Raw genomic sequence first — 57,533 nt, 5'->3', positions numbered from 1 at the left:
GTAGTGCTTGTCCAGGTTCCAGACGATAGTTTCATAGTCATTGACCAGCTTGGATTCCATCGAAACCTCCATCAGCCAGTCGCTGAATGCAGTGAATTTTTCAGCATAATCCCATGTGGTGCGGAACAACGCAATTTTCGTTTGTGTCCAATCAAATGAAGCATCTGACCAGGCTACTTTTTTAGTTTTCAACCCCAGCTTCTCCAATGCCTCCATCACCAGGCGGTCTTCCTCTATTACATTATCAATGTACTGGTTACGCTTTTTGGGGTTCACATAGCGCGCATCGGTTAGGACAACAACATCATACATGGGCTAATTGAGACTTTAAAATGGCTAATCCTTCTTTAAAGCTAACAGGTTCGTACCCTAATTCCCGCCTGGCTTTATCTAAAATAAATCCGGTTTTGGGCGGACGTTTGGCCGGTTGCGTAAAAATAGATCCATCAGCCTTTTCAATCAGCGCCTTGTCCAGGTCAAAAAATTCTGCGGTGGCAATCGCCATATCGTAGGGTGTAAGAAGATCCTTTCCTGAAATATGCCAAACCCCTTCAGCTTGTTTTTGTGCTATAAGTGCACATCCTTTTGCCAGGTCTTCTGCCAGTGTTGGTGTGCGCCATTGGTCATTCACGACTTTAATCAGTTGCTTCTCCTCCAGGCTTTTCTTTACCCACAAGATGATGTTGGACCTGCTCATATCGTGTACAATACCATATACAAGCATGGTACGAACGATAGCATGTTTTATACCACTTGCTTCAAGGAGCTTTTCAGATTCAAGCTTGCTCTCTGCATATTTGCTTAACGGGTTAGGCAAATCTTCTTCCACATACGGGCCGCTTTCTCCATCAAAGATGAAGTCGGTAGACAGGTGAATGATAAAGCTGTTGGTCTTATGGCAAGCGTCAATAAGGTTTGAAACGGCATCTACATTTAGCTTCCAGCATTTTTCCGGATTTAGCTCACACTCATCCACGTGTGTCATGGCAGCTGTGTTGATCACCACATCAGGCGAATGCTTGGAGATGATTTTATCAACTTCACTCCTGACAGTAACATCCATCTGTTCATAAGTATATGTTCCAAACGGATTTCTGCTCGCTCCTCGAGCGGTGGCGATCACATCGACACTTTCGTCGCTTTCATAAAGCTGAACCAACTTCTGGCCTAATAGTCCATTTGCTCCGGTTATTAATACTTTCATTTTTTTGTCAAAGTCAATGATGAAGAGGTTTGGAAAGAAAAATATTTTTTAAACCCACCCCTAGCCCCTCCGGGGAGGGGATTTAAGGTGTTTTCTTTTATTGCTCTGGATAAACGTAACCGTACTTTTCAGTAACTTCTTTCTTCTTCATTTCGATTACTTCCATGGTCAATGGAACAGAATTTACAGGCTTGTCTGCACGGCCGGTCTTGACGGCCGCAATTTTATCTATGACATCCATTCCATCCACCACTTTTCCAAAGACGGTGTATTCATTATCCAGGTGTGGCGCACCGCCAACTCCCTGGTATTCGTCAGGATATTGAGAAACATCCGCACTTAAGTCAACGCCATACTTTTCTTCTACCAACGATTTGTTGGCAAGTGCCAGGTCAGTCATCCCTTTATTGTCACGATTGGCAGCCAATTCCTGAAATTGTTTAAGCAGGTCGCTGTAGGCGGTATCCTGGAGCAGGAGACTCATTTTTTGATTTAACAAGCGCACATCAGTAGCCATCATTTCCCATGGCATGCCATCTACAATGTAAAATTGAGTCGATGAAGATTTTTTCTCAGGGTTAACCTGATCACCCTGACGAGCGGCAGCCAAAGCGCCTTTTACGTGGTAATAGCCTTCAACAATTTCAGCAGGAATTCGATCACCTTCATTTTCCTGAACACCTTCTTTGGCGGCTACATCTCCCCCCTGGATCATAAAATCCTGAATGACTCGATGAAAAATGGTGCTATCGTATTTTCCGGACTTTGCCAGTTCCAGAAAGTTCTTTTTATGGAGTGGAGTGTCATCATAAAGCACCACTGTCATGTCACCGTATTCGGTTTTGATCTTGACCAAATAGTCTTTGTTTTTATCGCCGCAAGCTGCGATTATGCTGGTGATAAAAAGTGAAAGTATTAGCTTTTTCATTATTCAAATATTTGTTCAAACTTATTTCGAAATGATTGATTTTATGTCGTCGAGCACCTTTTTCCCACCACTTTGCAATATTTCATCTGCCAGAGAGGTTCCAAGTTCTTCCGGATTTGATCCATACATTGTCCGCTGGATGAGTTCTTTGCCATCCAGACTAGCGATCCCTCCTTTGAGGATAATCTGTCCGTCAGATTCCATTTCGGCATGGCCAAAAACAGGAATGCTGCATCCACCGTCCATTCTACGAAGGAATGCACGCTCTGCCAACAATACTTTTTCAGTTAGTGGATGATTGGTAGCCATCTTAATTCGGGAAGCGACATCAGAATCCAGATTATCATGTATCTCGATAGCCACGGATCCCTGCCCTACGGGAGGAATGAAGCGCTCTGTATCAAACCAATACTTAACTAGGTCATCGTAGTTCATCCTTCGCACACCGGCGTAGGCCAAAACCAAACCATCCATAATGCCGGTCTTCATCTTTTCCAGACGGGTTTGAAGATTGCCTCGCACGTCAACGGTCGTAATGTGAGGATAATAATGCTTGAGCATAGCGATCCTACGTGTGCTGGAGGTACCGAGAATTAATTTGGGATTGTTTAAATCAATCTCTTTATCAGAGACGATCACATCATCGGGTGATTCTCTTTCACAAAATGAAAGCACCTGAAAACCTTCCGGCAGTTTGGACTGTAGATCTTTCGCACTATGAACCGCAATATCAATCTGCCCCCTTCGGAGCATGGACTCCAATTCCTCAGTGAAAACGCCTTTGCTGCCAATTTTGGATAGAGCTACATTCTGGATTTTATCTCCTTTGGTTTCGATCGGAATCAATTGTGGCTGGAAGCCACCGGCATCCAAAAGATCAGCTACATAATTGGCCTGCCACATGGCTAGCTTGCTTTTCCTCGTCCCAATTTTAATAACCTGCCGCTCCATTCAGTTCTGATTTTTTTGGTCGTATGATAAGTTTTTCTGTGACACGTCCACGATAAACTTATTTGTTAAAATCTTTCGTCCAATTAGTAATGGATTTTTCATTTCACTTCTATCTGTCAGTGAAATGGAAGCCATAAAATTTTTACCAAAAATCCTCATGCGTGTTTTAATAACGTATCGTTTTTGCGCTTTGCCATTGGAGCTCTTCACAATTTTCTGAGTCCAGTCTTTTGTGGCATACTCTTGAAACCCCGTATCTGTATGAAGAGTGAAGTAGAGGACGCCTTCTTCTTCATGTACTTTTTTGCAATGAAGGGAAGATCGGTATGCACCTGTATCAATCTTAGCGTGTATATCCTGCACTCCCAAATCCGGGAGGTCAATCACATCCAGCCGTCCGATTACATACTTTTCCTTTTTAACCATTCAACACCCGTATGATTTCCAGCGACAAATTTAAGTGTGTTATCCGAGGGTTCGAATTTCGCTCCAGATGAATAAAAGATTCATTTAATAAAGCATATACTTTTTCAAGCCTTACGAGCTCCAGTTTATCTGAGAATTTTTTGATAAAAGAAGCCTCAGCGTCATTTTGGGTAGGCGCAGCTTGTCCTGAAGCAGAAACTACCGCATTTCGAATAAGCGAGATTGCAAAGTTTAAAGTAGTCTTTTGTGCGCCCTTTCCGGACTTGGAAAAGTCTTCACTTCTTCGGACAAGCCCGGTCAGGTTTTTGTTCCAACATTCCAGCATCCACTTTTGAAAATCTTCATATTCCTGAGATTCACCTGCCTCTGCAAGATGCGTTGCAAGTCCTATTTTACCTTCAGACAACTTAGCTGCTTGTTCTGCTTTTGCAGCGTCAGCCCCTCGCTGAAGCAGATACGCCTTGACTTCCTCTTCCGTATTTGGCGGGATATTCACCAATTGAGTTCTGGAGGTTATGGTAGCCAGCAGGTTATCATAATTGTATGAAACAAGCAAGTAGAGGGTCTTTTCCGGCGGCTCTTCCAGAATTTTAAGGATTGCATTAGCGGAACTAGGATTCATGAGCTCAGGTACCCAGATGAGCAGGATTTTGTACCCACCTTCAACAGAGCGCATGCTTACATTTCTGAGCATCTGCCTACTGTCCTCCCGACTTATTAAAATGTTTTTATTTTCCTGACCATATTTCCTCGTCCAGGCGTCCAGATCTCCAAAAGGAGACTCGATCACAAACTCACGAAAACGGGGGATTGCCTCCGCAAGCACCTTTTCATACTTGCTTTCAGCTGCGGATATTTTGGGAAAGTGCAAATGGATGTCCGGATGTACAAGCTTTTTGATGCGGACACAGTTTGGACAAGTACCGCAGCTGTCCTGGTCCGTTTTATTCTCACACATGAGAAATGTAGCATAGGAGAGCGCCATCGGGAGTACTGCTGTACCCGGCCTTCCGGCAAAAAGTTGAGCATGGGCTACTTTCCCTCTGTTATGGGCTGAGATGAGTTGATTTTTTAGCCCTTCAAGACCTGGTATTTCTGAAAACTGCATGTATTACTTCTTGTCCCACACCCGATTTTCGGCTGTCATCTCAAAGATATGTGAAAGCATGCCTTTGTCTGCTTCTGTTAGTTCTTTGTTTCGGCGCACCATCACTAGTTCTGCGGTTTCGAAAGCTTTTTTGACCTGGTAAGTTGAAAATCCTGAGGCACCACCCCATGCGAATGAAGGAATGATGGTTCTTGGAAATCCATCTCCAAAAATATTAGCCGAAACACCGATGGTGGTTCCGGTATTAAACATGGTGTTAATGCCACATTTGGAATGATCTCCCATGATCAAACCGCAGAATTGTAGCCCGGTATCTTTAAATCTACCCGTAGCAAAATCCCACATCTTGACATTGGCGTAATTGTTTTTCAGGTTCGAATTGTTAGTGTCGGCTCCCAGGTTGCACCACTCCCCAATGACAGAATTACCCAAGAACCCCTCATGCCCTTTATTGGAATATCCAAAAATGACAGAATTAGATATTTCACCCCCCACTTTGCAATGAGGGCCAATGGTCGAGTCTCCTTTGATCTTCGCTCCCATGTTTACAGTGGAGTGATCACATAATGCAAATGGCCCACGAATTAAAGCGCCTTCCTGTATTTCAGCATCTTTCCCGATATAGATAGGACCGTTTTCAGCATTCAGAATGGCTGCTCTGATTTTGGCTCCTTCTTCAATGAAGATTTGATCGCCATAGGTTTTGGTGTGAGGGTCGTTTATGGGTTGTGATTTTCTTCCTTTTGTAAGGAGCTCAAAATCATTTTTAATCTCGGCCCCATTAATGCGAAAAATATCCCACGGATGGGTAACCTGCTCTGCTTCATTCAGCTGTATCGCTTTCCTGTTTCCAAGCCCAAACTCCTCGTCTTTGTCGTAAAACCCGGCAATAACCTGATCCTGAAAGACCAACGCCTCACCTTCTTTCAAGTTTTTGATCAAACGAATGATACCCTCAGATGGAAGCACATTTCCAAGAATGGTTAATGAATTTTCAGAAGGAGCGTGAAATAGATTTTGTAAATAATCCCGGGTACGAAAATATATTTTCTCAGCCGAGAGATGTTTACCCCACTTTTCATGCAATTTGAGGATGCCTACCCTAACCTCAGCTACAGGTCTGGTATAGCTCATTGGCAGCATTTGTTTCCAACTTTCTTCTGTATCTATGAAGGTGATTTGCATGAATCAAACTTAGCTTGTTTTAAAGAATGAGGAGGAATTCGAAAATCTTTTTTGTAAATTACACGTATCTTTTTTGTAATAATTAGACGTATATGACAACTAAATTGACATTGACAGTGGATAAGGATACCATTGAGCGTGCGAAGAAGTATGCGAAAGAACAAGGTAGGAGTCTGTCAAGCATAGTAGAGAATTATTTAAAGTTATTATCCTCAAAAGAGCGGAATAGAGAGGAATTCGGTGATACAAGTGTGGTAAAGTCGCTTTTAGGATCACTAAAACTTCCTGAAAACATCAGTGAAGACTATAAAAAGGAGATACGAGAAGCTAAAGGAGAAAGGGCAAAAAGAAAATGGGGATATTGATTGACTCGGATGTCCTTTTGGATGTCCTTACCTATAGAGAGCCTTTTGTTTCCAGTTCTCGCAAAGTATTGGAAGCTTGTGAAAATGGAGAGCAAAATGGATTTATTACACCATTAATCCTTTCCAATGTTTATTACATCCTTCGAAAAAGTAATCCAAATTCAGAGGTATTAAGGCAATTGAGGGCTCTTATGACTTTTATTGGAGTGATAGCTATGAATAAAGAAGATGTCTTAAGAGCATTAAATTCTAAATTCAAAGACTTAGAAGATGCGCTACAAAACTCTGCTGCGGAGAATTCCTTAGAAACAGATATTATCGTCACTAGAAACACAAAAGATTATAAACATAGCAGTATAAGCGTTATGACCCCATCTGAATTTGTAAAAACGATTTAGGAAGGCACAAAAAAAGTCTTCAGGAAAACCTGAAGACTTTGATAAAATCTTTTGTGAAGAAATTACTTCTTCTTGTATTTTTTGTTGAATTTCTCCACTCGACCAGCAGTATCCAAGAAGATTTTCTTACCGGTGTAGAATGGGTGTGATGCAGAGCTCACCTCTACTTTGATTACAGGGTACTCATTCCCATCTTCCCATTTAATAGTCTCTTTAGAAGTCATTGTTGACTTTGTGAGGAACTTGAATTCACTCGTGGTATCAAGAAAAACAACTTCTTTGTACTCGGGATGTATGTCTTTTTTCATCGCTATCTATCTCTTTTTCAAAAAGGATGGCAAAGATAGGAATTATTTTATCTTCTTCAAACCCATTCATTCAACTAAAATCGAATATGTTTGATTTATGAGAAAAACACTCTGGATTCTTAGTCTTCTCAGTGCCAACATTTTAGGAGCGCAATCTACAGATTTTACATTAGGCCACCCAGCATATCAGATCCTGGAAATGGAGGATATCCGTTCTTCTTCTGGCCTCAACACAACAGTAAAGCCTTTGTCCAGAAAGGATACTTATGATTTTATGGGTGAAGATGACGGACTTTATCTACGAATAGAGCTACGTGAATATACTTCAGACTCTGCTAGATCAAAGGTGCCGATCTTAAGTAGGTTCTTTAAATACCCGGCGGACTTCATTTACCATGAAGATGAGAATTTGGATTTGCACGTAAATCCCGTTCTTCATTTTTCTTATGGTAAGACAAATGATGCGCTTGGATCCACGTTTGTAAATAGCAGAGGCGCTGAAATAAGGGGGCGAATTGATAAAAAAGTAGCTTTCTACACGATGCTCACTGAAAATCAGGCACGCTACCCTGTGTATGTAAATGATGTTCGTGACAGTACTTTGGTAGTTCCTTATGAGGGTTTTTGGAAGCAGTTCAGTGAAACCGGAGTTGATTTCTTCAGAGCTCAGGGATACGTTGATTTCGGATTTACAAAAAGCATCTCAGCGCAGCTGGGTTTTGGAAAGCACTTTGTTGGTAATGGAGTACGTTCACTGGTTCTTTCAGATTATTCAAATAATTATCCATACCTGCGAATCAATACCGCAACCAAGGTTTTTGATTATACGAACATTTTCGCGGAGCTCATTGCCGGTGTTAGAGGAGGAACTTTCGGATTGGAAGGTTCTGGTGGTTTTGAAAAGAAATACATGGCTTTTCATCACTTGAATTTAAAAATCAAACCTAATCTTCATATTGGGTTGTTTGAATCTGTCATGTATGGAGATTCAACCGGTGGCCTCAAGGTGGAATATTTGAACCCGGTTATTTTCTATCGGGCTGTTGAACAGCAAAACGGCAGTGAAGACAATGCATTGATTGGTACGGATTTTAAATGGAATATCAAAAATCGCATTTCTCTATATGGGCAATTAGTGATTGATGAGATGATCATAAGTGAAGTATTGGCTGGAGATGGCTGGTGGGGGAACAAACAAGGGTTTCAATTGGGAGCTAAATATGTTGATCCATTCGGTCTCCAGGATTTGATGGTACAAGGAGAAATTAATCGTGTTCGACCATATATGTATGCACATGAAGATGGTTTCACCAACTACAGTCACTACAACCTATCGCTGGCGCATCCACTCGGGGCAAATTTTACAGAATACATTGGAAGAGCAAATTATCGGTTGAGTGATCAATGGAGCTTTGAAGCAATGATGTTGAAGGCCAGTTATGGCAATGATATGGGTGACGTCAACTATGGCAGGGACATTTTGAAGGACTACACTGTGCGAATACCGGACGGAAGTGGTGGAAGCCTGGAACATGGGAATGAACATTTACAAGGGAACAAGACAGATTTAACGATGGCATTTTTCAGAGCATCATACATGTGGAAGCACAACTTATTTTTTGATGCTGACATTACGTTGCGCCAGGAGTCAGATTCAAATGGTCTCATCGATAGTTCAACTTCGGTCTTTGGTTTTTCTATGAGATGGAATGTGCCTTCCAGAAGATATTTATTCTAGATAGGGTTGAACTTGAATTAAGCGGTTATATACCCAAAATGAATACAGAAATATTATCCTTACTCAAAACTTCAAAAGTTTAATAACTTTCCGCCCCACTTAAGAACTCAGATGAAAAGGTTTAAACTCATTTTCCACACAGTATACATTTTAATTTTTCTGGTCATCTTATATTTCTCAGTGGATATTTTGATGAATACAGAAGCATATCTGTCCAAGATTAAACTGTCGTCATATATCAAGTTTCCGAAGTACGTGATGAGTTTATTCCTGTTTGTTTCCATTCTGATGGCCATAGAATACATCATGCAACAAATGAGAATTCATAAGCTCAAAAATGATATTGGAGATTTGCAGGATGAGGTGGTGGACCTTAAGGCCAAGCTGTACGATAAATCTCAGCAAGAATTAGACATTTCATTTGAGGACGTTGACAAAGGCGATGAGGATGCGGATGATGATGAAGACTGATAGAGTCTCATGACACGGAATCGATGTTTTGCTATATCTATGTAATTCATATCTTTAGGCGAATTATTTGGAACAGATTTCGGAAAATTAATGCTCGCTAAAACCTATGGAAGCGCCGTATACGGCGTGGATGCATATAAAATCACAGTTGAAGTAAATGTAGGGCAAGGCACTAAGTTCTTTATGGTGGGCCTGCCGGATTCTGCTGTAAAGGAAAGTGAGCAGCGTGTAGAGTCAGCTATAAAAAATTTTGGCTATCGGATGCCTCGACAAAAAGTGGTCGTTAATCTTGCTCCTGCAGATATCCGAAAAGAAGGCTCAGCGTACGATCTTCCTATTGCTCTCGGCATCCTAAAGGCCTCCGAACAAATCATCGCAGAAAATCTTGAAGACTTTGTAATCATGGGCGAGTTAGCGCTAGATGGGGAGCTTCGTCCGATTAAAGGGGCATTGCCTATTGCCATAGAAGCTCGCAAGAATGGTTTTAAAGGATTTATTCTACCTAAAGAAAATGCCACGGAAGCAGCCATTGTGGATGGGCTGGATATTATTGGAGTTGAGAATATCAAGGATGCTATTCATCATTTAGAGGGCGAAGAAATCATCGAACCATTGCGATATGACACCCGGGATGTGTTTTTTGCAGATCTGGACAACTACGCTTCGGACTTTTCTGATGTGCAGGGGCAGGAGAACATCAAACGTGCGATGGAAATTGCGGCTGCCGGGGGACACAACGTGATTATGATTGGCCCACCGGGGGCGGGCAAAACGATGTTAGCTAAAAGACTGCCGTCAATTCTTCCACCACTCACATTACACGAGGCTTTAGAGACAACAAAGATTCACTCAGTAGCAGGAAAACTTGGAACGGATGGAAAACTGATTGCCCAACGACCGTTCCGGCAACCACATCACACGATTTCGGATGCAGCGCTTGTAGGAGGTGGTGGTATTCCACAGCCGGGGGAAATTTCGCTGGCCAATAATGGGGTATTATTTCTGGATGAACTGCCGGAGTTTCAACGGTCTGTGCTGGAAGTGATGCGCCAACCACTGGAAGAACGAAAGGTGACTATCTCGCGCGCAAAAATTTCTTTGGATTATCCATCAAACTTTATGCTGATTGCCAGCATGAACCCATGCCCGTGCGGGTATTATAATCACCCTGAAAAGGAATGTGTTTGCGCACCGGGAGTCGTACAACGCTACCTTAACAAAATCAGCGGACCCCTACTAGATCGCATTGATCTTCATGTAGAGGTAACTCCAGTCTCGTTTGATCAAATGACGGAGAATCGTAAAACTGAATCCAGTGCTGAAATCCGGGATCGGGTGATCAGTGCAAGAGAAATACAGGAAGTTCGATTCAAAGATCAACCGGGCGTATTTAACAATGCGATGATGAGTTCCAATATGGTAAAGGAAGTCTGCCAGATCAATGAAGCTGGAAAAGCATTACTAAAAACCGCAATGGAGCGGCTGGGACTATCCGCCCGAGCCTATGACCGTATACTTCGGGTATCCAGAACCATTGCTGATCTGGCCGGAACGGAGGAGATTGCAATTGAACATCTGGCTGAAGCTATTCAGTACAGAAGCCTGGATCGGGAAGGTTGGGCTGGATAAGCGTCTGACGGTTTGGAACCGTCTGACGCGTAGGAACGATATAGTATGAAGCTAGAAGAGAACCAACTTTTTCATTTTTACAATCAAGGAAACAATAAAGAAAGGATTTTTCTCAGTAGAGACAATCAATTATTCTTTCTTGAAAAATTTCGAAAGTTTGTACTTCCGCACTGTAATGTTTTGGCATACTGTCTGATGCCGAATCACTTCCACTTTCTAATTAGTACAACGGAGGCCTCAACAAGAGAAATTAAAGTTGGGGCGTTGAATGTTACGGCTCTGAATAATGGATTCCGTATGCTTCTTAGTTCATATGCTCAAGCGTTTAATAAACAAATCAATAGAACAGGTTCACTATTTCGCCAGCGAACCAAGTCAAAACTTTTGGATGAAAGCAAAAACTATCCTTACATCTGCTTTAACTATGTTCATCAGAACCCAATGGTAGCAGGTTTGGTGTCGAAAATGGAAGATTGGGAATTCAGTTCTTTTCAGGATTACACCGGAATGCGAAATGGGACTCTTTGTGATAAAACATTGGCTACTCAGCTATTGGATCTAGACTTGAAAACATTGTATGATGAATCTTATCAAATTATCTCAGAAGAGAAGCAGAAGGAAATGTATTAAAAATAAATGGCCAGACGGTTTCAAACTTCCCGACTTATTAGTCTATTGAACTATATAAACTCAAAAATACTCTATGAAAACGATCGGTTTAATTTTAACTATTATCGGCTTAATTGGTACTGTTTATTATGGCATGCAAGCAATACAGGATTCTGAAAGTTTCAGTTTTCTGGGTATGGATGTTGCTGTGAGTAGTGCTGACTGGACACCAGTAATTATAAGTGTAATTGCCCTGCTTGTTGGGCTTTTTCTAAGGAAAAGAAAGTAGCTTAATCAATGATGTCACCGATCTCAAACATTTGAATTGATAATCACGTTCTGAAGAGCTGTGAAAAAGAAATTATCATTTTGCTTTTTGCTTTTTTCAGTGAGTTGGTGTTTGGCACAAGAGACATTCTCTAATGAACTGTCCGATGCAGCAATCTCCTTAACAAAAGATCAGATCACTTACGACCCATCCTACTTCTCTATTGATTATCCAAATGGTGATGTGCCTGAAGGAAAAGGGGTATGTACTGATGTTGTGATTCGTGCCTATCGAAAACTAGGAATCGATTTACAGAAAGAAGTGCATGAAGACATGAAGGCAAATTTTTCCCTTTACCCTGATATTTGGGGATTAACAAGCACAGACCGGAATATTGATCACAGAAGAGTGCCAAACCTTATGAAATACTTCTCCCGGTTTGGAACGGAAAAATCAATCACGAGCAATGCTCAGGACTATGTAGTGGGAGATATTGTATGTTGGAATCTTGGAGGAGCCATTACCCATATTGGGATAATGGTGGATCGGAAATCAATGGATGGAAAGCGCTACATGGTGGTTCATAATATTGGTGGGGGGCAAGTAATAGAGGATATTTTGTTTGACTATAAAATCATAGGGCACTACAGCTATTCAAAGGACTAGCCCTTAGTCTCACCAATCCTCGTCAATTTCAGGGACAGCATCAAAGTAGATCACCTTTTCTCCATAAATCGGATCATAATAATGTCCGCCTTCTTCATAATCGGGATTCCAAATTTTAGATCCATCAGCATTCTCTTTGTATAAATAAGGAGACAAATGTAGCCTTTCTAAGTGCCACCTTCCTTCCTCACCGGAAGGTATATCTTCCCCATCACCATAAAGCATTAGACCTCCATCTGCAAAAATCTCATACCCCGGATTGGTGCTTTTATATTCATGGCTTACATTCATAACTTTATGTCCCAGTTCGTGAACAATTGTACCCCTTAGCCGATCTTCCCGCTTCAGGTTTGTAAGGGTAATAACCCCCCTGTATCGCTTTTCAATTGTATTTAGATACGAATAGCTCGGAAATGAAAGACCACCCGTTCTGACAGTTCTCATCGTCCAGTTTCTTCCCTCAGAAACTTCCAAAAATGGATAAAAAACATCTTGTAAAACCACTAAATAAATCGTTCGGTGATCATCCGGAGCAGGCTCAACAATGCTTTCAAAAGCTTCTTTAGCATGCTCGGTCAACCTTGCAGGATGTCTTTTAGCATGTTCGTACATGTTCACATATTCTGTTTGTGGAATCCCCGGGACCTCATTTGCCTGAATGGAAAAATATTCAGGATTGACTTTGCCTGTTTTCACCCACAAAAGATTTAGCTGCACCCCTGTTGGCGCATAAATTTCTTTGGCCGCTCGAAAACTTTCCATAACACTCGGTAGCGTTACTTTATCAAACTTAGGATCAAGATTGGAGGGAAAATAAATGCCAACGTCCATAGTCCATTTGCCTGATTCAAGGTTGCCATTTACTTGCGATATATCAATCGTATCAACTGCTGTCCAAACAGTTTGTGAATTTGCTATGGGAGATTTTTGCTCGGACGTGGTGCTATCAACGCATGATATAACGACAAGAATTAAAGTAAGTGGGAAAAATTTCATGAAAATGGATTTCAGTACTAGTTCTAAATTGTCGCTAAACATACTAAAATGAAATTTGAGCGTGCGTGCTCGAGGATATAATTAAAACAATCAATGTAAAATATTTTTTACATATAGTAAAACATTTTTAACTTAATGTCCGTAATAGTAGACATCTTGTCAAAAAATTATTACTTATTTACTTTAAAAATGGACTATCAGGAAAAAAGAAGTATTATCAATATCCTAAGCACCATAGTTGTGTTTACCATTTATTATTGGTTCGTATTTGAGCGATTTGATGCTCAGGAGATGACCACAGATGAGCAGCTACAGTTTTGGTCAAAAGCTATTCTTATAGCAATTCCAATTTCCATTGTTACCAAAATAGTAGTCATGACTGTATTTGCCATTAGCAATTACATCATTACAAGGGAAAAAACGGCTGGCTTTGAAGATGAGCGTGATAAGCTTATTGAGCTAAAATCAACGAGAAATTCATATTTCATTTTTGGTGCTGGCTTTTTTATTTCTTTGATTGTCCTTGCATTTGGCTATCCCCCCAAGTATATGTTTATCTCGCTAATAGTTGCAGGAATTGCTTCTGAGATTTTTGATCAGCTTTCCAAATGGTATTACCATAGCAAAGGAGTATAGCATGGGCAACAGTGGACAAAATATTAATAACAACATTCGAAAGCTTCGTTTTGACAGCAATGAAATGACACAACAGCAGCTTGCAGAGGCGGTGAAAGTCACACGTCAAACTATAGTAGCAATCGAAAAAGGGAAGTATTCACCTTCACTTGAACTGGCTTTCAAAATTGCCAATGTATTTAAAAAACCATTGGAGGAGGTATTTGAATATGACGTAACAGAAACTGTCGAGAAATGAAACTATTCATTTTAAAAACAAACATCCGGACGAACTGGCAAGCACGCAAGCTTGGAATTGATCTGAAAAAAGATAAGCGAATTGCTCGTTGGGTGGTAGATTTAGAAGATGTAGATAAGGTATTGAAGGTAGAGACATATATGGAGTCTGAAGAAAGAGAAATGATCGCCTATCTCAAAAGTCTTGGAATTTCATGCGAAGAACTGCCTGATTGATGATCACTAAAACGTACATACGGAAAGTTATCCTTCAATACAGAGTCCTAATGGATCGTTTGTGGTATGATCAGCGGAATAAAATGCTATGTCAGGCAGTAGCTGAATTCATAAAAGAAAAGCGAGTTGAACAGCTGCATACTTTTTTAGCGATTGCAAAAAACAATGAACCTGACATTTCTTCTCTTTTCCCATCCCTTTGGGCTAAAAGAATCATGATTGTCGTTTCCAAAACCGATTTCATGTTTAAGCAAATGCATCATTATTGTCTGGAAGAACATACGGATCTCTTCGAAAACAGCAAGGGCATACCTGAACCAGTAGATGCCAGGGAAACTCATTTGGATAATCTGGATGTAATTTTTGTACCGTTATTGCTTGCTGATCAAAATGGAAACCGTATCGGATATGGTGGTGGCTACTATGATAGGTTGTTGAAGGAAACAAAAGCCCTGAGAGTGGGGTTATCCTTATCACCTCCTGTAGATCGTATTATTCAAACTGAAAAATGGGACGTACCTTTAGATTACTTAATTACACCTTTTAAAACCTACAACTATGGCTAAAATTACCCTGGGAGGAACAGAAACAAACACTATTGGAAATCTTCCTGAAGTTGGAAGTCAGGCTTCTGATTTTACACTTGTAAGCAAGGACATGAAAGAAAAAACATTGGCAAGTTATCATGGGCAGAAAGTAATTTTAAATATTTATCCAAGTATTGACACAGGAGTTTGTGCCATGTCTACAAAAAAATTCAATCAGGAAGCATCCAAACTTTCGAATACACGAATTGTTTGCGTTTCAAAAGATCTTCCTTTCGCCTTAAAACGATATTGTGATGCAGAAGGAATTGATAGTCTGGACAACCTCACCAACTTCCGAGATGGTGGTGACTTTGGTAAAAACTATGGGGTAGAGATTGTGGATGGCGCTTTTAAAGGATTAAATGCCAGAGCTATCATAGTGCTGGATGAAGATGGGGTGGTAAAGTACACAGAGCTTGTACCAGAGGTGGGTCAGGAGCCAAACTATGAACAAGCTTTAGCTGCCATTTAAGCAGCTGAAGCAACCATTCGCCATGTTTTTGCATTAAGTGTTTGTTAACACCGAAACTATTTGCGCTTTCATGCGTCTTTCGGAAGGTCACACTTAAAACACTATCACCGTTTTGAAAAAACTTTTACTGCTATTTGCTGTCATTCCTTTCTTTCTGACTGCACAAGAGAAATACACCATTAATGGAAATATTACCGATGCTGCCAATGGAGAAGCCCTCATAGGGGCCACCGTTCTTGTAAAGGAACTGGGAACCGGCAACATCACCAATGTTTATGGATTCTATTCCATCACTCTTCCAAAAGGAGACTACACAGTTGAATACAGATACATTGGATTTGTCACCCAGACTAAGACTGTTTCATTAGATCAGAATATACGGATTGACATAGAGCTTGCCGAGGAACAGACCCAGCTTAAGGAAGTTGTGGTCACAGCCAGGCCGGAAGATGAAAATGTGACATCAACAGAAATGAGCGTGGCGGAGATTGACATTCAGACAGTCAGAATGATGCCGGCTATTTTGGGAGAAGTAGATATCATCAAAAGTTTACAGCTTTTGCCGGGAGTCTCTACTGTAGGGGAAGGTGCATCGGGGTTTAATGTACGAGGAGGAAGTGTTGGACAAAACCTGATCCTTTTAGACGAAGCACCTGTTTATAATTCTTCTCACCTCTTAGGATTCTTTTCTGTTTTCAATCCGGATGCGGTTAAAGACATGAAGCTCTATAAAGGAGCCATACCCGCTCAATTTGGAGGAAGGCTTGCTTCGATTCTTGATATTCGAATGAAAGAAGGAAACAATAAAGAGTTGGAAGTAAATGGAGGAATCGGCACCATTTTCAGTCGTATTTCAGTAGAGGCACCAATTAAGAAGGAAAAGTCCTCATTTATCATAGCAGCCAGAAGATCGTATGCGGATATTCTTGCCAGGCCATTTGTAGAGGAATTAAGGAACGGTGCTGCTTTGAATTTCTATGACCTCACCATGAAAACGAACTACCGGTTTTCAGATAATGACCAAATATTCCTTTCGGGATATTTTGGGCAGGACAACTTTATGTTTGATGCGGATCAGGGATTTAGCTGGGGAAACAGAACATCAACGGTTCGGTGGAATCACCTGTTCAATGATCGTCTGTTCTCAAATTTTACTTTCTTCTTCAGCGATTATGAATATGAGCTGGCGTTTGGAGATAATCCAAGGGATCGTTTTGAGTGGAACTCAGATATAAACACATTGGCACTGAAACCTTCTTTTACCTACTTCATAGATCAAAAAAATGAGCTGACTTTTGGTGGTGAGTTTTATAACTACGTCTTTGAGCCAGCCAGGGCAAGGGGAATAAGTGATGGAGATGTGATTGATATCAGTGTGCCCGACAAACGATCAATTGAATCTGCGCTTTATGTCAACAACGAGCAAAAAATATCAGATAATCTTTCGGTTCAATATGGACTGAGGTTCTCCTATTTCAACTTATTGGGAGAAGGTAACAAGTTTATTTTGGGTGATACAATTCCCGGCAGAAGACGACCGATCGAGAACATTGAAGTGGTGGAAAAAGGAGAGTCGATAGCCTCCTATAATGGATGGGAACCGAGGGTGTCATTCAGATATCAACTAAATAAAACCACATCTATAAAGGGGAGCTACAACCGAATGTTACAATACATTCATTTGATTTCAAATACTACAGCTTCTAATCCGCTGGATTTATGGACGCCAAGCTCCAACAACCTGAAACCTCAAATTGGTCAGCAATGGGCAGTGGGTTTATTTAAGAATTTGAAGAGTAATCGATATGAAACCTCTGTGGAATTTTATTATCGTAAAACAGCCCGACAATTAGAGTATATCAATGGCGCGGATTTATTGATCAATGAGGCACTGGAAGCAGACCTTTTAGCCGGTGATGGCAGAGCTTATGGTATGGAGCTTTATATCAAGAAAAATTCAGGAAGATTGAATGGCTGGGTAAGCTATACGCTGGGTAGAACTGAGCTTCAGACAGTAGGCATAAATAAAGGCGAATGGTATCCTACCAGATACGATCAAACGCATAATTTTAAGGTGACAGGATTCTATGAGCTGAATAACAGATGGTCACTATCATCCACCTTCTCTTATATCAGTGGAACACCAACAACCTTCCCAACAAGTCGATATGAGGTTCAGGGCATTACTATTCCTCACAATGCAAATGACTCAAGGAATAATGTGCGTTTACCGGAATATCATAGACTAGATTTTTCGGCTACCCGTAAAGGCAGAGCTGTTCGTAAAGATGGAACACCTCGAAAAAACCGCGATGAGTTGGTCTTCACTGTCTACAACATTTACAATCGGGCGAATCCATTTTCCATTTATTTCTGGCAAGGAGGAGATCGCGTAGATCCGGGAGCATTGGCAGATACCCGTGCTACTCAGGTTTCCATTTTTGCATCGTTTATTCCATCGATCACCTACAATTTCAAGTTCTAAGTATGAAAAAGCTATTCATCATATTATCAGTTTTTGTTCTTCTTTCTTGTGAGGATGACATTAATGTGGAATTGGCTAATGCAGATCCTGTGCTGGCGTTTGACGCCTGGATCTACAGAAAAGCAGAGAAGCAAACGATCCGAATTACTAGAACCAATACTTATTTTGATGGATCCGAGCCTGAGGGAATATCCGGTGCATCCGTCTTAGTTGTAGATGCAGATGGTGCCGTGTACCCATTTAATGAGGAAATACCGGGGCTATATAGCTGGCTTCCTGCCAACCCTACTGATTCTTTTGGTACCGTGGGGCAAACGTATTTTTTAGATGTGCGGATCAATGGAAAGCAATACGGTTCGGTGAGCAGAATGGGTCGTGTCCCAGAGATTGATAGTATCACATGGAGATTTGAAGAGGGCTCCTTTGGAATTGATGACTTTTATGTGGCAGAATTCTGGTCGAGAGATTTTGAAGGGGAAGGAGATGCTTATTGGATTAAAAGCTGGGTAAATGGCACCTATTTAAATAAGCCAACCGAAATCAATCTATCCTTTGATGGAGCTTTCTCTCCGGGAGGAAATGCTGATGGACTCACCTTCATACAGCCGATTAGAGATGGCATAACCCCCTTTGAAACAGACGAAAATGATGAGTTTATACCTCCATTTACAGGACCGGGTGAAGATAGTGTCTACGTAGAAATCAACTCAATCACACTTGAAGCCTGGTTCTTTTGGAATCAGGTAATCATCCAGACAGACAGACCCGGAAGCTTTGGTGAGTTGTTTGCCCCCAGCCTCGCAAATGTTGAGTCCAATATTCAGGCTGAGGATGATGAACAGGTTGTAGGCTTTTTCTGTGTTTCAGCAGTCAAAGGGCTTGGTAGACGATTCACAGAAGATGCGATTCGGGAAGTCCCTGATTAAGTGTAACTCGTATTAACCAAACCTTTTCACCAGTTTTATGAGCGTATATGAAAGAACAAAGATCAAAATAAAAGGATATGTGGCCGTTCTGCGAAAGTTGCTGGTCATCATTTACACATTATAGAAGAAAAATCAGGCTTTCAACACAGACTTTGGAACATCCACAAACAAGAGGCTAATAAAAAAATAACAGCCTCGATTCACGTCGAGGCTGCTCTAGATGGACTTCTGGATGTTAACAGACCTAAAGCCCTCTGAACAGTAACATATAACCAGAAAAAATTATATCTAAATACTTGTGTTTTTACACGGTGGCTTGCGAACTGGTTCGAGTGAGACTTGGGAATCTCGACTTTCCCATTCAATTAAGAAATGATGCACCATTGGCATCCCCGAAATAGTAGTAGTCACCAAAATAGTCGAAAGCAAAATCGCTTTCCTCTAGGAGGATATGATCTGCTACGCTGATCTGGTTGTTTGCCACATCGTCCAAAGGAAACTCCCTGATAAGTGATCCTTCATAACTATAGATTTTAACCATTTTTTGGAAGATCAAATCGGTTTCCAGCTGCATGCTCAATCCTTGATCGGCTTGCAATTGAGTTTCTGAAGCACCCAGAGTGATGGAGGCGCTTAGTAGTGTCAGTAAGAGTATTGATTTCATAAATTAACCTTATTTGTTTTGAGTTTAGTCCTGATCATCAATACGATGAATAACCGGGCAGGTTTGTTAATTATCCTTAATTAAAAGATCGGATTAGTTAATGTTTTGTTAAAAACCACTCATCAAGGCATCTTTTCACCCATGCAACTTCAATGAGCTAAATATTCACCACTTGTTTAGCTTTATCCGCTCATGAACAAAGCAAGGATATACTGGCTGTGTCAGATTTTTGGTTGGGGACTTTACGGTTTCATCCAGATATTCCTTTACACCATCGCGAACCGATTTGATGTAAATCAAGTCCTTGGTGTTTTCTACCAGGTGGTCTATTTTATTGCGACCACACACCTTCTTCGGTCAATGATTATCAAAAGAGGCTGGCTGAATCTAAGGCTCACTTTTCTTATCCCTCGCCTTTTAATTTCTGCTTTCGTTCTTAGTTGGCTGAATTATGGGTACCTGTTGGTCATCGAATACTTCACCGGTAGTATTTCGAAGCAAGACCTCATGTTTCTTACCGTGCTGATCAATACCCTCGGCTATTGGGTGATTTATTTCATCTGGACGATCTTCTATTTTGCCTTCCATTACGTAGAGCGGTATAATAAATCACTAAAGGCAGAAACTGCCGCCAGGGAGGTGGAGCTCAATAATCTGAAAGCACAGCTAAATCCTCATTTCATATTCAATGCACTCAACAGTATACGTGCGCTGGTGGATGAAAACCCACAAAAATCAAAGGATTCTATTACTCAACTATCCCATATTTTAAGAAACTCCCTGATTAGTGACCGTAAGAAATTGATTCCATTTATGGAGGAGTTAAAGACGGTGATGGATTATTTGGCGCTGGAAACAATCAGGTACGAAGAGCGACTTACCACCAACTTTGATATCGATCGAAATTCAGGCAGATTCATGATACCACCTTTGATGCTACAAACGCTTGTGGAGAACGGAATTAAGCATGGAATTTCCAATTTGAAACACGGTGGAGAGATCAGCATAAAGACCACCATAAAAAGAAAACAACTGCACTTGCAAATCCGTAATACGGGTCAGCTATCAGGCGATGTGACTATCGAAAGCGGTTTTGGCCTGGCCAATACCCAGAAACGTCTTGAATTGATATTTGGTGATTCAGCCAAATTCGAAATAAAGAATGAAAATAAGAGTACCGTTTTAACATCCATTACTATTCCGCCTATTGAGCAATCAATGCGGGAATTGGATTAACTTAGAACCTAACAAAAAGTATGAAAGCAATAATTGTAGATGATGAACGACTGGCACGAAAGGAACTGGCTTCCCTTTTAGCGAATCACCCGGAGATTGAAATTGTAGATGAGGCAGCCAATCCGGATGAGGCTATGGAGAAAATAGAAAAGCATGATCCTGATGTAGTCTTTTTGGATATTCAAATGCCGGGGAAAACAGGCTTTGAGATGCTGGAAGAAATGGAGCGTGTGCCACAGGTCATTTTCACCACTGCTTATGATGAGTTTGCACTCAAAGCTTTCGAGTACAATGCGCTGGATTATTTGCTAAAGCCTATACAGCCGGAAAGGTTGACTGAAAGCCTGAATAAGGTGTCTATCAAAGCCGCTAAGAAAACGGCAAAAGATCAAAAGCTGAGCAGTAAAGATCAGGTCTTTGTAAAAGACGGGGACAAATGTTGGTTTGTGAAGCTGGAAGACGTTCGGTTGTTTGAGTCGGATGGAAACTACATCAAAGTCTATTTTGATAAGTTCAAACCAATGATTCACAAGTCACTCAACGCCCTGGACGAACGACTGGACGATCGTCACTTTTTCCGTGCAAGTAGAAAGCACATCATTAACCTCGGCTGGGTGGAATCCATCGACACCTGGTTTAATGGTGGCTTATTGGTACAGCTAAAAGGCGGAGAAAAAATCGAAGTAAGCAGACGCCAGTCTGCAAGGTTTAGGGAGATGATGAGTTTGTAAAAATATCTAAAGCGTCATGAAACTCTACACAAGATGTTCTAAATGTAGAGAAGAAATCAACTTCTCTGCCTGGGTAAGTGACCGCTTTGCACTGGCAAAAAAGCTAAATGAAAAGATCGAATTGAGATGTACTAATTGTAACACATCAAATAAATATCATGTGAATGATATTAGAGCTGAAAAGAATAAAATAGTGGCATTAGTTGCATCACTTATTTTGCTCGCTGGAACTGCTGGAATGGTAATGCTTGTATGGGATTATATTTTTAGGATTGCAGATGTTTATGCAACTTCAGCTTTTGTTGGAGTGATAGGAATACCAATGGCGGTGTATCAAGCAATTGTTTCAGGCCAAGAGCGAAAAGTATGGCTTTTCAACTCATATAAGTATTGACACCACTCTAAATCCTTCCTGATAAGGCACAGCTGTCAAAAAAACCCCGTATTCCCTTGCGAAGTGAGGCACGAACGAGACATGGGAATCTCAGTGGTCTATTCATTTTTTTAAAGCAGAAGATGCCCAAGTCTCCAACCCTTTTTAAAGGTTTCCGCAAGGGCATACGGAATGATTTAATCCTTCACCTCTTCCAGAAAAGCTTTTTCTACATGCCAGTCTTTGGATAGCGTAAGAATAGCCGTGGTTTCCATTTCGGTCACGTAACCTTTTTTGTGGGTCTCTTCCCACACCTCCAGTAAATATTTGATGCGATCCGGTTCGCTCATTTTCGAGAAGATCTTGTAAAGGAATTCGCGTGAACGCTCAAATGCAGAAAGGTAATCCTGGGCAATAAACTTATTGGCCCATTCCATTTCTTCTGAAGCCTGCAATTTTACGGCAGCATCCTCCAGCATTTCACGTTCCTCATCGTCCAGACCGTGATAATGAAAAATCAGGGACTTAAGTAATAGAAGGGCTTTTTTAGTAGTTGCGTCCATTTGCGTTCGCAAAAGTAGGGCTTAACGTGCATTATCCCTAGCTATTTTCAAAGGTAGATGCATGAAGTGAATTTCAAAATATCAAACACTGATGCTATTAAGTTAAGCAGCCAAATCTCTCTCTTTGGAGAGGGTAGGCTAGGATCAATAAAAAGCAAAAAACCTAGCTAACGTCACTCAGAGCCTTTCTGTTGGGAAGTGCGATGGAGAAAGGCGTGGAGTCTTTCAATTCGAGGAGATTCCACGGCTGCCCCGCTGCAACCAGCCCTATGAGCCTCTGAATGACGGTTTTTTGTTTTTTTTGAATATTTTAGAGAAGCTAAATTTTCTTAGATCATTCACCTTCCGAAAAAAACAGCCGCAACGCAACTTCATCCGCGACCAAAAAACCCTGTGGCAGCAATCGCAGGTTATCATTTGTTAGCTCAATCAAATTCTGATCAGCCATCTGTTTCAAAAAACCTGAATGAATCTCTGCAATGTTTGCTCCACTCAGTTTGGCTAGTGCCTTCAGGTCAATTCCATTGGCAGTTCTCAGCTCAGTGAGGATTCGCTCATTGATGCGCTGTATTTCCGAAAGCTGTTCCTTTTCTGTGTATTCCAATTTCTCGTTTATAGCCTTTAGATATTTTGCATTGTTCCTGACATTAAAGCTTCGCGTAAATGCGCCATCAAAAGAATGTGCCCCAGGCCCCACACCTATATAAGGAACACCTGCCCAATACGCATGGTTGTGACGTGAATGGCAGCCATCCTTTCCAAAATTTGAAACTTCATACTGCCGGTATCCTTTGGACTTCAGGAAATCAATTGCGAACAGATATTGAGCAGCAGCCTCATCTTCCGGCACTTGTATCAGCTTATTCTCTCGCTCCCACTTTCCAAAAACCGTCTTGTCCTCAATCGTGAGACCGTACAATGAAATGTGTTCAGGATTCATTTTGGTTATTTGATTCAAATCTTGTTGCCATGCTTCCCGGTTATGGTCAGGAATCGCATAAATCAGATCCAGCGAAATATTTTGAAAACCTGCAGAACGAGCATATTCAAAGGCAGTTCTGGCCTCATCTGAAGAGTGAATACGGTTCATCCATTGAAGCTTTTGCTCATCAAATGTCTGAATGCCAATACTTAGCCGGTTTACTCCAAGTTGATGAATGCTTTTTGCATGACCATTCGTCAAATCTTCCGGGTTGGCTTCCAGGGTAATTTCTGCTGTTTCAGAGACATTATAGTTATCAAGTACAGCCTTAATAAGCTTTTCTAACTGAGCAGAAGAAAGCAATGATGGAGTCCCCCCACCGAAATAGATTGTTTGCACATCCTCTTTGAGATACGCTTTCCTTTCTTCAATTTCCAGAGCGATTGCATCTACTATCTCCTCCTGTTTTGAGAGGTTGGTGCTAAAGTGAAAGTCACAATAGTGACATGCCTGTCGGCAAAATGGAATATGAATGTAGATGCCAGCCATGATTTGGGCTAAATTGCAAAGACCGATGCAAAGAATGTTAATTCTATTGGTTTTTGTGTGTGCCAGCACGGTACAGGCCCAGGTAAAATCACAGCTATTTGTAGACGGTGAGCCTTTTGAACGTCAAACACTTGCTGACACACTTGACCTTAAAAATTATGTGCAGAAGCTTCAGCTGAGATGGGTCAATCAAGGGTATTATTTTTCGGGAATTGATTCTGTATTCCGAAAGGACAGTATCTCACTCATTTATTTGCACAAAGGTGCAGCGCACCGTGTTGCATTGTCAGATTATCGGGGTAGAAAACTTCAGGCTTACTTATCGAAACAGGTACAGCAATATGCAAATCATGGCTATCCGTTCGTGTCTGTTGCATTGGATTCTGCCAGAATGAGTGACGGTCGACTGACTGGAAAGCTGTTACTAGAACCTGGTCCGGAGATCACTTATGATTCAACTTATTTCTTCAAGGAAACAAAAACAGGCAAAGGGTATATCTATCAGTTGCTGGACATAGTTCCTGAGGATAATTTTAGTGAACGTGCGTATGGACAAATCCCAAAAAAAGTTCAACGATCTCCATATCTGAGTTTGCAGAGACCTGTCGATTTATCATTCAAAAACAACAAGGCAAAAGTTTTTCTAGATGTAAAAGAGGAAGCTGCCAGTTCTTTTCAGGGAGTTCTTGGTTTACAACAAGATGCCAATGGTAAAGCTTCTGCAGTTGGAAGTTTAGAGTTGGATCTTCAAAATCTTTTCAGGTCGGGAAAACAATTCACTTTTTCGTGGGAGCGATTTTCAGAACAGTCACAACGACTCAATGTTTTTTACAAGCATCCCTTTTTTCTCGACTCTAAAATCTCTCCCTCCTTTCGGTTTGATTTGTTGAAACAGGACACCACATTTCTCACAAGAAAATTAGGGCTGGGGATTCATACCTATATCGCTCCCCGAATTGAACTGGCACTGGCTTATGAGCAGAATAAAGGAACTTTGCTATCAACAGATTTAAATATGCTGGAGCAGTCCGGACTTGCAGGGTTTACTCGTGCTACGTATAGCGTCCAGTTTTCGCAGGGAGACTTATTTACATTAGGAAAATTGAAAGATGGAGTGGTGTGGCGTGTATTATCGTTGGCCGGCAGGAAAGAAGTAGATCGAAACCTGAATGTGCCTGATTCTTATTATGATTCATTAGAGCTTTCGACCAACTTTTATCAGTTTGAAAGTGAGATCGCCTACCAGGTAAGGATGTTAAAAAGACAATCCTTCTTTCATCATATCTCTACCGGATTCACTCAAAATGATCAACTGTTAAGGAATGAACTTTACAGAATTGGAGGCCTGACCTCACTGCGTGGGTTTAATGAAAAATCAGTTTTTGCAAGACACTATTTATTGAGTCGGGCTGAGTTTCGTTCCTTCTTCGAAGAGGAAAGCTATGCTTATCTTTTTTATGATCAGATGCTTTATCAAAGGGGAAGTTTGAAAGATTATCCGTCCGGAATTGGCTTTGGATTTGCACTTGCTACTTCAGCAGGCCAATTTAGCTTTGCGATTGGAGTTGGCCATTCAAAAGACCAATCGATTTCCTTTTCAACCATGAAAGCACACTTTGGGTATATATCTAGATTTTAAATGAGGATAGTAATAACGATTTTACTTTTTGTAGTCTTTTTTACTGGCTTCACTCAGCAGGACACTATCACAGTTATTGACTATACCAAAGTGATGGTCAGAGCTGATTCGGATGGGAATGTGGATCCCATCACTGCTTTAGAAGGAATTAATCAGGCAGGATTTTTCATGAATGGAAGACCAAGTGGTCAGGTGCGAATTTGTAACCCTTATGAACTTTTTGTGTGGGTTAATGGAAGGCTGCTTACCACTTTGAAGGAGTGTGAGTTTTTCAATCCATCTGATCTGTTTAGTGGTGTTAAATCTGATACCATATATATTTCATTGAGTTCGAAAAGCTCGCTTGAAGACCTGACGTGTGATTTGGTGATATTTGAGCAACTGACTGTAATTAAAGACCAGGTAGCTAGCCCACGTGAGCCCAGAAGTATATTTATAGAATTCACCATTATTACCTTGATCATTCTGTTGGTATTAGTTGGAATTATCACTTCCAATTACCCTTCAAGAATGGCATACCTGTTAGAGAAAACATTTACTTTCAAAGTAAGTGCATACGAATTTGTAAACACAGGTTTTTTTAATGGTGCCAGCATGTATTTGCTTGTGTTATACTCATTGGCTTTATCCTTTGTCGGAGTGTACCTGAATGCGCTTTTGGATTTAAATTTCTTTGAAAATCAAACGACTCTGGTTGGCTATCTAGTACAATGGGTTAGGCTGGCAGCAGGTGTTTTTTTTCTTTTTATTTTTAAGTGGGTGATGATTTCACTTGTTGCTCAATTATTCAAGTTCAGGGGGTTGAGAAATTTCCAGCTGTTTGATTTTGTAAATTTCAACTTTGTTTTGCTACTTCCTCTTTTAGCTTTCTTAACTGTAGATTTCATTGTTAATAGCTCAGATCAATCATGGATTTCAGATGGGTTTCTTATCTTGTTTCCAATCATCATTATTCTCTTCGTGGTGTGGTTCACATTAAAGTTTGTTAATAATTCTCCACGTAAAAAACTTGTTATTATTTCCTACCTTTGTGCCACGGAAATCATACCTGTCATTATTTTGCTAGGGTGGTTCTACAAATAATCACATAAAGAGGAAACATACATGAGTGCGACTGATGATCTTTTGGTAATGGATAAAGAGCGATTGAAAGAGGTAAAGAGTATTTTAGTATCACAACCCGAGCCTTCTGACCCTAATTCACCGTATCACAAATTAGCAGAAAAGTACAAATTGAAAATTGACTTCCGTCAATTCATCGAAATCGATCCTGTAGACATAAAGGAGTTTAGAAAGCAAAAAGTAAACATCCTTGATCATACGGCAGTAATTTTCACAAGCCGAAATGCTGTTGATCATTTTTTCAGATTAGCGACAGAGAGCAAGATCGAAATTCCAACCGATATGAAATACTTCTGTATTTCTGAAACAACTGCGAATTATCTCCAGAAATACATCGTCATAAGAAAAAGAAAAATCTTTACCGGAGAGCGCACAGCTCAAGATTTGCTTAATGTGATTAAAAAGCACAAAGGAGAGAAATTCATTTTCCCGTGCTCAAATATCAGAACTGAGCATATTCCGGACTTCCTCAATGAAAATGGATATGAGTGGTCAGAAGCAACCATCTACAGAACGGTGGCTTCAGATCTTTCAGATTTGGATGATGTGTTTTATGATGTGATTGCGTTTTTTAGCCCTTCCGGAATCGAGTCTCTTTTGCAGAATTTCCCTGACTTCAAGCAGAACAATACAAGAATTGCTGCTTTCGGGCCTACCACATCTAAGGCGGTAAAAGATGCCGGTTTGGTGTTGGATATACAGGCACCATTGCCAAACGCTCCGTCCATGACAGGCGCGCTTGAGGTTTATATTAAAGAGGCAAATAACATTTCATAGAAATGATTTTCGGCTACCCGAACATTCCATGAGGCATTAAAAACAAATGAACACTCATGAAATAAGGGTATATTATTTGTGGGAGTTATACTTACAATGTGAAATGAACTAAAAATCAACGGCATCTTTATAAAGAATTGTCGTTGATTTTTTTAAATTCCATGTGTGCTAACTGTATGAGAAAAAAACACATGAAAACAGTCTCAAAATTCCTGCTATCCTTATTGCTTTTCGCAACAGCACAGTACGGTTTTGCGCAAAATGATTTCTTTTTTAATCATTACATGTTCAACCCGTCCTATTATAATCCGGCATGGGTTGGAACGGAAGATCAGGCTTTTGCAGCAGCGCATCATAGAAGTCAATGGGTAGGCTATGATGCCACTTTTGATCCTGGGGGTGCTCCAACAACCCAGTTAATTTCATTGGTGGTCCCTGTTAAATCCACCCTTTCAGGTGTAGGCTTGTCTGTGTCAAATGATAGAGTTGCGAATCTTAATAATCTGCAAGCTCGACTTTCTGTGTCAGTTAAAAAAGATTTCAGGCTGGGTCAGCTATCACTTGGACTAATGCCCGCTATCAACGTACAATCCCTGGATGCTAATTTCAGGGCAGTTGATCCAAATGATGGCCTCATACCTACAGGTAATGAATCACAGCTTGAGCCGAACCTTCATGCAGGGTTATTCTTCAAAACCAATAAAGAATATTTTATAGGAGTTTCTGCAGAAAATATTTTGCAACCAGGTTTCGATTTCGGAACAGATGCTAAAAACGAAATTCCAATCAACTATCTATTAATGAGTGGCACTTCATTCGGATTAATGCGAGAATTGGTACTAAATCCTACTATAATGGTTAGATCAGATCTTAATACATATAGCTATGATATTAGTGCAGTGGCCATCTATCAAGAGAAAATGTGGGGAGGTGTGGCATTCAGGCGAGCAGAATCTCTCAGCTTGCTAATGGGATATTCTTTTTTGGAGGATAATAAATTAAAAGCAGGATATTCTTTTGATTATGTAATTAAGAATCAGGATGCGAAGCAACCCACCTCTCATGAGGTTTTTATAAGGTATGATTTACCTGATTTAGTGCTCGGAGGAAGAAAGGCTGTGAAAACCCCAAGGTTCACTTTTTAATCCGACAGATAATTCCCTTTGTCCAATTTTAAAATAAAACTTGCCCTAAATCGATTTATGATTATATATTTAGGCTGAATATCGTGCAATAATTCTTGTTAAAGTTTGTTTATTTTACATACTTGCATGTTCAATAAAGGTGTTATGAATAAAATGCGTGTTTTTACAATATCAAATTGTATTGTCCTTTGCTGCGCCATAATTCTTTCAGGTTGTGGTCTTTTTGGCGGAAATCAAGGTGACAGAGGAGAGCTTATAGGAGCTCCGGATAGACAGGGGTGGGAAATGACCCGGCCATTTGGAATGGTGTCTGTGCCATCTGGAACGTTCCATATGGGACAAGCAGATGAGGATGTGGCGGCCACCCAGATAAATTTCAACAAACAAGTGACCATCGGGGCATTCTTTATGGATGATACAGAAATCACCAATAATGAATACCGACAGTTTACACAAAACCTTCAGCAAAGTTCAGAGATTGATTTGCCTACAGGCTACTCAATCGCTGACCTGATGCCTGATACTACTGTATGGACTAGGGACTACACCCATCACATGGGGGATCCACTGGTGGTATATTATTGGTCTCATCCGGCATTCGACGATTACCCGGTTGTTGGAATTGATTGGAATTCAGCAAAATATTTTTGCGATTGGAGAACGCAATACTTGAACGACTACCGTACAAGTGTTGGATTACCGGTGATGCCAAACTTCCGATTGCCTTCAGAAGCCGAATGGGAATATGCTTCCAGAGGTGGGAGGGATATGGCAAAATATCCTTGGGGCAACCCTTATATAAGGAATGCCAAAGGTTGTTTGCTTGCAAACTTTAAGCCTGGAAGAGGAAATTACTTTGATGATGGTTATGCTTACACATCTCCTATCGGAACCTACTTCGCCAACGAATACGGTTTGTATGATATGGCAGGAAATGTAGCCGAATGGTGCGAAGATGCGTATAACCCTTCAGCTATGCCTTTAACCTGGGATTTGAACCCTACTTACTTTGATGAAAATATTCCATTCAAAGTCATTAGAGGGGGATCCTGGAAAGATATAGCTTACTACCTTGAAACAGGAACCAGATCATATGAGCATCAGGATACTACCAGGGCATCTATAGGATTTAGATGTGCTATGACTTATCTTGGTAGATCATCAGGATACGAATTTTAGTTAAATCAAATACGAATAAATTACTAACCTAAATATTATTACAATGAGCAAAAAAGGCGGATTTCAGGAGCTACTCTATTCCACTATAATGCCGAAAATCTACGGAATAGGAGCTGCAGTTGTAATCGTGGGAGCGATGTTTAAGATTCTTCACATGCCGGGTGCGGCACTAATGCTTGGGGTTGGTCTAACCACTGAGGCAGTTATTTTCTTTTTAAGTGCATTCGAGCCTAAGCACCCTGAGCCTGATTGGGCTAAAGTGTACCCGGAACTTGCAGACGACTATGATGGTCCGGCCGCAGCACCACGAAAAGCAGTTCCTCAGGCAACTGGTGGAGTAGCAGCTCAAATGGACAAAATGCTTGCAGAAGCAAAAGTTGGCCCTGAATTGATCAAAAGTTTGGGGGATGGCATGAGAAATATGGCTGAATCGGCTAAGAAAATGTCAAACCTGAGCGATGCAGCAGTTGCTACAAACGAGTATGCTGGAAATGTAAAGTCAGCCTCAAGGTCACTTTCTGAAATGAATAAATCATATGCTTCTGCGATGGAGGCTATGTCAGGAATGGCAGATGCTACAAAAGATACGAAAGAGTATCACAGTCAGGTTCAAAACGTAACTAAGAGTCTTGGTGCCCTTAATGCAGTATACGAAATGGAGTTGAAAGATGCTCAAAGCCATACCAAGGCATTGAATAAATTCTATTCAAACATTAGCGGTGCGCTTGAAAGCATGGCTGAAGCAGGTAAAGAAACGTCTGCATTCCAGTCTGAGCTTAATAAGCTTACATCGAACATTTCTGCTCTGAATAAAGTATACGGTAACATGCTTACCGCAATGAGAGGTAATCAATAATAACCCTTAAAAAGATTTAATTATGGCAGGAGGAAAAGAAACACCACGGGGCAAAATGATTGGCATGATGTATTTGGTGCTAACTGCATTGTTGGCACTAAACGTTAGCTCCACAGTCTTAGACAAATTCGCCTTTATCAATGAAAGTTTGGAGCGAGCCAATGCTGAAACATCTGAGCGAAACGCTCGAACCATCGCTGGTATGAAATCTGCCGCAAAGGATAAGGGTAATAGAGCGGATGATTTAAAAGTAGTAGCGGATGCAGAGGAAGTAAGAGCTGAAACAACCAAGCTGCTAACTGAGTTAGAGGAATACAAAGAAAAATTTGTTGAGATAACAGGCGGCTACCTGGAGGGTCATAAAGGAGATCGTCGTTTCATCGCTGGAAAGACAGATTATGATAAGGTAGGGAACTACATGATGCCTGTTGAGGAAGGTGGAGAAGGAAACGGTGCTGAAATGAAGCAAAAGCTAAATGGTTTTGCGGATTACATTCAGGAGGTATTGAAAAAGAATGGAGCAGATGCTGATAAGCTCAAGCAGTTTCATAAAATAGCACTGGATGCAGAAGAAGATCCAATCTATAGTAAAGATGAAAATCAAAAAGGTAAGAAGTGGTCCCAGCTCGCATTTGAGAATTCTCCAACACATGCCGGACTGGCTACTGTAAGTGAGTTTCAGGCAAATGTTCTTGCTTTTGAAACATCAGCCCTTGACTTTTTGGTTAGAAGAGTCGGTCTGAAGGATATTACTTTTGATCAGATCAGACCTGTTGTTATGCCTGAATCACAATATGTGGCAGCAGGTATGAAATATAGAGCAGATATGTTTATTGCTGCTTCTGCTTCAGGGTTGAATGATAAAATGGTAATGACTTACAATGGTGAAGAAGCTCCTGTTGTAGCAGGAGTTGGTAAAGTTGAATTTACTGCTACTCCTGGCAATTATGATGCGAATGGTAATGCTAAAAAAGAGATTGTTGCATCTATTACAGTTCCTCAGGGAGGTGGTAACGACACAACATTCACAGATACAATTGAGTATTACGTAGTTCGTCCTGTCATTCAAATCCAGTCACAATCGGTTAACGCATTGTACTATAATTGCGGTAATGCACTTGATGTGCAGGTGCCAGCACTTGGCACACAGTATAATCCTTCTTTCACTGCCTCAGGTGGTGATGCAATAAAGGGCTCTCAAAAAGGTCAGGTTACAGTTGTTCCAAGAGCTCAGAAGGTAACATTAACTGTGTCCTCTGGGGGAAATGTAATTGGCTCAAGGGAATTTAGTGTAAGAGGTATTCCAGCTCCGGATATTAAAGTTTTTACGAGTGCTGGCGAGGTAAATCTGAAAGAAGGTATTCCAGCGAGAACTCCTGAGTTATTTCTAAGAGCAATCCCTGATGAAAGCTTCGCACAGTTCCTGCCGGATGATGCAAAATTCAGGGTGGCAGAAGCTGAGGTTACGCTTGTAAGTGGTGGGCTTGGTCGTGGTTCTATCCGTGCCGGAGAACAAATAAATCTCCGAAGTATGTCGGGAAGAAAAGGGGATCAATTGGTGATTGAAATTAAGAAAGTACAAAGACAAAATTTCAGAAAGCAAGTGGAAGATTTTCAGAAATTCCAACGCTATATCAACATTTCGCTGAACTAAACTTGTCAGAATAAAATAGTGTTATGAAAAAACTAGGTTATGTAATTGTGTTTGGTCTCTCGCTCTCCTTTGGTTATGCGCAGGAGGAGTTGGCACCATTGGTAAAGCCAGAGGTGGATGAGACACAGGTAATGTTTAAGAAGACCGTTTGGAGGAGAATGGACATGAAAGAAAAGCAAAACTTGCCTTTCTTTTCGTTGAATGGTGAGGTTTCAAGATTACTTATCCAGGCAGTTGATGAGGGCCTCCTTACACCTTACAGATCCGATTCGTGCATTAACTTTATGCCGGATATTATTTTTGTATCTAACATTTCCGTCGAAAGGGAGCAAAATCCATTTGTTGGCGGAGGGTTTAATTCCGGAGGGTTTGATTCTTTTGGAGACGAAGCGGGTGCCGATGATGCCAGTGATTCTCAAGGAGATGAAGCGAGACAAGAATCTATTCCTGAGGACTTGTTTTCGGTATTGTACCTGAAAGAAGAAGTGATATTTGATCGGAATCGTTCGAGGATGTATAACTATATTAGATCTTTAACTCTAGCACTTCCAAGAAACGCAGGTTCTTTGTATAATCCGGCCGGGTTCGAAAAACCAGTTGCACATTTCAGGTATGATGATGTTGTTGCATTATTTAGAGGGCCATATGCGGACAAGGCTATTTATTATAATAACTTTAATCCGGGACAGCACATGAATATGAGTGATGCTTTTGAACTCAGGCTTTTTAATGCACCAATCGTTAAAGTATCTAATGCAAAAGATTTGGATATAAGACAAATTTATGCAGATGAAATGGCGGAGGATCCATTGAACGTGATTGTGATCCAGCAGAAATATGAGTATGATTTAATGGAGTATGAATCAGAACTCTGGGAATATTAATTTGATTTAACCTAACCCTAATCCACCGTATAATGAATATTAGAAATATACTCTCCATGCTTTTAATAGCTGCCTGCTCAGTTGCCGCAACTGCGCAGGAACCTGGCGAGTTTACAGATGCTCGAGATGGAAAAACATATAAGATTGTAACTATAGATATTGCTTTAGAAGGAGGCGTCACAGTTCAGCGGACATGGATGGCTGAAAATCTATCTTATGAAGTTCCGGATTCTTTCTGTTATAAAAATGAACCTGCTTACTGTGAAGCCTTTGGAAGGCTTTATACCTTTAGTGCCGCTAAGGCGGCATGCCCTGACGGATGGCACATTCCAACCATAGGCGAATGGAACCTACTGTTTCAAACATTTGGAGGAATTCACGATGCTGGAATTGCTTTGCAAAAAGGTGGTGAGAGTGGTTTGGAATTAACCTTAGGTGGTTTCGGTGATCCTGGGAGAGTATTTAAGAATATTGGTATCAGCGGTAATTATTGGGATGCTGAGAAAAAGTCTGACAATACTTCCGGTTTAATTTCAGTACAAAAAGGATCAAAGGAAATATACCACAGTGTGATTGGCGACTGGCACAGAAACAGTTGTAGATGCGTAAAAGATTATTAATAAAAATATTGTTGTTACAATAGAAGGAGGCCTCTCAAAGGTCTCCTTTTTTTATGGCTGCTATAATAGTTTGGGCTTTAGAATGCCCCAACAAATCAATCAAATCTTCTTCAGAAGACTGTTTTAATCGAGTGATACTTCCGAATTTATTTAACAATTTATCTCTTGTATTTGCTCCGATTCCTTTGATAGAATCCAGTGAAGATGCGATGGAAGTTTTACTTCTTTTTTGTCTATGAAAGTTAATAGCAAACCGGTGTGCTTCGTCTCTTAGTTGTTGTATTAGTTTAAGAGATGTCGACTTTTTGCTTATATATAGTGGAATGCTGTCTTCAGGATAGTAGATCTCTTCCAGTTTTTTGGCAATTCCTATGATCGGAATTTGACCATATAAGTCTAAGCCTTTCAAGGCCTCACATGCGGCGCTTAATTGTCCTTTTCCCCCATCTATGACGATAAGGTTGGGTAGGTCTAAACCTTCTTTTTTAAGGTGGGAGTATCTTCTACCTACAACTTCCTTCATAGATGCAAAATCGTCAGGCCCTTTAACGGTCTTAATATTGAATTTTCTATAATTTGATTTTGAGGGTTTTCCATTCTTGAAGCAAACCATAGAGGCAACCGGGCTTGTTCCCTGAATGTTTGAGTTGTCAAAACATTCAATATGTACTGGTAAATCCGGTAGTTTGAGGTCTTTCTGAAGGTTTAGGAGCAATGCTTCATTTGGTTGTGTGCTTTTCTTCGAGAACCTTTCTTTCTTGAAGTAAAGTGCATTTTTAAACGAAAGCTCTACCAAATGCTTTTTGTCTCCGATTTTAGGAACTGTAATTTCCACTTCCTCCCAAGGATCCACAGCTAGGTTTGTTAAGATTTGAGGGTTTGAACTATTATATTTTTTCCGTAAATCGAACATAGAGAATCTAAACACCTCTTGGTTATCTTCTTCTATTTTTTTCTTGACCTCAATGGTTTCTGAATTAACAATTGCCCCATTTTCAATTCTCATATAATTGATAAATAGAAACTTGTCATTTTCTGAGGTAGTCATTGAAAATACATCGGTATTCGTGATCTTCTGATTCACAATAAGTGAACGAGACTGAAATTTTTCGAGCCTTTCGATTTTGTCTTTATAGGATTGTGCCACTTCGAATTTAAGGTTAGCCGCAGCTTCCTGCATTCTTTCACGATAAGATTTGCCTACGATTCCAATTTTTCCTTTAAGTATTTTCCTCGCTTCATCAATATCCTTTAAATAGTCATCCTCTGACTGTAGTCCTTCACACGGACCAAGGCAATTTCCAATATGATATTCAAGGCATACTTTATACTTTTTCTTTCGTACGTTTTCCTTTGATAAATTGTACTTGCATGTTCTGATTTTATGGAGTTTTCTAATGAGTTCCAGGACTCCATTCATAGCTTTCACACTTGTATATGGTCCGAAGTATTCTCCTTTTGAATGATCTATTCTTCTTGTGGAGTAGATGCGTGGGAAACGTTCATTGGTAATGCAGATACTCGGGAAACTTTTATCATCCTTTAAAAGAATGTTATAACGCGGCTGGTGTTCTTTTATTAGGTTGTTTTCAAGCAACAGGGCATCAAATTCCGAGGATACGATGACAAATTCTATTTGTTGGATTTCAGAAACAAGCCGGTACGTTTTTCGATTATCAAGATTTGCTTTTGTAAAATAGCTCGCTACCCTTTTCTTAAGACTTTTTGCTTTTCCTACGTAGATGATAGTTTCATCAGCATCCAGAAATTTGTAAACTCCGGGTTTTTCAGGAAGCCTTAAGTATTCCTCTTTTGCGTATCTCTGGAACTGCATTACATGAAATCATCTTCATCAACCACGTCATAATCAACAGTGTCCGACGGATTTATGTTCTCATCGTAAAGCTCACAATCTATTATTGTTCTTAGTGCTTTTGTAGGTTTCTCGAAATATCCTTTTTGATAACCAAGGGTTTCATCAGCATAAATTTTTGTCATATAGCGCTCCCAAATTGGCAAGGCAGTTCTCCCGCCCTGTCCAAGAACCCATTCCCGAAAACGAATACTTCTATCATCACCCCCTACCCATGCTCCGGAAACCAGGTCTTTCGTAACTCCTATAAACCATCCGTCAGACGCATTCTGCGTAGTTCCGGTTTTAGCCCCTATTTCATTATCTACTTTTAAAGTATAGTCGATCGCTCTTCCGGTCCCCATTTCTACAACGCCTTTTAGCATATGGAGCATTAAATAGGACGTTTCTTCATTTATTGCTTCTTGCTCATCGGGAACGAATTGTTGAATGACATTACCGTTTTTATCCTCAATCCTAGATATGAAAAATGGTTTGATATACGTACCCTTATTAACGAAGGTGGAATAGGCACCTACCATTTCATAAACGGAAACATCACCACCTGCTCCAAGGCAAAGTGATGGAACTGCATCAAGCCTGCTTTCGATCCCAAGACGCTTCGCATAATCAACAACGGTGGAAGGACCAATCCGATTCATCATAAATGCAGTTATACTATTGACAGATTGGGCCATTGCCTGACGGATCGTCATTACTTCTCCGGTAAACTTTCCGTTGGAATTTTGTGGGACCCAGGTGGGTGGATCCTGCCCGGGAAGACTGAATGATACAGGAGCGTCTACCACCGGAAAACATGGGGAATACCCATTATCGATCGCGGCTGTATAAACTATAGGCTTGAATGTAGATCCAGGCTGCCTTTTCCCTTGTTGTACGTGATCAAATTTGAAATATTGATGGTTGATGCCGCCAACCCAAGCTTTTATATAGCCTGTTCGAGGATCCATAGACATAAATCCAGCTTGGAGAAATCGTTTATAATAGTTCAATGAATCATATGAGCTAAAAAGTGTGTCAATCTCACCCTCCCAGGAGAAGACAGTCATACGTTTCTTTTTGTTCAGATAATATTTGACCGAATCTTTGTTGTCTCCAAACCTGGAGATAAGACTTTTATAGGCATCTGTGCGTTTAATTGCATTGTCCAGAAACTCTGGAATCTCTTTATTTTCATCATTTATCCAGGGGTTTTCACCTTTCCAGTGCTCATTAAATATTTGCTGCAGCGTATCCATATGCTCTGCAACTGCTTCTTCAGCATACTGCTGCATTCTACTGTCAATGGTTGTATAAATTTTTAATCCATCTTCAAACAGGTCGTATCCATTGTCAATTGCCCAATCCACCAGATAGTTTTTTGCAACCGTTCTAAAATAGGTAGCCAGTCCTTCATTCTGATTTTCAACTCTGTAATTGAGCTGTATAGAATCCCTGTTCAAGGTGTCATACTCAGCTTTGTCAATAAGTCCATACTTGTGCAGGTTCCATAGCACTTCCGTTCTTTTTCTATGGGCATTATCAGGGTTAAGGACGGGACTCCATCTGGTTGGTGCGTTAATGGCACCAACTAAGACAGCTGACTCTGAATAATTGAGCTGCGATGGAAGTTTGTTAAAAAAGGTACTTGCAGCCACTTTAATTCCATAGGAGTTGCTACCGAATTCCACTGTATTAAGGTACATGGCCAGAATTTCCTCTTTGGTATATGACTGCTCCAGTCGAACAGCGATTATCCATTCTTTCAGCTTGGTAATGATCTGGCCTAAAGCACGTGATTTATAGAGAGTACCCTGCTCTGCAGTATTAGTTTTAAAAAGATTTTCAGCTAACTGCATTGTGAGTGTACTGCCACCACCTTGAAAAGTGAAGGTTAGCTTTCCGACAACTGCACGAATAAGCCCCTTGAGGTCTATGCCTGAGTGGTTTTTGAATCGAACGTCTTCAGTAACCAATAAAGTATTTACCAGTTCTGGCGATAACTCCTCGTATGTGACTGGCGTTCTGTTCTTTCTAAAGTACTTACCTAATGACACCCCATCGGCACTGATTAATTCAGATGATAGATCAGGATCAGGGCGTTCCAGTGCCTGTAAACTTGGAAGCCCACCAAACCATCCAAATGCATCGTTTTTGACCATTAAAAAGATGGTGGGTATTCCTAAGACACCAAGGATGAATAATACCCAGAGTGTTTTTAGCGTGTATTTAATCAGCTTATGCTTCATCAATAATGCTTTTCAAAAAATGTCAGGTAAGCAGAAATGTCTTTAGTTCGATAGAAAATATCAAAGTTATCCTCGGTAATGGTAAATACGTCAAATTTTTGTCCCTTAAATATGTTTTTCATGTCTGTTTCCTGCATAAAGGAACCCATAAAATTGGTGGCAGTGCCCTTACCGGGAAAAATGTTGACGATGAGCATTGATTTTTCATCACTTAATATCAAACTACCGGTTTTTAGATTGGCAAAATTTTTCTTTTTCAGAAAATCATCCACTAAGACCGGAACCTTATCAGACATATCAGATTTAATGTCGTAAACAATAACAAATAAATGCTTTTGATTGAAGTCCTCTATGAATCTCGCTTTGGCACTGTTGTACCTCTTTTGTTGAAAATTTTCTGACGCCACCAATAGTGATTTGGCATACTCATTCAGCTCGCTATCAGGATAGCTCTTAATAAACTCACCTAACTCAAATTGATACTTATGATCTTCTTCCGTTTGTCCCACAGCAAGGACTCGAAGTAAGGCGATGTTATCGCTAAATTCATTTTCGGGATGAAGGTTTAGAGCACTGTCAGCTCCCATTAAAACTTCATCATAAATGCTCGACTTATATTTATTATAAAGCTTTCTGTACAATTTTTTTAGTTGTTCACTAATAGCAAAGCTCTCCTCGCGATAGTTCGGATTGTCAACTAATTTAGCATAAATGGTCTCTGGATATTTTTTCTTCAACTGATTGCCACGAAGAACGGACTTATCAGGGTCAATTTCTTTGTAAAGGAGGTAAAGTTGATAGAGAACCTCTGCCTCATATTCCGTTTCAGGAAACCTATCCAGTAAAGACTCAAAGGACACAGCAGCGTTTCTGTCTTCCTCAAGCCTCAGATTATAGATATTGCCCAGACTATATAGAGCGACTTCAATTTCAGATAACAATGCTTCTTTCTGCTCCTCCGTGGTGGGGATGGCTGCCAGCATTTTGCGCGCTTCATCTTCTACAGATTCTTGAGGCTCATCCTCTCCACTAGCCTCAGAGACGTCATTGGACACAAGAGTCTCTTCGATAGGCGTGTTGATGGCAGATTTGTTTTTCCTTCTCCAATCATCTTCCAGCGCACGGTCACCCCATTTTCTTATAAAATCGCTTCTTCCTTTGCTGAGTGCATTTGAGTTGTTAAAGTACCAGGTTGATCCTGTAGATGCTGTAGTGATCAAGTTTTCGCCACTGTTTTGGGTAATGTTTCTAGCCCGATTGATCGCTTGCTGTTTTTCTTTCTTCTTTTTCTCTTTTTCTACTTCTCTCTCTTTTTCAATTTTTGAAGCAAACATGGTAATCAACGAATCCTCGGAAAGGGTAGCAAGATGCAAAAGGCTATCATTTGTTTGAATAGTTACTATTTGTTTTACAAAATCAACCAAAATTTCCTGACGCTCCTGTATGGCTGCAAAGTTCTCCTCGTCTTTCGGCATGGTACTCACCGTGCTGTCGTAGTAGTTTTTTGCCAGTACGAAATTCTTTAAAGTATCATAATAGATTTCGCCCAGGCTCAAATAAGAATAAGCTTTTTGACGGTTGTTGCTTTCACTAAACTTTACTGATTGTTTATAATTATCAATCGCCTCTTGCACATTGCCATTTTTTAGCTCAAATCCTGCAAGTTCATAGTAAATTTTATCTCTGTATTCCCTATTCTTAGGATCTCTCAGGAGGTTTCTAAAGTACTTCTGTATTTTTTTAAGGTCACTTTCCTCTGCTAATTCCGTTACCTGAGCCATGTATAGTTTGGCATAAAATTCCAGTTCATAGCTTGGGTTGTTTTTCAAGACATTATTATAGTATCGGAATGCCTCACTTTCAAAACCAAGCTCATGATAGGTTTGTCCAATGATGAAATTGATGCGGGCCTTATCTGAAGAATTTAAAAGTTCTTCTGCTTTTACAAGACTCCCCACCATTTTGCTTTGATCCCCTTTTTGCTGATAGAGATATGCTGTATTTAGATGATACCGTTTTTGATTTTGCTTATTCAAATCTTCTTTAGCCAGATAGTCAGTGACTGCTACTGCATTTTTAAATTCTCCAAACTCAGTAAAACTCTTTATAAGTTCTGCTAATGCATGGTGTCTGGCATTATCGTCTTCACTGTGTGTATTTACGTACTTGAAAGTTTCTATCGCATCTGGAAACTCCATGGCATAATATCGCGCCTTGCCAACAAGTATATAGCTGTCATCTTCCCATTTACTATTTGGGTGTCTTTGGATTGCAATAGAAGCTTTTTGAATGCAGTCTTCTATCTGTGTTTTTAATGACGCTGATTTAGTGGAGTCAAACTGCGCGAATATTGGTAGTACCTTATTGTAGTTCCATCCCTGGCTTTCAAAGATGGACTTCTCAATTTCATTTATTCGCTCATTCGCAATGAAATACGCATTGAAGTGGGCGGTTAGATCGTGATATGAATTGCTCAAAGGGTTGTTTTTGTACGGTGAACAACCAGCAATTAGCGCAATGAGATAAATGGAGATAACTTTTTTCAAAATATGTTTAGACAGACTCTATAAACAACGATCTCAAATTAAAATTGGTGTAAAGATAAACAAGGGGTGTTTGCATACCTTTGTCGGCTTAAATTGCAATCTATGGCTGCAAGAAAGACATTTAGTAACTGGCTAACGAACAAATACCTACTCATTATCCGCAATGAAGAAAATTTTGCGGAAAAGACCACATTTAGTTTCAATTATGCACGATTGTTTCTTCTATTGGCGGGTGTTGGCTTGATTTTATTGTCATTGGCTGTTTATCTGGTCACGATTGCTCTGGAGCAATGGTTAGACCCCAGACATGCTCAAATGGAGGCCAACAGACAAGTTTTGGAGCTTTCCATGACGATTGACTCCCTGGAGCAGGAGGTAAACAATAAAAACGTTTACATTGAAAATGTGCGACGCATTATTGCAGGAGAGCCAATCGACCAATCCATGGAGGTAAGTCCTGAATCTGATCTACAGCCGGCAGAGCTAAGTGAAAGCATTCAACCAGTAGATTCTCAATTTAGAGCAGAATTTGAGGGTTCAGAGCTGGCTGAAATCACCACATTACCCATTGCTGTTTCTTCCAATGTGTATGACCTACGCGATGTTTACTTGTTTAGCCCATTGGATGGCATTATTACTGATGGGTTCAACCCCAAGGAGGATCATTACGGCGTAGATATGGTTGCTCAGGAGAATGAACCGGTCAGGTCTGTAGCTGATGGCGTGGTGATAATGTCTTCCTGGACATTGGATGGTGGCTACATTTTAGCAATACAACATCCGGGCAATTTAATTTCTGTTTATAAGCACAATTCGGAATTATTTAAAAACGTTGGTAATTTTGTGGCGGCTGGAGAAGTTGTAGCCACAATTGGAAATACAGGTGAACTAACATCCGGGCCTCATTTACATTTGGAATTGTGGCACAATGGTAACCCTGTAAATCCTCAAGAGTATATTGCACTTTAAAATCAGGCTATGTTGAATAAGAATCAAAAAGAAGTAGAAGAGTTAAGCAACTCTAGTAATATAATTGGGAAAGGCACGATTGTAAACGGAAGCATTGAGACTTTTGGAAATATTCGTGTAGAGGGAAAAGTAATTGGAGATATCAAAACCAAATCCAAAGCAGCATTTGGGCACTCTTCTCAGGTAGATGGTAGTGTACTTTCACAAAATGCTGAAGTTGCCGGACACATTACAGGCACTATTGAAGTGACTGAACAACTTGTGCTAAAAGCAACGGCAACTATTGATGGAGATATCATCACCAATAAACTTTTGGTGGAATCAGGAGCTACCTTCAACGGGAAATGTAAAATGGGCGTAAAGAGTAAGGAGATAAAAATTGGAAAGCCCGAAGAAGAACAACCCCAGGCCCTCAAAGCCTGAACCGGAGGAAAATCAAGACAAGCCGTTTATGCGGCATTATGCATTAGCATTTGAGCTTGTCATTATGAACCTTATCTTAATAATGGGGGGATACTACCTCGATGACTATTTGTCATCAAGTCCTGTAATAATTCTCATCACAACTTTTCTTGCCATGGGTGGCACGATCTGGCTTTTATTAAAATCTTTGAAATGAAAAAGTGGATATCACTCATTTTCATAACAGGAATATTATTGCTGGCTGAGTACTTTTTTGGAGTGGAATTAAACTTACACTCCACCTTCAACCTTATGGTTTTATTCTTTGCCATTCAAGGTTTTGTTCTTTTTCGAATAGATCACTGGACACCCAAGGAATGGTCCACTCAGATGTCCCTGGTTAAAATAGTAATCCGATTACTTTCTTCATTGGTGTTCATCACTGTCTTGATGTTCACACAGTCGGATCAATTTAATCTTGTAATTCAGTTTATTATCCTCTATTTGATATTCATGATCTTTGAAATAGTTATGGCTTTGACTAACTTGCGCCGAAATTGAGGAACGAACGAATATCCGATGAAAATAGGCTCAATGTCGAAGCAATCTAACTTTCTGAAAATCAACAGGTTTTTCATAATTATTATGTTGATTATGCCAGGTCTTTTATTCGCTGGTGGTGGTTCAGAAAAGGACGGTGAAGGTGAGACTTTTAATCCAAGTGGTTTGATTGATCATCACATTTCTGACTCTCATGCATGGGAAATTTTTCACGGGATGATGGTGCACCTTCCGGTGATCGTTTATTCTGAAGAAAAAGGGTTGGATGTATTTTCGTCTGCTAACTTTTATGGTGAGCATGGCGAGATGAAACCTTACAACGGATATGTGATGGATCACGAACACATAACCCTGGAAAATGGCGGACATGTGTTTGATATTTCCCTTACGAAAAACGTCTTGTTCTTGTTAATCGATGCTGCCCTGTTAATCTTGATCTTTACAGCAGTAGCAAGAGGATATAAAAAGAATGAAGGAAGAGCTCCAAAAGGAATCCAATCATTCTTTGAGCCGATCATCATTTTCATAAGAGATGATATTGCCAAAGACAACATCGGGAAGAAGTACGAAAGATTTATGCCTTTCCTACTTACTGTGTTTTTCTTCATCTGGTTTGGTAACATGCTTGGCCTTTTGCCAGGAGCAGCTAACCTTACCGGAAATATTTCAGTAACACTTGTTTTGGCCGGGTTGACGTTATTGTTCACCCTCTTCTCAGGCAGACAAACCTACTGGTTACACATTGTGGACCCATTAGGAAAATCCATGCCATGGGCAGGCAAATTACTATTGTATATAATTCTATGGCCGGTTGAGATCATTGGTATTTTCACTAAACCATTTTCACTAATGGTTCGATTGTTTGCCAACATCACAGCAGGTCACATTTTGATATTAAGTATTCTAAGTCTTGTATTCATTACTCAAAGTTTGGCAGTAGGTATGGCGGGAGCAGTGTTTGCCACCATCATGAATATGCTTGAACTTTTTGTGGCTGTTTTGCAGGCTTACGTATTTACGCTTCTTTCTGCCATGTACTTCGGTCAGGCGGTAGAGGAGCACCATTAATTAAAACCAATTTTTAAACAATAAATAAATTTATCATGGGAGCAATTGGAGCAGGTTTAGCAGTACTTGGAGCAGGTCTTGGTATCGGTATGATCGGTAAAGGAGCTACAGAAAGTATTGCACGTCAGCCTGAAGCAGCTGGTAAAATCCAAACAGCAATGATTATCGCAGCGGCACTTATTGAAGGTGTTGCTCTTTTCGCAGCTGTAATTGGCCTATTGGCTGTAAACGCGGGAGCATAAGATTTCCGAAAAGACTTGGCTATGACCACATTAGGTGGCATGGCCAGGTTTTTATTAAAGACATTTACTTTTAAAAATATATATCGTGGAACTAGTTACCCCCGACATTGGACTGATCATTTGGCAATTGATCGTATTCCTGATCGTATTGATCATCCTTCGAGCATTCGTTTGGAAACCCATTTTAGGCGCCCTGAAAACGCGTGAATTTCAAATAGAAGATTCTCTTCGGGCTGCAGAGCATGCGCAGGAAGAGATGAAGCAAATCAAGGCCGATAATGAATACCTACTTCAGGAAGCACGAATTGAGCGAGATGCCATTTTGAAAGAAGCACGAGATGAAGCTACTCGTATCGTGGAGCAGGCTAAATCAGAAACTTCTGACATTACATCAAAGATGATTCAAGAAGCGAGAGAAGCCATTGAGGTTGAGAAGAAAGCTGCATTAACAGAAGTTAAAAATTTAGTGGCTTCATTATCACTGGAAATCGCAGAAAAAGTGCTTCGGGAAAAGCTTTCTGATGATAAGTCCCAAAAAGCATTGGTTGATAAATTTATCAAGGACGTAAAAGTTAATTAAGAATGTCTGCAGGCAGAATAGCGGTTCGTTATGCAACACCAATCTTAGAATTGGCAGAAGAGAAAAAGATCCTTGATAATGTCAAGGAAGACATGGATGTTTTTCTTGCTGTTTGCGAGGAGAACAAGGATTTCGCATTGATGCTAAAGAGTCCAATTATTTCACACCTGAAGAAGGCTGAGATTCTCAAAAAAATCTTTACAGGAAAAGTAAACGAACTAACTCTACAGGCCTTCGATATTGTTACTCGTAAGAACAGAGAAAGTTTACTTGATAAAATCGCTGAAGAATTCCTTCATTTATATAATGTGAAGAAAGGACTTGAGGAAGTATCTGTAACCACCAGCATTGAGCTGGATGCGGATATGAGAAAGGCATTTGAGAAGTTGGCAAAAGAAATTTCTGGTAAAGAACCACTTTTGAAAGAAAAAGTAGATCCTGAGATTGTGGGAGGTTACATCCTTAAAATGGGCGATCGTCAGCTTGACGATAGTGTAAGTGGACAACTGAAAGATATAAAACTGAAATTTTCGAAAAAATAAATAACTACAGTCCCGCCTGCGGGATAAACAAATAAAATTATGGCACAAGTAAGACCTGATGAGGTTTCAGCAATTTTAAGAGAACAGCTTTCTGGTCATAAGACCCAGGCTGAGCTTGAAGAAGTAGGTACCGTACTACAAGTAGGTGATGGTGTAGCCAGAATCTACGGATTATCCAATGCTCAAGCTGGAGAACTTCTAGAATTTGAAAATGGCTTAAATGCCCTTGTACTTAACCTTGAGGAAGATAACGTAGGAGCAGTGCTTCTTGGAAAGTCAAGTGGGATCAACGAAGGAGATACCGTAAAAAGAACTGGTAAGATTGCTTCGATCAAGGTTGGTGATGGCATGTGCGGTCGAGTGGTGGATACTTTGGGTATGCCCATCGATGGAAAGGGACCAATTTCAGGTGAAACTTTCGAAATGCCGCTTGAAAGAAAAGCCCCTGGAGTAATCTTCAGAGAGCCGGTAAGTGAGCCGCTTCAAACAGGTATTACTGCGATTGACTCAATGATCCCTGTGGGAAGAGGTCAGCGAGAGTTGGTGATTGGTGACCGTCAGACAGGTAAGACTGCTGTGGTAATTGATACGATCATTAACCAAAAAGAATTTTACGACAAAGGAGAGCCGGTATTCTGCATTTATGTGGCAATCGGGCAGAAAGCTTCTACGGTAGCAGGTATCGTTGCTCAGCTTGAGAAAGCTGGCGCAATGGCTTACACGGTAATAGTTAATGCTTCTGCCTCTGATCCTGCTCCAATGCAATTCTATGCTCCTATGACAGGTGCAGCGATTGGTGAGTACTTTAGAGATACCGGACGACCTGCTTTAGTTGTTTATGATGACCTTTCCAAGCAGGCTGTTTCTTACCGTGAGGTTTCTCTTCTACTAAGAAGACCTCCGGGACGTGAAGCATACCCTGGTGATGTATTCTACCTTCACTCAAGACTATTAGAGCGTGCGGCGAAAGTGATTAATGACGATTCTATCGCGCAGCAAATGAATGACCTTCCTCCTTCTTTGAAGGGAAAAGTTAAAGGTGGTGGATCATTGACAGCTCTTCCGATTATTGAAACACAAGCAGGTGACGTTTCAGCATATATTCCTACCAACGTAATCTCGATTACAGATGGTCAGATCTTCCTTGAGACAAACTTGTTTAACTCAGGTATTCGTCCTGCGATTAACGTTGGTATCTCGGTATCTCGAGTAGGTGGTAACGCTCAGATTAAATCCATGAAGAAAGTTGCCGGTACGTTGAAGTTGGATCAGGCACAGTTCCGTGAACTTGAAGCATTTGCTAAGTTTGGTTCTGACCTTGATGCTGCTACTCAGCGAACCATTGACAGAGGTAGAAAAAACCAGGAAATCTTGAAGCAGCCACAGTTCTCTCCGGTTCCGGTTGAAGAGCAGGTAGCAATAATTTATGCTTCTACGAAAGGATTTTTGGATCCTGTTCCTGTGAACAAAGCGAAGGAATTCCAAACTGAATTTATTAACGCAATGAGAACTACTGGTAAGAATGCTTTGGCAGACTTTAAAGCTGGTAAACTAAGCGAAGAGGCTGTTGCTAAAACAGAAGAGATCGCTAAAGACATTGCTTCCAGATATAAAAAATAAGGAGATAGATGGCCAATCTTAAAGAAGTAAAAGGTAGGATTCAGTCGGTTGTTTCGACACAGCAGATCACTAAAGCCATGAAAATGGTGGCAGCTGCAAAGTTGCGACGAGCGCAGGATCGTATCATTCAAATGAGGCCATATTCCCAAAAGCTTTCTGAGATTATTCAGAATGTTTCTGCTGGTGGTACGGATGCTGGTGACAATCCATTTTCTGAAGAGCGAGCTATTGAGCGAGTATTGATCGTTGTGGTTTCTTCTGACAGAGGTTTGTGCGGTGCGTTCAATAGTAGCGTTTTCAAGGCTACAAAAGCATTAATTGCTGAAAAATACAGTCATGCAGAGACAAGCGGGAATTTGGAAATTTTGCCAATTGGTAAGAAGGCCTTTGAGCATTTTGCTAAGAGAAAATACAATGTAATCAAGACCTACTCTCACCTGATTGAGAAGCTGAACTTTGCAGATGCAAAAGAGGCTGCTGAGATGGTGATGGCAGCCTACCTGGATGGGAAGTATGATCGTGTGGATATTGTTTACAATGAATTCAAAAACGTAGCGACTCAGATTATTAAGAAAGAGCAGTTTCTTCCGATTCAGGAAATTGAAACGGAAGAGATAGATGATCTTAGAGAAATCGATTATATCTATGAGCCGTCTAAAGAATTTATTTTCGATGAGCTTGTACCTAAGTCTCTAAAGATTCAGTTCTACAAGACTTTGCTGGAGTCCAATGCTTCAGAGCATGGAGCTAGAATGACAGCCATGGATAAAGCAACTGAGAATGCGGATGATCTTTTGAAGGAGCTTCGATTGACTTACAACCGAACTCGTCAGGCAGCTATTACCAAAGAGATTCTCGAGATTGTTGGTGGTGCCGAGGCGCTAGCTCAAGGGTAATGATCAGTCGAGCATATCGTGCTGCTCAAATTTTATCTATAGACATTGTAATCGGAGTAGTTATTCTACTCCGATTTTTTTGTGCCCAATTTCAGGTATCTCCCGGCTGGGAGGTGTATGTACTACTAGGGGGAGCTGTCTGGCTCATCTATACAGCAGATCATCTGAGAGATGCGGAGAGATCAGTGAAATCAAAGCGTGAGCGATACATATTTCATCGGAGGCATAGAAAAGCATTAGTGCTGATAGCGCTTTCTGTATTGATGCTCATAACACCGCTTATCTTTTTCATCCCTATTATTCTTTTCTTAGGTGGGCTTGCCCTAACGGTTTTCTCATTTATCTACCTACTGATCCAACACAAACTGTCAAAGTCTTTTTCCAAAGAACTGTATGTTGCCATTGTTTATTCGTTTGGGATTCTAATGGTTCCGATGCTGCTCAACCAATCTTTTGAGTGGGGAACCTTTATTCTTTTATTCCTTTTGACCTTTACCAATTTGATCATTTTTAGTCGATACGAGAGAGAAGAAGATGAAATTGATGGTTTTAATTCGATAGCAACCCAACTCTCAGAAAATAACTTGAAGAGGTTGATATTAGCTTTATTGTCAGTAGGTCTTGCGCTCTCATTGCTCACTTTCAATACACTCCACCTTTATTTTTTTGTAGGGTTTTCTATTTATGCAATGATGTTGATCTTTCCCGTAAGTTTTAAGAAAAACCATCTGTATAGAACAGTTGGCGATGGCGTATTTTTATTGCCAATTCTGTTCGAATGGCTGTAAACGATTTCAATTTCATAGCTCCTTTTTATGATGTTCTGGCCAGAATTGTTTTTGGAAATGCAATCCTGAAAGCTCAGACCACACACCTATCAGAAATTAATGAAAATGATCAAGTTCTGATTCTTGGTGGCGGTACTGGGAAGCTACTCGAACACATTCCTTTTTGTGATAGGGTTGACTATGTTGAGAAATCTGAGAAAATGATTCGAATAGCAAAAAGACGGTTGGTGAATAGGTCAGTCAATTTTGTAAATCACGATTTTTTAAATTGGAAATCTGCTACCACTTATGATGTAATCGTTTGCCCGTTCTTTCTGGATTGTTTTGATAGAACTAATCTTAAGTTGGCTATCAATAAATGTAATCAGCTAACAAAAGATGGAGGAATACTTATTGTTTCAGACTTTGAAAAAGCCGCCTCAAGTAGAGTTCTGCAAGGGATTATGCACTTATTTTTCAGTCTTATATCTAATCTCGAGTCAAAAAACCTGAAGAAAATTGATGATTTTGTCATTTCAGGTGGTTTCCAGCTTATTGATGAAAAATTTTTACATCGAAATCAGCTTTTTTCTCGTCTTTATAGAAACCTTTGAAAAAAAGGACTGTCTTTTAATAGATCGTGAGCACGACACAGACCATTCATAAGCATCTGATTATTCAGAGCCAGCAGGGAGACCAGGCGGCAATGTCGTCACTTTATGGCCTCTACGCCAAGGCAATGTATAATATATGCCGCCGGATGATGGGTGATGAGGAAGAAGCGAAGGACTTGCTTCAGGAGTCGTTTATTGATGCATTCCAGAAGCTCCCATCGCTACGGGAAGTGAATACGTTTAGCTCATGGATCAAGCGAATTGTGATAAATAATTGCATCAATGCCATTCGCAAAAAGAAATTGGATACTGCTCAGCTGGAAGAGAATGCTGATTTTGTTGAAGAAGAGGAAGATGATTTCGAATATGCACAGTTTCAGGCATCACAGATCATGTCAGTGATTGATCTGCTCCCGGAAGGATGCAAGACAGTACTGAACCTGTATTTGTTTGAAGGGTATGATCATAAGGAAATAGGACAGATTTTAGGTGTATCTGAATCAGCATCAAAAGCGCAGTATTGCAAAGCGAAAGCAAGGATCAGAAAGTTATTAGTAGAAGAGAGGAGTCAAAATGCGGGATAATTTAAAGGATCATATTGAAAATCTCAAAGAGGATTTCGAACTGTATCCGTTTGATAGTGATAAGGAATGGACGAAGCTTTCCAAAAAAATTAAGCCGGAAAACGAGAAAAGAGACCCATGGAAAATTGCCGGCATAGCTGCATGTATAGCTGCCATAGTTATTGGGACAGTTTTCTATAAGAATCCGTCTGGCAAAGGGGGTAATGAAATTGCGGAGCTGGAGCAGTTTTACAATGGAGAGATCAACCAAAAAATCACTTTGATAAAAGGGCAATTGGAAGATGATCATATTCTACAGGACTTAGAAGATATGGATGCGGCATTCGCGGAGCTAAAAGCGGATCTTAATGATAATGTGGATAATCAGGAAGTAGTTAGTGCAATGATGGAGAATTATCGGCTAAAGCTTCAGATTTTGGAAGAGATATTAAACGAACTGGAAAAAGAGAAGCGTGAAGAAGTGCTTTAACATATTGATTGCTTTGCTAATAGCTACTCCACTGCTATCACAGGTTAGGCAGGAACGCGATTTTAAACGATCCTATGCTGTGCCAAAGAATGGTAAAGTGGAAGTGGTCAGCAAGTACGGTGAAGTAATCGTGCGAACCTGGAATCTTGATTCTGTCCGGTTTGAAGTAGTTGTGAGGGCAGAAGGGAAAAATTCGTCAGCTGTCGCAAAATCAATGGCTCGTGTGGATGTTAAATTTAGAAAGATCGGAAGTGTGATTTCTGCTGTAACGGAAATTAGCAGTGGAAGCGGATTTTTCGGAAGCGTGATGAGTGAGATCGAGGGAGCAATGGGAAGCAACAAGTTAAAGGTTGACTATCAGGTTTGGCTGCCTAAGGATGTCATGCTGAGTGTAGAAAACAAATATGGAGATCTTTATTTGACCAATCTTGATGGTCGTGTTGATTTAGATATTTCACATGGCGACATTAAAGCGAATGACTTGTCTCAATCTTTAAATCTGAAACACAGTTTTGGGAAGTCTTCTTTCGGAAAATTAAATGATGGAATTTTTACGCTGCGAGGTTCCGAGTTGAGTGTGGATGAAGCGAAAAATCTGAATATTGAAAGTGGTAGTTCTGAGATAAGAGTAGATAAAATCCAGCGGATTCAACTCAATTCGCGAAATGATAAAATCCATATACTGGAGGTCAATGAAATTATGTGTGAGGGATCCTTTACAAACCTGACGGCTGATTTATTAAAAGGATCTGCCAGGCTGGATTTTAGCTATGGAGATATTTTCCTGGGACGAATAGTTAAAGACTTTAACAGTGTAGATATCACCGGTAAATCCACTGACATTAATTTGATATTAAATCAAGCTTCTTACATCAAAACCTACATCAAAGGACCGGAGGATCGGATGATTTTGCCCAATAGCATGCTCACCATGCAAAAAGAGCAATTCATAGATGAAGGCAAAATTTCACTATCCGGTTTTGTAGGAAACACCAATACGCGCCATGGCCAGCTAATAGTAAAAGCTGACGGTGGCGAATTAATTGTAGCCATAAAAGAAACCCCTATTTTCGTAGATAAAGACTAACGCACCGTCACCACCGGAAGCCCATGAAGCAACTCATACTTGTCATTCTTATCCTTGTCACGTTCACAGCGACAGGTCAGCAGCTTTACGAAAAATCGTCCGGGATCAGACTGGGTCATACATCCGGGCTTACTTACAAAAAGTTCGTGACAGAGGATGAAGCGGTTGAGATGATTCTTAGTGGGAGAAATGAAGGGATGCAATTCACGGCACAATACCTTTTTCATGAGCCGATGGAGTTCTCTTTCAATGATCGATTTTACTTACACTACGGGATAGGTGGCCATATTGGCTATGAGAAGTTTGGCGACATAGCCAAAACACTTTCAAACGCAGAAGGCGATGCATTTATATATGAAGAAAAGAGTTTCTTTTCAATGGGGGTTGATGCTAGTTTGGGTATAGAATACAGATGGCTGGAAGTTCCTGCAACTTTTGGATTTGACGTCAAGCCCTATTTTAATTTTATTGGAATGCGTCACTCGAAGGCCAAGTTTTGGGATGCAGCCATTTCTTTTAAATACGTCTTTTGAGCATGAAGTACCTGATCCACATTTTGCTCATTTTAGTTTTCACTTCCGGTGCGTTTGGTCAGCGCTACATGGATACAAATGATCCCAATGATGAGGAGGTGAAATCACTTTTAAGTACGAAAAATGACCTCAATGCATTTGGTGCAGCAGACCTTAAAGTAGGAGATTTTAAAGGTGAGCGTGGATTATTGGTAGGAGCTTATGGAGGATTTATCATCAACAGAAGATACTTGTTTGGGGTTGCGGGCTATGGATTAGTTACTAAGGTAGAGTTCGAAGGTGTAGTGCCGGGAGCTACTGAACCAAAAAACCTAAATCTGCATGGAGGATACGGCGGAGTTTTAATTGGCGGTACGATAGCGCACAAAGAACTCGTCCATATAAGTATTCCAATTGTATTAGGAGCTGGTTCTCTTGAGGTGGTTGACAAAGATTTTTTTCTTAACAATCCTGCAGATTCTGAATTCACTATTGAGAACTCTGTTTTTTTTGTGGCTGAGCCGGGGATAGAGTTGGAATTCAACATCACGAAGTACTTTCGTCTGGGAGCCGGGATGACCTACAGATATATTTCAGGAACCGAACTTGAAAATGTTAAGGATGAAGATGTATCCGGCACAACAGCTATGATCAGCTTCCGTTTCGGAAGGTTCTGATTTATCTATCTTTGGTAAGTTTTAAAAACGAGCTATCTTCTACATGTGAAACTCACCAGGTTCATAGTACTCATATTTATAAGTTGCATTCTGATCCCAATTTTTGCTCAGGACGCAAACGATATTAAAAAAGAAATTTCCACTACCCTCTCAGAGGCCAGGGATAAAGTTTATGATGATCCGGGAGGTAGCTTGGAAAAATCGACTTATGCACTTGAACTTGCAGAGGAAATCAATGATGATTCCTTAAAGGCTGCTGCGCTAAATTTGATAGGAAATGCTCATTGGTCAATTGGCAACCAGATGAATGCGATTGAGTCACTGCAAAAGTCACTTCAGCTGTCAGAAATAAATAACTATGAAGAACTGGTAGCTAAAAACTACGGGAATATAGGAAACGTCTACAATGCGGTAGGCTTCAACCTCGATGCTATTAATTATTATAAACTAGAGCTAAGCATTCAAGAGCAATATCAGCAGCCAAGACGCTTGTTTGCCGTTTACAACAACATTTCAAAGGCTTACTTCAACCTGAGTCAATATGATTCTACCCATTACTATTTAAATAAGGCAGCTGATCAACTTGAGGAATCTTTTATTCACCTGTCACCCATTCTATATTCGAATCAAGCAGAAACTTACCTCAAACAAGGAAAATTAGAAATCGCGGACTCCTTGCTGGAGCTGACATATAGAACATCAAACAAATACGATAGTAAAAGGACAAGTTTGATTGCAAACCAGTTAAAGGCAGAACTTGAAAGAAAAAAAGGAAACCCTCAACACGCCCTTGAGCATGCAATTCTGGCAAGTGATATGGCCATGAAAATGGGAATTAAGGAGCTGATCTACCTGACCAGTAAAACAATGGCCAATTGCTATGGTGATTTAGGTGAATTTCAAAAGGCGTATAAGAATCAAATCCGCTATGAAACTTATAGGGATAGCGTTCAAAATGTGCAGGTTAGAAACGAACTGGAGCTACTGGCCTATTATCAGCGATTGTTTAGATTGAGAGTTTTAGAAGAAAAAAATCAAATCAGTACGGCGCTTGCCGATCAGCGCCAACTCATCATTCAGGGCCTTGTCGTCGCTCTCGTAATCGCAGCTATTTTGATTGCCATAATTTTTATGGTTGTGAGAGAGCTGGGTAGAAGAAAACGTGATCTGGAGAGGCTAAATACATTTAAAGCGAAGATTTTTGCCATTGTTTCTCATGACTTGAAATCACCCATACAATCGGTTTCTTCTGTCATAGAAATGTTCAACGAAAAGCTAATAAGCAGGGAAGAGATTGAGCCATTTATACCGGAGGTTAGAGAAAAAACGTCCAATTTGATGAGTTTGCTTAACAATGTTTTTCTCTGGGCAGAAGGTCAGATGGAGGGTGAAAACCTACAAAAAGAGACCTTTTCACTTCATTACGTACTTGCTGATTTAAAAAGTGAATTGAGTGACCGGTTAGAAGAAAAAGAAATATCCATTGATTATGATTCTGCCCATAATTTTGAATTGTACTCGAATCGTGGTTTAGTCAGGATACTTCTCAGAAATCTAATTGTGAATGCGATCAAATTTTCGAACAAGAAATCCCGAATAGAAATAAACTGCGTCAAGGGTCAGAAAACCAAGGTAATTGAAGTGATTGACAGTGGAATTGGCATGACGGCAGAAACACGCGAAGGCATTTTTAATGGCGAGTTGGATAGTACTGTTGGAACGGCCGGAGAAAAAGGAAATGGACTGGGACTTGCACTTTGCAATGATTTTGTAAAAAGTCTGGGGGGTAAAATGGAAGTAGAAAGTGTATATGGTGAGGGCTCAGTTTTCAGAATAATACTCAAGGATAAACCCGTCGAGCAATAAGCATTTTTGCTTTTTTCGATCCTCGAAAAGCGATTAATGAATACTCACCACCATCTTTTAGTTTCCACTTTTTCTTGATTTCAGCAGCTGTTAGAGGATGGTTTCTTGTAATCACGTTTATTTTTCCGTTGCTCGCATATTTAGATATACTCTCTTTGTTTACTTCTGCTAAAATCTCATACACCCTTCCTGGAAAATTTTTAGTTAAGTCATCTGTGGTATAAAGATGAGTGTTGACCGCCAACTTGTTTACTTGAAAGTCATTGGCAATTTTATTAAATGCACCTGCTTTCATGATCGAGGTATTGGGTTCTAAGATATATTGTTGAACATTACCAAGCGTAGTGTCAGAATCTTGTTCTTCTTCAATGGAAAACTTATAATCCGGCTGACCTGATTCCAGGTTTACACAAACGATCTGAGGAGTTCCCTCAAAACCAAAATCAATTAAAATTAGAAGCTCTTTACAGTCGTTCTTCACTGATACAACATGAATTTCTTTGATGTGCGAAATGGATTGTAGAATCGCTTTTATATCAAGCAGTGGCGAGTACTTTATAAGAGCGATCTTCCCTTTCTCGGATAGCTTTGGGAGTATTTCGATCAAATTGGGTGGACAATCTTCGATCCGAAAAACACGTTTTTTAGCCTGATCTCTGCGAGCCGGATCTATATAAAAGATGGTGTCATTACGATTGAAATATGTCAATTTTAAATACTCACTGGCATCTTCATTCACTATCTCAATTTGCCTTCCCAGTACTTCCGAATTGTGACGAAATACATCACATAGCTCATTATTTCTTTCTACATAGATGGTGTGTTCAAATGATTCGGAAAGCGCCAGGCAATCAATTCCCATACCTCCCGTAAGGTCAACGAGCTTTTTACCTGCAATCAACTTTTGTTTGTAGGCGCATGTTGCCTTTGAAGAAGCCTGTTCAATAGAGAGCGGAGGAGGCATAATCAATTCAAAATTGTCTGCCCATTGATCCAGCTTTCCTTTCGCTTTCTTTCTGGCTATTAATTGTGATGCAATGTCTTTGATTCCATCTTTAAACGCTATCGGCGGGTTTAAAATCAGTCTATTAGGATCAGCATCAACATTCTCTCTAATAAATTGCCTTACGTCATTTTGCTTTAGAAAATCTAAAAGAGCTGACATTTTTAATAAACCAGGCTATGCTCGAGCATATACTCTGCTATTTGAATGGCATTGGTAGCAGCCCCTTTTCTCAGGTTGTCAGAAACGATCCACATGTTCAATGTTTTGGCTTGTGTTTCATCTCTTCTTATTCTACCCACAAACACATCATCTTTATCATGAGCATTGAGTGGCATAGGGTATTCATTCTTTGATGGATCATCAACAATAGTAACTCCAGGGGCTTTTGAAAGGATAGAATAGACTTGCTCTAAGGTATATTCATTTTCAAACTCCACATTCACAGCTTCAGAATGGCCACCAACCGTAGGAATACGAACACAAGTTGATGTTACTTTAATTGAGTCATCGCCCATGATTTTCATGGTCTCCTTTATCATTTTCATTTCCTCTTTGGTGTATCCATTTTCCTGGAATACGTCAATGTGAGGCAAAGCATTCATGTCTATTTTATGCGGGTATACTTTTTTGATGTCCTTGCCTGCTCGCTCTCCTTCAAGCTGATCTACTGCTGCCTTACCTGAACCTGTCACAGATTGATAAGTAGAAACAACTATTCGCTTTATTTTGAAGACATCATGAAGTGGCTTCAGGGCTACAACCATCTGAATAGTCGAGCAGTTTGGATTTGCAATGATTCGGTCGTCTATACGCAACACATCCCCGTTAACCTCCGGTACAATCAATTTTTTGCTGACATCCATACGCCATGCGGAAGAATTGTCAATCACTACAGATCCAGCCTCAGCAAATTTGGGGGCAAATTCGAGAGAAACGGAACCCCCTGCAGAAAACAATGCAATATCCGGTTTAGCTGCGATCGCATCTTCCATGGAAATGATTGTGAATTCCTTTCCATTATAAGAGATTTTCTTCCCTACAGAACGCTCTGAAGCCACGGGTAAAAGCTCACCCAGTGGGAAATTTCTTTCATACATGATCTGGAGCATTTTCTGTCCAACAAGACCACTAGCTCCTACTACTGCAACTTTCATAATAGCTTAAAAACAATGTGAATAATGATTTAGAGCAAAACTACTACATTTAACCTGTGGCAATGAATAGAATTAAGAGAAGTCTATTGATCATTATTTACGTGATCTTTTGCGTACCTGTGTTCGGCCAGATTACAGATGATTTTTCAGATGGAGATTTTTCTGATGGAAGTCCATTAACATGGGTGGCATCACAAACCTCTGGTGGGGATGATTTTTTGATTACAAGTGAGGAAGTACAATCAAATGGGCCGTCAGCTAGTGGAGACCTTTATTTGAGCACAAACTTAGGAATTGACTTTGCAAATAATGATGTAGTTTGGACCTTTAGAGCAAGGTATGAAGGGGGAGCTCCAAGCGGAAGCAATAGGATAGAAGTATTTCTTATTAGTAATATCGAGGATGTCACAGATAGTCCATCTGGTTATTATATAGGGATGGGCGAGACTGGAAGCACAGATGGAATTGATCTATTCAAAACAGGGAGCTCAACAGCAATAATCAACGACGATAATGATTTGGTTGGGTCTGGAATTGATATCCATGTAAGAGTGACCAGATCCTCAACGGGTTTTTGGACTTTAGAGGCCGATGCTTCAGGTGGAGCTACTTTTACTGAAATAGGGACGGTGACTGATACTGATTTTACAACCGGTGATTATTTCGGTTTTTTGGTCACGCATTCATCAACAAGGTTTGATGATTATTTCTTTGATGATTTTACTCTTACCGCAACATCTGTAGCAGACACAGACCCACCCACAATACAATCAGTTACTGCTATTTCAGATACTGAGGTAGATATTCAGTTCAATGAAGATCTTGATCTAACTACTGCTCAAAACACATCCAATTATGCGATCGATGGCTCCATTTCGGTAACCAATGCAGTAATTGATGCGGACAATTCACTGGTGCATTTAACCACCTCGGAATTGACAAACGGCAACACCTACACAATCACCATTAACAATGTGGAAGATGTTAGTGGAAACGTCATTGCATCAAATAGCCAGGAGAATTTTGAGTATTTGGTGTTTGAAGAAGCTGAAGAGTTTGATGTGGTGATCAATGAGTTTATGGCAGCCCCGGGTAGTGGTAGTGGTGTGCCTAATGCAGAATATGTTGAATTATATAACCGCTCCTCAAAATTCATCAATTTGGAAGACTGGATAATCAGTGATGCAGCGGGTTCATCCTCAGCATTTATTGCTACTACATTAAGGCCAGACGAATACCTTATATTAACCTCAACAGGAAATGGAGCACTTTTCAATACTTACGGGGATGTTTTAGAAGTTTCCGGGTTTCCATCACTGAATAATGGAGGGGATGACATCACAGTTACGAATTCCTCAGCAGCTGTTATTCATCAGATGTCTTATACAAACGCAACGTCTCAAGTTTCCACCGAACTCATCAATCCCAATGGCCCGGACTATTCGGCAAACAATTATGGGCAGAGTACTGATCCGGCTGGCGGAACCCCGGGCGAACAAAACTCCATTTTTGATGACACACCAGATACTACACCCCCCTCGATCACT

At 40.4% G+C, this 57,533-nt stretch carries 62 protein-coding genes (1 of these 62 running past the window's edge); 45 read left to right on the top strand and 17 right to left on the bottom strand.

What is annotated here, in order from left to right; genetic code table 11:
* The 7 genes from RIC88_RS00310 to RIC88_RS00280 all read right to left on the bottom strand — a co-directional run.
* Positions 1–312: the 5' end (the start) of an ATP-grasp domain-containing protein gene (locus tag RIC88_RS00310; protein ID WP_350215368.1), read on the bottom strand. The gene continues 582 nt to the left of window position 1, outside the view; 312 of the gene's 894 nt are visible here — the first part of the coding sequence; its start codon is at positions 310–312; its stop codon lies beyond the left edge, outside the window.
* A complete protein-coding gene (locus RIC88_RS00305; RefSeq protein ID WP_350215367.1) occupies positions 305–1,204 on the bottom strand; it encodes an SDR family oxidoreductase in 900 nt (299 codons plus the stop codon). The genes RIC88_RS00310 and RIC88_RS00305 overlap by 8 nt, the downstream gene beginning before the upstream one ends.
* Positions 1,205–1,301: 97 nt before the next feature.
* A complete protein-coding gene (locus RIC88_RS00300; protein ID WP_350215365.1) occupies positions 1,302–2,132 on the bottom strand; it encodes a peptidylprolyl isomerase in 831 nt (276 codons plus the stop codon).
* Between the two features lie 21 nt (positions 2,133–2,153).
* A complete protein-coding gene (gene hemC / locus RIC88_RS00295; protein ID WP_350215363.1) occupies positions 2,154–3,083 on the bottom strand; it encodes a hydroxymethylbilane synthase in 930 nt (309 codons plus the stop codon).
* Positions 3,084–3,509 (bottom strand): ATP-dependent zinc protease family protein, encoded by a 426-nt coding sequence (locus RIC88_RS00290; protein ID WP_350215361.1) that lies wholly within the window; start codon positions 3,507–3,509, stop codon positions 3,084–3,086.
* Complete coding sequence (locus RIC88_RS00285) at positions 3,502–4,617, bottom strand: DNA polymerase III subunit (RefSeq protein ID WP_350215359.1); 1,116 nt, start codon at positions 4,615–4,617, stop codon at positions 3,502–3,504. Before RIC88_RS00285 ends, RIC88_RS00290 begins: the two co-directional genes overlap by 8 nt.
* A 3-nt stretch (positions 4,618–4,620) precedes the next feature.
* Positions 4,621–5,802: a GlmU family protein gene (locus RIC88_RS00280; RefSeq protein WP_350215357.1), complete on the bottom strand. Its 1,182-nt coding sequence runs from the start codon at positions 5,800–5,802 to the stop codon at positions 4,621–4,623.
* 92 nt (positions 5,803–5,894) lie between these two features.
* Between RIC88_RS00280 and RIC88_RS00275 the strand changes: the two genes are divergently transcribed.
* Positions 5,895–6,167 carry a DUF6364 family protein gene (locus tag RIC88_RS00275; protein WP_350215355.1) on the top strand — a complete coding sequence of 91 codons (273 nt, stop codon included), beginning with the start codon at positions 5,895–5,897 and terminating at the stop codon, positions 6,165–6,167.
* Positions 6,155–6,565 carry a type II toxin-antitoxin system VapC family toxin gene (locus tag RIC88_RS00270; RefSeq protein WP_350215353.1) on the top strand — a complete coding sequence of 137 codons (411 nt, stop codon included), beginning with the start codon at positions 6,155–6,157 and terminating at the stop codon, positions 6,563–6,565. Before RIC88_RS00275 ends, RIC88_RS00270 begins: the two co-directional genes overlap by 13 nt.
* A gap of 62 nt (positions 6,566–6,627) precedes the next feature.
* Here RIC88_RS00270 and RIC88_RS00265 read toward each other — a convergent pair whose 3' ends face one another.
* A complete protein-coding gene (locus RIC88_RS00265; protein WP_089355172.1) occupies positions 6,628–6,873 on the bottom strand; it encodes a type B 50S ribosomal protein L31 in 246 nt (81 codons plus the stop codon).
* Positions 6,874–6,970: 97 nt separating this feature from the next.
* On the opposite strand from RIC88_RS00265, the gene RIC88_RS00260 reads away from it, so the two are divergent.
* From RIC88_RS00260 to RIC88_RS00235, 6 genes are all read left to right on the top strand, one after another.
* Entirely contained in the window at positions 6,971–8,611 is a 1,641-nt protein-coding gene (locus RIC88_RS00260; protein WP_350215350.1) for a hypothetical protein, read from the top strand.
* 111 nt (positions 8,612–8,722) lie between these two features.
* Positions 8,723–9,082, top strand: a complete 360-nt coding sequence (locus RIC88_RS00255; RefSeq protein ID WP_350215348.1) for a hypothetical protein — start codon at positions 8,723–8,725, stop codon at positions 9,080–9,082.
* 90 nt (positions 9,083–9,172) lie between these two features.
* The gene (locus tag RIC88_RS00250; RefSeq protein ID WP_350215346.1) at positions 9,173–10,711 is read left to right on the top strand and encodes a YifB family Mg chelatase-like AAA ATPase; all 1,539 of its coding nucleotides are present in this window, start codon (positions 9,173–9,175) and stop codon (positions 10,709–10,711) included.
* 45 nt (positions 10,712–10,756) lie between these two features.
* The gene (locus tag RIC88_RS00245) at positions 10,757–11,341 is read left to right on the top strand and encodes a transposase (RefSeq protein WP_350215344.1); all 585 of its coding nucleotides are present in this window, start codon (positions 10,757–10,759) and stop codon (positions 11,339–11,341) included.
* A 73-nt stretch (positions 11,342–11,414) separates the two neighbouring features.
* A complete protein-coding gene (locus RIC88_RS00240) occupies positions 11,415–11,609 on the top strand; it encodes a hypothetical protein (RefSeq protein WP_350215342.1) in 195 nt (64 codons plus the stop codon).
* A gap of 99 nt (positions 11,610–11,708) precedes the next feature.
* Positions 11,709–12,254 (top strand): DUF1287 domain-containing protein, encoded by a 546-nt coding sequence (locus RIC88_RS00235; RefSeq protein WP_350215340.1) that lies wholly within the window; start codon positions 11,709–11,711, stop codon positions 12,252–12,254.
* 9 nt (positions 12,255–12,263) lie between these two features.
* Here RIC88_RS00235 and RIC88_RS00230 read toward each other — a convergent pair whose 3' ends face one another.
* A complete protein-coding gene (locus tag RIC88_RS00230; RefSeq protein WP_350215338.1) occupies positions 12,264–13,250 on the bottom strand; it encodes an ImmA/IrrE family metallo-endopeptidase in 987 nt (328 codons plus the stop codon).
* 135 nt (positions 13,251–13,385) lie between these two features.
* Between RIC88_RS00230 and RIC88_RS00225 the strand changes: the two genes are divergently transcribed.
* The 7 genes from RIC88_RS00225 (at position 13,386) to RIC88_RS00195 (ending at position 18,809) form a co-directional block, all read left to right on the top strand.
* Entirely contained in the window at positions 13,386–13,886 is a 501-nt protein-coding gene (locus RIC88_RS00225) for a hypothetical protein (protein WP_350215336.1), read from the top strand.
* A 1-nt stretch (position 13,887) separates the two neighbouring features.
* Entirely contained in the window at positions 13,888–14,124 is a 237-nt protein-coding gene (locus RIC88_RS00220; protein WP_350215334.1) for a helix-turn-helix transcriptional regulator, read from the top strand.
* Positions 14,121–14,339, top strand: a complete 219-nt coding sequence (locus tag RIC88_RS00215) for a hypothetical protein (protein ID WP_350215332.1) — start codon at positions 14,121–14,123, stop codon at positions 14,337–14,339. Before RIC88_RS00220 ends, RIC88_RS00215 begins: the two co-directional genes overlap by 4 nt.
* Positions 14,339–14,905, top strand: a complete 567-nt coding sequence (locus RIC88_RS00210; protein WP_350215330.1) for a 5-formyltetrahydrofolate cyclo-ligase — start codon at positions 14,339–14,341, stop codon at positions 14,903–14,905. The genes RIC88_RS00215 and RIC88_RS00210 overlap by 1 nt, the downstream gene beginning before the upstream one ends.
* Complete coding sequence (tpx, locus tag RIC88_RS00205) at positions 14,898–15,398, top strand: thiol peroxidase (RefSeq protein ID WP_350215328.1); 501 nt, start codon at positions 14,898–14,900, stop codon at positions 15,396–15,398. The genes RIC88_RS00210 and tpx overlap by 8 nt, the downstream gene beginning before the upstream one ends.
* 112 nt (positions 15,399–15,510) lie before the next feature.
* Positions 15,511–17,883: a TonB-dependent receptor gene (locus RIC88_RS00200; protein WP_350215326.1), complete on the top strand. Its 2,373-nt coding sequence runs from the start codon at positions 15,511–15,513 to the stop codon at positions 17,881–17,883.
* 2 nt (positions 17,884–17,885) lie between these two features.
* On the top strand, positions 17,886–18,809 hold the full coding sequence (locus RIC88_RS00195; protein ID WP_350215324.1) for a DUF4249 family protein: 924 nt from the start codon (positions 17,886–17,888) through the stop codon (positions 18,807–18,809).
* 361 nt (positions 18,810–19,170) lie between these two features.
* Here RIC88_RS00195 and RIC88_RS00190 read toward each other — a convergent pair whose 3' ends face one another.
* A complete protein-coding gene (locus RIC88_RS00190; protein ID WP_350215322.1) occupies positions 19,171–19,473 on the bottom strand; it encodes a hypothetical protein in 303 nt (100 codons plus the stop codon).
* Positions 19,474–19,665: 192 nt separating this feature from the next.
* On the opposite strand from RIC88_RS00190, the gene RIC88_RS00185 reads away from it, so the two are divergent.
* From RIC88_RS00185 to RIC88_RS00175, 3 genes are read left to right on the top strand one after another with little or no spacing between them, the layout of a single operon-like run.
* Positions 19,666–20,709, top strand: a complete 1,044-nt coding sequence (locus tag RIC88_RS00185) for a sensor histidine kinase (RefSeq protein WP_350215320.1) — start codon at positions 19,666–19,668, stop codon at positions 20,707–20,709.
* Between the two features lie 20 nt (positions 20,710–20,729).
* The gene (locus tag RIC88_RS00180) at positions 20,730–21,440 is read left to right on the top strand and encodes a LytR/AlgR family response regulator transcription factor (protein ID WP_350215318.1); all 711 of its coding nucleotides are present in this window, start codon (positions 20,730–20,732) and stop codon (positions 21,438–21,440) included.
* A 16-nt stretch (positions 21,441–21,456) separates the two neighbouring features.
* Positions 21,457–21,834: a hypothetical protein gene (locus RIC88_RS00175; RefSeq protein ID WP_350215317.1), complete on the top strand. Its 378-nt coding sequence runs from the start codon at positions 21,457–21,459 to the stop codon at positions 21,832–21,834.
* Positions 21,835–22,010: 176 nt separating this feature from the next.
* Here RIC88_RS00175 and RIC88_RS00170 read toward each other — a convergent pair whose 3' ends face one another.
* A complete protein-coding gene (locus RIC88_RS00170; protein ID WP_350215316.1) occupies positions 22,011–22,376 on the bottom strand; it encodes a hypothetical protein in 366 nt (121 codons plus the stop codon).
* A gap of 334 nt (positions 22,377–22,710) precedes the next feature.
* Positions 22,711–23,847, bottom strand: a complete 1,137-nt coding sequence (hemW, locus tag RIC88_RS00165; RefSeq protein ID WP_350215314.1) for a radical SAM family heme chaperone HemW — start codon at positions 23,845–23,847, stop codon at positions 22,711–22,713.
* Positions 23,848–23,872: 25 nt separating this feature from the next.
* Here hemW and RIC88_RS00160 point away from each other — a divergent pair, with 25 nt between their 5' ends.
* From RIC88_RS00160 to RIC88_RS00120, 9 genes are all read left to right on the top strand, one after another.
* The gene (locus tag RIC88_RS00160; protein WP_350215312.1) at positions 23,873–25,486 is read left to right on the top strand and encodes a BamA/TamA family outer membrane protein; all 1,614 of its coding nucleotides are present in this window, start codon (positions 23,873–23,875) and stop codon (positions 25,484–25,486) included.
* Positions 25,487–26,569, top strand: a complete 1,083-nt coding sequence (locus RIC88_RS00155) for a DUF4271 domain-containing protein (protein WP_350215310.1) — start codon at positions 25,487–25,489, stop codon at positions 26,567–26,569.
* A 21-nt stretch (positions 26,570–26,590) separates the two neighbouring features.
* Positions 26,591–27,385 carry a uroporphyrinogen-III synthase gene (locus RIC88_RS00150; RefSeq protein ID WP_350215308.1) on the top strand — a complete coding sequence of 265 codons (795 nt, stop codon included), beginning with the start codon at positions 26,591–26,593 and terminating at the stop codon, positions 27,383–27,385.
* Between the two features lie 191 nt (positions 27,386–27,576).
* Positions 27,577–28,530, top strand: a complete 954-nt coding sequence (locus RIC88_RS00145; RefSeq protein WP_350215306.1) for a PorP/SprF family type IX secretion system membrane protein — start codon at positions 27,577–27,579, stop codon at positions 28,528–28,530.
* A gap of 144 nt (positions 28,531–28,674) precedes the next feature.
* Positions 28,675–29,709: a T9SS ring complex lipoprotein PorK/GldK gene (gene porK / locus RIC88_RS00140; protein ID WP_502879990.1), complete on the top strand. Its 1,035-nt coding sequence runs from the start codon at positions 28,675–28,677 to the stop codon at positions 29,707–29,709.
* A gap of 43 nt (positions 29,710–29,752) precedes the next feature.
* A complete protein-coding gene (gene porL / locus RIC88_RS00135; protein ID WP_350215302.1) occupies positions 29,753–30,565 on the top strand; it encodes a type IX secretion system motor protein PorL/GldL in 813 nt (270 codons plus the stop codon).
* A 22-nt stretch (positions 30,566–30,587) separates the two neighbouring features.
* Positions 30,588–32,219: a type IX secretion system motor protein PorM/GldM gene (gene porM, locus RIC88_RS00130; RefSeq protein ID WP_350215300.1), complete on the top strand. Its 1,632-nt coding sequence runs from the start codon at positions 30,588–30,590 to the stop codon at positions 32,217–32,219.
* Between the two features lie 23 nt (positions 32,220–32,242).
* Positions 32,243–33,103, top strand: coding sequence for a type IX secretion system ring subunit PorN/GldN (gene porN / locus RIC88_RS00125; protein WP_350215298.1), 861 nt, complete (start codon positions 32,243–32,245; stop codon positions 33,101–33,103).
* Between the two features lie 32 nt (positions 33,104–33,135).
* Positions 33,136–33,723, top strand: a complete 588-nt coding sequence (locus RIC88_RS00120; RefSeq protein ID WP_350215296.1) for an FISUMP domain-containing protein — start codon at positions 33,136–33,138, stop codon at positions 33,721–33,723.
* 34 nt (positions 33,724–33,757) lie between these two features.
* Here RIC88_RS00120 and uvrC read toward each other — a convergent pair whose 3' ends face one another.
* From uvrC to porW, 3 genes are read right to left on the bottom strand one after another with little or no spacing between them, the layout of a single operon-like run.
* Positions 33,758–35,557 carry an excinuclease ABC subunit UvrC gene (gene uvrC / locus RIC88_RS00115; protein ID WP_350215294.1) on the bottom strand — a complete coding sequence of 600 codons (1,800 nt, stop codon included), beginning with the start codon at positions 35,555–35,557 and terminating at the stop codon, positions 33,758–33,760.
* Positions 35,557–37,824: a penicillin-binding protein 1A gene (locus RIC88_RS00110; RefSeq protein WP_350215292.1), complete on the bottom strand. Its 2,268-nt coding sequence runs from the start codon at positions 37,822–37,824 to the stop codon at positions 35,557–35,559. Before RIC88_RS00110 ends, uvrC begins: the two co-directional genes overlap by 1 nt.
* Positions 37,824–40,370, bottom strand: a complete 2,547-nt coding sequence (gene porW / locus RIC88_RS00105; protein WP_350215290.1) for a type IX secretion system periplasmic lipoprotein PorW/SprE — start codon at positions 40,368–40,370, stop codon at positions 37,824–37,826. Before porW ends, RIC88_RS00110 begins: the two co-directional genes overlap by 1 nt.
* Before the next feature lie 102 nt (positions 40,371–40,472).
* Here porW and RIC88_RS00100 point away from each other — a divergent pair, with 102 nt between their 5' ends.
* From RIC88_RS00100 to RIC88_RS00020, 17 genes are all read left to right on the top strand, one after another.
* A complete protein-coding gene (locus RIC88_RS00100; protein ID WP_350215288.1) occupies positions 40,473–41,339 on the top strand; it encodes a M23 family metallopeptidase in 867 nt (288 codons plus the stop codon).
* Between the two features lie 9 nt (positions 41,340–41,348).
* Entirely contained in the window at positions 41,349–41,762 is a 414-nt protein-coding gene (locus RIC88_RS00095) for a bactofilin family protein (protein WP_350215286.1), read from the top strand.
* A gap of 192 nt (positions 41,763–41,954) precedes the next feature.
* Positions 41,955–42,302 carry a hypothetical protein gene (locus tag RIC88_RS00090; RefSeq protein ID WP_350215284.1) on the top strand — a complete coding sequence of 116 codons (348 nt, stop codon included), beginning with the start codon at positions 41,955–41,957 and terminating at the stop codon, positions 42,300–42,302.
* Between the two features lie 33 nt (positions 42,303–42,335).
* Positions 42,336–43,370, top strand: a complete 1,035-nt coding sequence (gene atpB / locus RIC88_RS00085; protein WP_350215282.1) for a F0F1 ATP synthase subunit A — start codon at positions 42,336–42,338, stop codon at positions 43,368–43,370.
* 35 nt (positions 43,371–43,405) lie between these two features.
* Positions 43,406–43,612, top strand: a complete 207-nt coding sequence (atpE, locus tag RIC88_RS00080) for an ATP synthase F0 subunit C (protein WP_350215280.1) — start codon at positions 43,406–43,408, stop codon at positions 43,610–43,612.
* An 85-nt stretch (positions 43,613–43,697) separates the two neighbouring features.
* Positions 43,698–44,192, top strand: coding sequence for a F0F1 ATP synthase subunit B (locus RIC88_RS00075; RefSeq protein WP_350215278.1), 495 nt, complete (start codon positions 43,698–43,700; stop codon positions 44,190–44,192).
* 2 nt (positions 44,193–44,194) lie between these two features.
* Positions 44,195–44,734 (top strand): ATP synthase F1 subunit delta, encoded by a 540-nt coding sequence (gene atpH / locus RIC88_RS00070; RefSeq protein ID WP_350215276.1) that lies wholly within the window; start codon positions 44,195–44,197, stop codon positions 44,732–44,734.
* Between the two features lie 39 nt (positions 44,735–44,773).
* Complete coding sequence (atpA, locus tag RIC88_RS00065) at positions 44,774–46,354, top strand: F0F1 ATP synthase subunit alpha (protein WP_350215275.1); 1,581 nt, start codon at positions 44,774–44,776, stop codon at positions 46,352–46,354.
* Between the two features lie 8 nt (positions 46,355–46,362).
* The gene (gene atpG, locus RIC88_RS00060; RefSeq protein WP_350215273.1) at positions 46,363–47,250 is read left to right on the top strand and encodes an ATP synthase F1 subunit gamma; all 888 of its coding nucleotides are present in this window, start codon (positions 46,363–46,365) and stop codon (positions 47,248–47,250) included.
* Positions 47,250–48,038 (top strand): UbiA family prenyltransferase, encoded by a 789-nt coding sequence (locus RIC88_RS00055; protein ID WP_350215271.1) that lies wholly within the window; start codon positions 47,250–47,252, stop codon positions 48,036–48,038. Before atpG ends, RIC88_RS00055 begins: the two co-directional genes overlap by 1 nt.
* Positions 48,029–48,631, top strand: coding sequence for a class I SAM-dependent methyltransferase (locus RIC88_RS00050; protein ID WP_350215269.1), 603 nt, complete (start codon positions 48,029–48,031; stop codon positions 48,629–48,631). Before RIC88_RS00055 ends, RIC88_RS00050 begins: the two co-directional genes overlap by 10 nt.
* A gap of 26 nt (positions 48,632–48,657) precedes the next feature.
* Positions 48,658–49,215: an RNA polymerase sigma factor gene (locus tag RIC88_RS00045; protein WP_350215268.1), complete on the top strand. Its 558-nt coding sequence runs from the start codon at positions 48,658–48,660 to the stop codon at positions 49,213–49,215.
* Positions 49,205–49,684, top strand: coding sequence for a hypothetical protein (locus RIC88_RS00040; RefSeq protein WP_350215266.1), 480 nt, complete (start codon positions 49,205–49,207; stop codon positions 49,682–49,684). The genes RIC88_RS00045 and RIC88_RS00040 overlap by 11 nt, the downstream gene beginning before the upstream one ends.
* The gene (locus RIC88_RS00035) at positions 49,668–50,771 is read left to right on the top strand and encodes a hypothetical protein (protein WP_350215264.1); all 1,104 of its coding nucleotides are present in this window, start codon (positions 49,668–49,670) and stop codon (positions 50,769–50,771) included. Before RIC88_RS00040 ends, RIC88_RS00035 begins: the two co-directional genes overlap by 17 nt.
* A gap of 23 nt (positions 50,772–50,794) precedes the next feature.
* Positions 50,795–51,304 carry a hypothetical protein gene (locus tag RIC88_RS00030; protein WP_350215262.1) on the top strand — a complete coding sequence of 170 codons (510 nt, stop codon included), beginning with the start codon at positions 50,795–50,797 and terminating at the stop codon, positions 51,302–51,304.
* A gap of 2 nt (positions 51,305–51,306) precedes the next feature.
* The gene (locus RIC88_RS00025) at positions 51,307–51,960 is read left to right on the top strand and encodes a hypothetical protein (RefSeq protein WP_350215260.1); all 654 of its coding nucleotides are present in this window, start codon (positions 51,307–51,309) and stop codon (positions 51,958–51,960) included.
* 45 nt (positions 51,961–52,005) lie between these two features.
* A complete protein-coding gene (locus RIC88_RS00020; RefSeq protein ID WP_350215258.1) occupies positions 52,006–53,826 on the top strand; it encodes a sensor histidine kinase in 1,821 nt (606 codons plus the stop codon).
* Here RIC88_RS00020 and RIC88_RS00015 read toward each other — a convergent pair.
* Together RIC88_RS00015 and RIC88_RS00010 are read right to left on the bottom strand one after the other, a co-directional pair.
* On the bottom strand, positions 53,801–54,991 hold the full coding sequence (locus tag RIC88_RS00015) for a THUMP-like domain-containing protein (RefSeq protein ID WP_350215256.1): 1,191 nt from the start codon (positions 54,989–54,991) through the stop codon (positions 53,801–53,803). The genes RIC88_RS00020 and RIC88_RS00015 overlap by 26 nt on opposite strands.
* A gap of 2 nt (positions 54,992–54,993) precedes the next feature.
* Entirely contained in the window at positions 54,994–55,986 is a 993-nt protein-coding gene (locus RIC88_RS00010; protein WP_350215254.1) for an aspartate-semialdehyde dehydrogenase, read from the bottom strand.
* Between the two features lie 62 nt (positions 55,987–56,048).
* On the opposite strand from RIC88_RS00010, the gene RIC88_RS00005 reads away from it, so the two are divergent.
* On the top strand, positions 56,049–57,533 hold a 1,485-nt coding region (locus RIC88_RS00005; protein ID WP_350215252.1), incomplete at its 3' end, for a lamin tail domain-containing protein.

Origin of the sequence: Ekhidna sp. (assembly GCF_040220215.1) — a bacterium.
Lineage (GTDB): Bacteria > Bacteroidota > Bacteroidia > Cytophagales > Cyclobacteriaceae > Ekhidna.
The sequence above is the reverse complement of the archived record's forward strand: the minus strand, read 5'-3'. Positions and strand labels throughout refer to the sequence as shown.

What these genes read in the sequence shown, in the direction of transcription:
- RIC88_RS00305 (WP_350215367.1), bottom strand. Translation starts at nt 1,204, where the DNA reads ATGAAAGTATTAATAACCGGAGCAAATGGACTATTAGGCCAGAAGTTG.
- RIC88_RS00300 (WP_350215365.1), bottom strand. Translation starts at nt 2,132, where the DNA reads ATGAAAAAGCTAATACTTTCACTTTTTATCACCAGCATAATCGCAGCT.
- hemC (WP_350215363.1), bottom strand. Translation starts at nt 3,083, where the DNA reads ATGGAGCGGCAGGTTATTAAAATTGGGACGAGGAAAAGCAAGCTAGCC.
- RIC88_RS00290 (WP_350215361.1), bottom strand. Translation starts at nt 3,509, where the DNA reads ATGGTTAAAAAGGAAAAGTATGTAATCGGACGGCTGGATGTGATTGAC.
- RIC88_RS00285 (WP_350215359.1), bottom strand. Translation starts at nt 4,617, where the DNA reads ATGCAGTTTTCAGAAATACCAGGTCTTGAAGGGCTAAAAAATCAACTC.
- RIC88_RS00280 (WP_350215357.1), bottom strand. Translation starts at nt 5,802, where the DNA reads ATGCAAATCACCTTCATAGATACAGAAGAAAGTTGGAAACAAATGCTG.
- RIC88_RS00275 (WP_350215355.1), top strand. Translation starts at nt 5,895, where the DNA reads ATGACAACTAAATTGACATTGACAGTGGATAAGGATACCATTGAGCGT.
- RIC88_RS00270 (WP_350215353.1), top strand. Translation starts at nt 6,155, where the DNA reads ATGGGGATATTGATTGACTCGGATGTCCTTTTGGATGTCCTTACCTAT.
- RIC88_RS00265 (WP_089355172.1), bottom strand. Translation starts at nt 6,873, where the DNA reads ATGAAAAAAGACATACATCCCGAGTACAAAGAAGTTGTTTTTCTTGAT.
- RIC88_RS00260 (WP_350215350.1), top strand. Translation starts at nt 6,971, where the DNA reads ATGAGAAAAACACTCTGGATTCTTAGTCTTCTCAGTGCCAACATTTTA.
- RIC88_RS00255 (WP_350215348.1), top strand. Translation starts at nt 8,723, where the DNA reads ATGAAAAGGTTTAAACTCATTTTCCACACAGTATACATTTTAATTTTT.
- RIC88_RS00250 (WP_350215346.1), top strand. Translation starts at nt 9,173, where the DNA reads ATGCTCGCTAAAACCTATGGAAGCGCCGTATACGGCGTGGATGCATAT.
- RIC88_RS00245 (WP_350215344.1), top strand. Translation starts at nt 10,757, where the DNA reads ATGAAGCTAGAAGAGAACCAACTTTTTCATTTTTACAATCAAGGAAAC.
- RIC88_RS00240 (WP_350215342.1), top strand. Translation starts at nt 11,415, where the DNA reads ATGAAAACGATCGGTTTAATTTTAACTATTATCGGCTTAATTGGTACT.
- RIC88_RS00230 (WP_350215338.1), bottom strand. Translation starts at nt 13,250, where the DNA reads ATGAAATTTTTCCCACTTACTTTAATTCTTGTCGTTATATCATGCGTT.
- RIC88_RS00225 (WP_350215336.1), top strand. Translation starts at nt 13,386, where the DNA reads ATGTCCGTAATAGTAGACATCTTGTCAAAAAATTATTACTTATTTACT.
- RIC88_RS00220 (WP_350215334.1), top strand. Translation starts at nt 13,888, where the DNA reads ATGGGCAACAGTGGACAAAATATTAATAACAACATTCGAAAGCTTCGT.
- RIC88_RS00215 (WP_350215332.1), top strand. Translation starts at nt 14,121, where the DNA reads ATGAAACTATTCATTTTAAAAACAAACATCCGGACGAACTGGCAAGCA.
- RIC88_RS00210 (WP_350215330.1), top strand. Translation starts at nt 14,339, where the DNA reads ATGATCACTAAAACGTACATACGGAAAGTTATCCTTCAATACAGAGTC.
- tpx (WP_350215328.1), top strand. Translation starts at nt 14,898, where the DNA reads ATGGCTAAAATTACCCTGGGAGGAACAGAAACAAACACTATTGGAAAT.
- RIC88_RS00195 (WP_350215324.1), top strand. Translation starts at nt 17,886, where the DNA reads ATGAAAAAGCTATTCATCATATTATCAGTTTTTGTTCTTCTTTCTTGT.
- RIC88_RS00190 (WP_350215322.1), bottom strand. Translation starts at nt 19,473, where the DNA reads ATGAAATCAATACTCTTACTGACACTACTAAGCGCCTCCATCACTCTG.
- RIC88_RS00185 (WP_350215320.1), top strand. Translation starts at nt 19,666, where the DNA reads ATGAACAAAGCAAGGATATACTGGCTGTGTCAGATTTTTGGTTGGGGA.
- RIC88_RS00180 (WP_350215318.1), top strand. Translation starts at nt 20,730, where the DNA reads ATGAAAGCAATAATTGTAGATGATGAACGACTGGCACGAAAGGAACTG.
- RIC88_RS00175 (WP_350215317.1), top strand. Translation starts at nt 21,457, where the DNA reads ATGAAACTCTACACAAGATGTTCTAAATGTAGAGAAGAAATCAACTTC.
- RIC88_RS00170 (WP_350215316.1), bottom strand. Translation starts at nt 22,376, where the DNA reads ATGGACGCAACTACTAAAAAAGCCCTTCTATTACTTAAGTCCCTGATT.
- hemW (WP_350215314.1), bottom strand. Translation starts at nt 23,847, where the DNA reads ATGGCTGGCATCTACATTCATATTCCATTTTGCCGACAGGCATGTCAC.
- RIC88_RS00160 (WP_350215312.1), top strand. Translation starts at nt 23,873, where the DNA reads ATGCAAAGAATGTTAATTCTATTGGTTTTTGTGTGTGCCAGCACGGTA.
- RIC88_RS00155 (WP_350215310.1), top strand. Translation starts at nt 25,487, where the DNA reads ATGAGGATAGTAATAACGATTTTACTTTTTGTAGTCTTTTTTACTGGC.
- RIC88_RS00150 (WP_350215308.1), top strand. Translation starts at nt 26,591, where the DNA reads ATGAGTGCGACTGATGATCTTTTGGTAATGGATAAAGAGCGATTGAAA.
- RIC88_RS00145 (WP_350215306.1), top strand. Translation starts at nt 27,577, where the DNA reads ATGAAAACAGTCTCAAAATTCCTGCTATCCTTATTGCTTTTCGCAACA.
- porK (WP_502879990.1), top strand. Translation starts at nt 28,675, where the DNA reads ATGAATAAAATGCGTGTTTTTACAATATCAAATTGTATTGTCCTTTGC.
- porL (WP_350215302.1), top strand. Translation starts at nt 29,753, where the DNA reads ATGAGCAAAAAAGGCGGATTTCAGGAGCTACTCTATTCCACTATAATG.
- porM (WP_350215300.1), top strand. Translation starts at nt 30,588, where the DNA reads ATGGCAGGAGGAAAAGAAACACCACGGGGCAAAATGATTGGCATGATG.
- porN (WP_350215298.1), top strand. Translation starts at nt 32,243, where the DNA reads ATGAAAAAACTAGGTTATGTAATTGTGTTTGGTCTCTCGCTCTCCTTT.
- RIC88_RS00120 (WP_350215296.1), top strand. Translation starts at nt 33,136, where the DNA reads ATGAATATTAGAAATATACTCTCCATGCTTTTAATAGCTGCCTGCTCA.
- uvrC (WP_350215294.1), bottom strand. Translation starts at nt 35,557, where the DNA reads ATGCAGTTCCAGAGATACGCAAAAGAGGAATACTTAAGGCTTCCTGAA.
- RIC88_RS00110 (WP_350215292.1), bottom strand. Translation starts at nt 37,824, where the DNA reads ATGAAGCATAAGCTGATTAAATACACGCTAAAAACACTCTGGGTATTA.
- RIC88_RS00100 (WP_350215288.1), top strand. Translation starts at nt 40,473, where the DNA reads ATGGCTGCAAGAAAGACATTTAGTAACTGGCTAACGAACAAATACCTA.
- RIC88_RS00095 (WP_350215286.1), top strand. Translation starts at nt 41,349, where the DNA reads ATGTTGAATAAGAATCAAAAAGAAGTAGAAGAGTTAAGCAACTCTAGT.
- RIC88_RS00090 (WP_350215284.1), top strand. Translation starts at nt 41,955, where the DNA reads ATGAAAAAGTGGATATCACTCATTTTCATAACAGGAATATTATTGCTG.
- atpB (WP_350215282.1), top strand. Translation starts at nt 42,336, where the DNA reads ATGTCGAAGCAATCTAACTTTCTGAAAATCAACAGGTTTTTCATAATT.
- atpE (WP_350215280.1), top strand. Translation starts at nt 43,406, where the DNA reads ATGGGAGCAATTGGAGCAGGTTTAGCAGTACTTGGAGCAGGTCTTGGT.
- atpH (WP_350215276.1), top strand. Translation starts at nt 44,195, where the DNA reads ATGTCTGCAGGCAGAATAGCGGTTCGTTATGCAACACCAATCTTAGAA.
- atpA (WP_350215275.1), top strand. Translation starts at nt 44,774, where the DNA reads ATGGCACAAGTAAGACCTGATGAGGTTTCAGCAATTTTAAGAGAACAG.
- atpG (WP_350215273.1), top strand. Translation starts at nt 46,363, where the DNA reads ATGGCCAATCTTAAAGAAGTAAAAGGTAGGATTCAGTCGGTTGTTTCG.
- RIC88_RS00055 (WP_350215271.1), top strand. Translation starts at nt 47,250, where the DNA reads ATGATCAGTCGAGCATATCGTGCTGCTCAAATTTTATCTATAGACATT.
- RIC88_RS00050 (WP_350215269.1), top strand. Translation starts at nt 48,029, where the DNA reads ATGGCTGTAAACGATTTCAATTTCATAGCTCCTTTTTATGATGTTCTG.
- RIC88_RS00040 (WP_350215266.1), top strand. Translation starts at nt 49,205, where the DNA reads ATGCGGGATAATTTAAAGGATCATATTGAAAATCTCAAAGAGGATTTC.
- RIC88_RS00030 (WP_350215262.1), top strand. Translation starts at nt 50,795, where the DNA reads ATGAAGCAACTCATACTTGTCATTCTTATCCTTGTCACGTTCACAGCG.
- RIC88_RS00025 (WP_350215260.1), top strand. Translation starts at nt 51,307, where the DNA reads ATGAAGTACCTGATCCACATTTTGCTCATTTTAGTTTTCACTTCCGGT.
- RIC88_RS00015 (WP_350215256.1), bottom strand. Translation starts at nt 54,991, where the DNA reads ATGTCAGCTCTTTTAGATTTTCTAAAGCAAAATGACGTAAGGCAATTT.
- RIC88_RS00010 (WP_350215254.1), bottom strand. Translation starts at nt 55,986, where the DNA reads ATGAAAGTTGCAGTAGTAGGAGCTAGTGGTCTTGTTGGACAGAAAATG.